Genomic DNA, 55,522 nt, shown 5'->3' with positions numbered 1-55,522 from the left:
TTTGGTTATTTTGTTCGGCCTGGGCGTTGTGACCACCGGCTATGCGCAGAGCTTGTGGTCGAACAAGACTGACGCACCGATTGAACTCGCACAGCAACAGCCGCAACCGTTCAAACGCTGACCCGTCTTCAAGGCGCTGCTGATTCCAGTAGCGTCTCTGCTATATACCAATCCTTATCGGTGACTGTGCCCTCAAGCGGTACATCCCAGCTTGCCTGTGCCAATCGTTCGACCTTCTGGCATTCATGGGCCAGGCCCAACAGCGTCGGCTTGCGCCAGGATTTCCGGCGGGCCATGTAGGCCAGGCTGCGGTCATAAAACCCGCCGCCCATGCCCAACCGTCCGCCCACATCATCAAAGCCAACCAGTGGCAGCAGCACCAGGTCCAGCGCCCAGACCTTGCGTTGCCGGCCGGCATTTACCTGGGGCTCGAGGATGCGAAAACGGTTGGGCCTCAGCTTTTCGCCGGGGCGCACTCGCTGGAATACCATCTTGGTTCGCGGCCATGCACTGAGCACCGGCAGGTACGTCGCCTTGCCCCGGCGCTGTGCAGCGCGCAGCAGCAGGCGCGGATCGATTTCACCGTCCGTCGGTAGATATAAGGATAGGTGTTTGGCCCGGCGAAACAGCGGGTGCTGTGCCAGTTGCCGATACAGGCCCAGGGCGGCCTGGCGTTGCTCGCTTGGCGTCAGGGCGCGGCGGGCTTTGCGCAGCATGCGTCGAAGTTGCGGGCGGGAAAGCGGCGCAGGTTCGGTCATGGTTTTCGGCTCATAAAACAATGCCAGTCCTGGGACTGGCATAGGATTTGGGAATCAGGCTCCCCGACAGAACCGCTGTCGACTTAGCCCTTGAACCCGAAAGTTCAAGGTGGAAGAAACAGTAGGCTTTAAGGCTTTCCGTCTAGCGGACATGCACACCAGCCCAACGTGTAACTTCCAGGGTAGTGCGAATCGGCTCAGGGACATCGCCGACTGGCAAGCACGCCAGGGAGTGGGGCGAGTATACCCGAAACCGACGCCGCAATCAGCCCTTGGGTGGCTCTGGATCGGTAGAAAGTACCAGATCGACCCGCTCCAGCAGGTCGCGCACCTGCTCGCGCGTCGAGCCGCTGGCCTGTACGTCAGGCCGTTCCTGCTTATGCAGCAGATCGTGGGTAATGTTCAGTGCGGCCATCACGGCGATGCGATCGGCGCCGATGACTTTGCCGCTGCTGCGGATTTCGCGCATCTTGCCGTCCAGGTAGCGGGCAGCGCTCACCAGGTTGCTGCGTTCTTCCTGGGGGCAGATGATCGAATATTCTTTGTCGAGAATCTGCACGGTGACGCTATTGCTTGAACTCATGAGTCTTGCTCCAGGGCCTTCAGGCGCGAAATCATCGATTCGACCTTACGCCGGGCGATTTCGTTTTTTTCAATGAGGTGAGCGCGTTCCTCGCGCCAGGTCTTTTCCTGAGCTAATAGGAGTCCGTTTTGGCTCTTAAGTTGCTCGACCCGGTTAATTAGCAGCTCGAGTCTGGCCATCAGCGCTTGCAGGTCGGTGTCTTCCATTGGGTTCCACTGGATTTTGTCTGATGAATGGCAACTGCTGGATAAACGATCTGACGCCCTCGATAGTCTTGGTACGTCTGCCGATGCTAGGATACAGCGCTTCATTCTAGACATTGCGCCGTCTGGCGCCTAGCTCACCATGCCCATTCAGAACTCCCCGTACGATGCTTTTTCCAAACTGCTGAGTTCCAGCGGTCATCCTTGCTCGCCTGCCGAACTGCACGGCGTGCTGCTGGGCCGCAGTTGCACCGGTGTCGGCTTTGATGCCGACAACTGGCTGGCCGACGTCGCCGAGCTGCTGGAAACCGAGCCTACCGAAAACGTGCGCAATGCGCTCATCGGCCTGCAAGAGATGGTTAAAGGCGAGCTGACCGGTGATGACGTCACCGTCGTCCTGCTGCTGCCTACCGATGACGCGCCGCTCACCGAGCGCGCCGCCGCGTTGGGCCAATGGTGCCAAGGCTTCCTCCACGGTTTCGGCGTGAACGCCGGCGGCCTCGACCTGAGCACCGATGCCCAGGAAGTGCTGCAGGACCTGGCCGCCATCTCCCAGGTGCAAGACGCCCTGGAAGAGTCCGAAGACGGCGAAAGCGACTACATGGAAGTCATGGAATACCTGCGCGTCGCGCCGCTGCTGCTGTTCACCGAGACCCGTAAATCGGCTGAGCCCGCTGCACCCAAGCCGTCGCTGCACTAAGAAAGGAAGCCCATCTGCCCATGATCCATATCCCCAAAGCGGAATACACCCGGCGCCGCAAGGCGCTCATGGCGCAGATGGAACCCAACAGCATCGCCATCCTGCCGGCGGCCGCGGTAGCCATCCGCAACCGTGACGTCGAGCACGTCTACCGCCAGGACAGCGACTTCCAGTACCTGAGCGGCTTCCCCGAACCGGAAGCGGTGATTGTGCTGATGCCCGGCCGCCAGCACGGCGAGTACGTGCTGTTCTGCCGCGAGCGCAATGCCGAGCGCGAACTGTGGGACGGCCTGCGAGCGGGCACCGAAGGCGCGATCCGCGATTTTGGCGCCGATGACGCCTTCCCGATTACCGATATCGACGACATCCTGCCCGGCCTGATCGAAGGCCGTGACCGGGTGTATTCGGCCATGGGCAGCAATGCCGAATTCGACCGGCACCTGATGGAGTGGATCAACGTGATCCGCTCCAAAGCGCACCTCGGCGCCCAGCCACCGAACGAATTTGTTGCCCTGGATCATCTGCTTCACGACATGCGCCTGTATAAATCGGCGGCAGAAGTGAAGGTGATGCGCGAGGCGGCACGGATTTCCTGCGCGGCCCATGTACGGGCGATGCAGGCCAGCCGCGCCGGGTTGCATGAGTTCAGCCTGGAAGCGGAGCTCGACTACGAGTTTCGCAAGGGCGGGGCGAAGATGCCGGCCTATGGTTCCATCGTCGCCTCGGGGCGCAACAGCTGCATCCTGCACTACCAGCAGAATGACGCGCTGCTCAAGGATGGCGACCTGGTGCTGATCGACGCCGGCTGCGAGATCGACTGCTACGCCAGCGACATCACCCGCACCTGGCCGGTGAGCGGCAAGTTTTCCGCCGAGCAGAAGGCGATTTATGAAATCGTGCTGGCTTCCCAGGAGGCCGCCTTTGCTGAAATCGCCCCGAACAAGCATTGGAACCAGGCCCACGAGGCGACGGTGCAAGTGATCACTGCCGGGCTGGTGAAGCTGGGATTGTTGCAGGGTGATGTCGACGAACTGATCGCCAGTGAAGCCTATAAAGCCTTCTACATGCACCGCGCCGGCCACTGGCTGGGGATGGATGTGCACGATGTCGGCGAATACAAGGTCGGCGGCGAGTGGCGGGTGCTGGAAGTCGGCATGGCACTGACCGTGGAGCCGGGGATTTACATCTCGCCGGACAACCAGAACGTGGCGAAGAAATGGCGTGGCATTGGCGTACGCATCGAGGACGACGTGGTGGTGACCAAGCAAGGCTGTGAAATTCTGACCGGTGGCGTGCCCAAGTCCGTCGCCGAGATCGAAGCATTGATGGCGAGCGCCCGATGAGCCGGGTCAACCTGGCGATTATCGGCGGCGGCCTGGTGGGTGCCAGCCTCGCATTGGCCTTGCAGGCCGGAGCCAAGGCCCGGGGCTGGAAGATCGTGCTGATCGAGCCGTTTGCCCCCGGCGACAGCTACCAGCCGAGCTATGACGCGCGTTCTTCAGCGCTGTCCTTTGGCGCGCGGCAGATCTATCAACGGTTGGGCGTGTGGCAGGAAATCTCTCGCCGCGCCGAGCCGATCAAACAGATTCATGTGTCGGACCGTGGCCGCTTCTCTACCGCGCGCCTGTCGGCCATGGAAGAGGGTGTGCCGGCGCTTGGCTACGTAGTGGAAAACGCCTGGCTGGGCCAATGCCTGTGGCAAGGGCTGGACAAGGACGTGGTCAGTTGGCGTTGCCCGGCGGAAGTTACGCGCATGGAGCCGCTTGCCGATGGTTACCGCCTGACCCTCAATGACGAAACCGTGCTGGAGTGCGACCTCGCGGTGCTGGCCGATGGCGGTCGCTCAGGTTTGCGCGAGCAACTGGGCATCGGCGTTAAAAAGCGGCCGTACAACCAGAGCGCGCTGATCGCCAACATCACCCCAAGCGAGGCCCACAACGGCGAGGCGTTCGAGCGGTTCACCGACGAAGGCCCGATGGCCTTGCTGCCGTTGCCGGACAACCGCTGCGCGCTGGTCTGGACCCGCGTCGGCATGGACGCCAAGCGCCTGGCCGAGCTGGACGAACGCAGCTTCCTGAGTGAACTGCAGGGCGTGTTCGGCTACCGCCTGGGCACCCTCAAGCAAGTCGGTGCGCGCCACCTGTACCCGCTGACGCTCGTGGAAGCGGAAGAACAAGTGCGCTCTCATCTGGCCGTACTTGGCAATGCCGCCCACAGCCTGCACCCGATTGCCGGTCAGGGCTTCAACCTGTCCCTGCGGGATGCCTACGCGTTGGCCGAGGCGCTGCTGGCCGGGCCGGCGATTCCGGGCGACCTGGCGACACTGCAGGCGTACCGCGAGCGTCAGCGCATGGACCAGAAACTCACCGTCGGCTTCTCCGATCAGGTCACCCGCCTGTTTGGCAGTGCGCAACCGTTGGTCGCGCTGGGCCGCAACATGGGCTTGCTGGGCCTCGACTTGCTGCCGCCGGCCAAGCGCTGGTTCGCGCGCCAGGCCATGGGCCTGGGTACCCGTCCCGATGCGTGAGTGGCTGACCCGACGCCTGGGCAAGGCGCGGCTGTTGCGCTGGATCATGACCCTGTACCCGCCGTACCTCGGGGCCGGAGTTCGGGTGTTGCACATCGGCAGCGATTTCCGCGAGGTCAAGGTGCGCATGGGCCTGGGCTGGTACAACCGCAACTACGTCGGCACGCAGTTTGGCGGCAGCCTGTATTCGATGGTCGACCCGTTCTACATGCTGATGCTGATGGAGAACCTGGGCCGCGACTACATTGTCTGGGACAAGGCTGCCGCTATCGACTTTATCTCGCCGGGCAAAGGCCCAGTGTTCGCCGAATTTTCCATCGACCAAGCGTTGCTGGACGAGATTCGCCAGCACACCGCCAGCGGCGACAAGTATTTACCGCAGCTCAAGGTACAGATTCATGACGGCTTCGGCACCCTGGTGGCGCGGGTCGACAAAACCCTTTACGTGCGGCGCAAGCTGCAATCGAGACAGGCTTAAAGCATGGACATGCGCGCAGATGTGCTGATTGTCGGGGCCGGAATGGTCGGAAGCGCCCTGGCGCTGGCGTTGCAGGGCAGTGGCCTGCAGGTGCTGCTGCTCGACGGCAGCCCGCTGAGCGTCAAGCCGTTCGACCCTCATGCTGCGTTCGAACCGCGGGTGAGCGCCTTGTCGGCCGCCAGCCAGCGTATCCTCGAGCGCCTTGGCGTGTGGGACGGGATTGTCGAGCGACGTGCCAGCCCGTACGGCGAGATGCAGGTGTGGGACGGCAGCGGCACCGGGCAGATCCACTTCTCGGCGGCCAGCGTGCATGCCGAGGTGCTGGGGCATATCGTCGAAAACCGTGTGGTCCAGGACGCCTTGCTCGACCGCCTGCACGACTGCGACCTCGGCCTGCTGGCCAATGCGCGCCTGGAACAGATGCGCCGCTCCGGCGATGACTGGCTGCTGACCCTCGCCGATGGCCGCACCTTGCGCGCGCCGCTGGTGGTCGCGGCGGACGGCGCCAACTCGGCAGTACGTCGCCTGACCGGCACCGCTACCCGTGAGTGGGATTATTTGCACAACGCCATCGTCACCAGTGTGCGCAGCAGCCAGGTGCATCAAAAGACGGCCTGGCAGCGTTTTACCGACAATGGCCCGCTGGCATTCCTGCCGCTGGTGCGGGACGGGCAGGAAGACTGGTGTTCGATTGTCTGGTCGACCACCCCGAGTGAGTCCGAGCGCTTGATGGCGCTGGACGATGAAAGCTTCTGCCGTGAACTGGAAAATGCCTTCGAAGGCCGCCTGGGCAGCGTGATAAGCGCCGATCCACGGCTGTGCGTGCCGTTGCGTCAGCGCCACGCCAAACGCTACGTGGCCGAAGGCCTGGCATTGATTGGCGACGCGGCCCACGTCATTCATCCGCTGGCGGGGCAGGGGGTGAACCTGGGCTTCCTCGATGCGGCGGTGCTCGCCGAGGTCCTGCTGGCGGCCAACGAGCGCGGCGAGCGCCTGGCGGATGTGAAGGTGCTCAGCCGTTACGAGCGTCGGCGCATGCCCCACAACCTGGCGCTGATGGCGGCGATGGAAGGCTTTGAGCGGTTGTTCCAGGCCGATCAACTGCCGTTGCGCTGGCTGCGTAATGCAGGGCTGAAGGTGGTTGAGCAGATGCCGGAGGCCAAGGCGTTGTTTGTGCGTCAGGCATTGGGTTTGACCGGGGATTTGCCGGAGCTGGCCAAGGCCTGAGGGTGCTGTGCAACATCTGGTAACGGCTCCGTTGAGCGTTACCAAATGTGAGTCCTTATCATTTGCGCTCTTTTTGCAAATGAGAGACCGCACCCATGCTGGCACCCAAGCGCCTCCTGACTGCCCTGGCACTCACTCTTATCGGCAGCACCACCGTGCAGGCGGCCGATGAGGTCGTGGTCTACTCCTCGCGCATCGACGAACTGATCAAGCCGGTGTTCGACGCCTACACCAAGAAGACCGGCGTGCAGGTGAAGTTCATCACCGACAAGGAAGCGCCGCTGATGCAGCGCATCAAGGCCGAAGGTGAAAACGCCACCGCCGACCTGCTGCTCACCGTCGACGCCGGCAACCTCTGGCAGGCCGAGCAGATGGGCATCCTGCAGCCGTTCACCTCTGCGGTGATCGACAAGAATATTCCCCTTCAATACCGTTCTTCGGCCCATGCCTGGACTGGCCTGAGCCTGCGAGCGCGGACCATCGCCTACTCCACCGATCGCGTGAAACCGGGCGACCTGACCACCTACGAAGCCCTGGCCGACAAACAGTGGGAAGGCCGCCTGTGCCTGCGCACCGCGAAGAAGGTCTACAACCAGTCGCTGACCGCCACCCTGATCGAAACCCACGGCGCGGCCAAGACCGAAGAAATCGTCAAGGGCTGGGTCAACAACCTGTCCACCGACGTGTTCTCCGATGACATTGCCGTGCTGGAAGCGATCAACGCCGGGCAGTGTGACGTGGGCATCGTGAACACCTACTACTACGGCCGCCTGCACAAGCAGAAGCCGGACCTGGCGGTGAAGTTGTTCTGGCCGAACCAGGGCGACCGCGGGGTGCACGTCAACCTGTCGGGCATCGGCCTGACCAAGCATGCACCGCACCCGGAAGCAGCCAAGGCGCTGGTGGAGTGGATGACCACGCCGGAAGCGCAGAAGATCTTTGCGGATGTGAACCAGGAATTCCCGGCCAACCCGGCGGTGCCGCCGTCGGCGGAAGTGGCGACCTGGGGCAAGTTTGTAGCTGACACATTGCCGGTGGAAGTGGCGGGCAAGCGTCAGGCTGAGGCGATTCGCTTGATGGATCGCGCTGGCTGGAACTAGATACAATTTGCAAGGCGCCGCCGATCTAAATGTGGGGGCGGGCTTGTGTGGGAGCGGGCTCCCACATTGGTTAGCGCTGGCTTCAAGCTATTCATTCTCTGAGAATTAACCTTTGGCCCATCCCGCCCAACGCCGCTGGTACCTGCCGGTCTTCACCGTTGCCGCCCTGGTGCTGCTGCCGTTGAGCGTGCTGTTGCTGTCGTGGCAGACCATCGACCATCAAATCTGGTCCCACCTGTGGGAAACCCAGATGCCACGTCTGCTGGGCAACACCTTGACCCTGGTGCTGGGCGTCGGTGTGGGCGTTACGCTGCTGGGCGTCAGCCTGGCCTGGCTGACCAGCCTCTGCGAGTTTCCCGGCCGGCGCTGGCTGGACTGGGCGTTGATGCTGCCCTTCGCGATTCCCGCCTATGTGCTCGCCTTCGTCTTCGTCGGCCTGCTGGACTTCTCCGGCCCGGTGCAAACCCTGCTGCGCGAATGGTTTGGTACAGGCTTGCGCCTGCCGCGTGTGCGCTCGACCAGCGGTGTGATCATCGTGCTGGTGCTGGTGTTCTACCCCTATGTTTATCTGCTGGCACGCACCGCGTTCCTCGCCCAGGGCAAAGGCCTGATGGAAGCGGCGCGTGTCTTGGGGCAGTCGCCGTGGCAAGCGTTCTGGCGGGTGGCCCTGCCCATGGCGCGTCCCGCCATCGGTGCGGGCGTGGCCCTCGCGCTGATGGAAACCCTGGCGGATTTCGGTGCCGTCTCGGTGTTCAACTTCGACACCTTTACCACCGCCATCTACAAGACCTGGTACGGCTTTTTCAGCCTCTCCAGTGCCGCGCAACTGGCCAGCCTGTTGCTGTTGGTGGTGATGCTGGTGCTGTACGGCGAACGCCGTGCCCGGGGCGCCAGCCGGCCGAGCAACGAGCGACCTCGCGGCAAGGCGCTTTACCATCTGCGCGGGTTCAAGGCGGCGTTGGCCAGCGGTTGGTGCGGATTGGTGTTCGCCTGCGCGTTCGTGATCCCGATGCTGCAACTGGTGGCCTGGTTCTGGCAGCGTGGCCGTTTCGACCTGGACGAGCGCTACGCCGGTTTGATCGTCCATACCCTGTACCTGGGCGGTATGGCTGCCCTGATCACCGTCAGCGTGGCCCTGGTGCTGGCGTTCGCCCATCGCCTGGCGCCCACCCGGGCCATCCGCTCCGGCATCAGCCTGGCCAACGTAGGCTACGCGCTGCCCGGCTCGGTACTGGCGGTGTCGATCATGCTGGCGTTCAGCTACCTGGATCGTGAACTGGTGATCCCGGTCTCCGGCTGGCTGGGGGGCGCCGGCAAACCGCTGTTACTGGGCAGTTTGTCGGCCTTGCTGCTGGCGTATCTGGTGCGCTTCATTGCGGTGGCCTACGGGCCGCTGGAAAACAGCCTGGCGCGAATCCGTCCATCCTTGCCGGAAGCCGCCCGCAGTCTTGGGGTCAGCGGGCCGCGACTGTTTTGCAAAGTGTATCTGCCACTTTTGCTGCCGGGCACCCTGAGCGCGACGCTGCTGGTGTTTGTCGATGTGCTCAAGGAAATGCCGGCGACCCTGCTGATGCGCCCGTTCGGCTGGGACACGCTGGCGGTGCGGATTTTCGAGATGACCAGCGAAGGGGAGTGGGCGCGGGCTTCGCTGCCGGCCCTGACCCTGGTATTGGTGGGGCTGTTACCGGTCATCGGGTTGATCCGACGTTCGGCGCGACGAATCGGTTAGGTGCCAGTCCTACGGCTTGAGGCTACAATGCGCGGCATTCGGTGCGGTCGATCTTTCAGATCGGGTTGCTGAACGCGGCTACAGGCCTTGTATTTCAAGGCGTGCGGCCCGAACGGCGACCGTCCGCACCTTCGCCACGCCCGGAAGGAGAAACCCATGGGACAGCGCACGCCTCTGTATGACCTGCATCTCGCCCTTGGCGCGAAAATGGTCGATTTTGGCGGTTGGGATATGCCTTTGCACTACGGCTCGCAGGTTGAGGAGCACCATCAGGTGCGACGCGACTGCGGGGTGTTCGATGTATCCCATATGACCGTGATCGATATCACAGGCCCCCAGGCCAAGGAATGGCTCCAGCATTTGCTGGCCAATGATGTTGACCGATTGCACGGCTGCGGCCGCGCGTTATACAGCGCCATGCTCAACGAGCAGGGCGGCGTGGTGGACGACATGATCGTCTACCGTACCGAGGGCGGTTACCGGCTGGTGGTCAACGCCGCCACCCGTGACCAGGACATGGCCTGGATGCAGGCTCGGCTCGGCAGCTATCAGGCCCAGCTCCGCGAGCGGCCCGAATTGGCCATGCTCGCCATTCAAGGCCCCCATGCCCGGCAAAAGATCGCTGAACTGGTGACCCAGTCCCGCGCCACCCTGATCCATCAGCTCAAGCCCTTTGAAGGCCTGGCTGACGGCGACTGGTTTATCGCGCGCACCGGTTACACCGGCGAAGACGGTCTTGAAATTGTCCTGCCGGCCGATCAGGCCCCGGCGTTCTTCAACGACCTGGTAGGCGCAGGCATTTCGCCCATCGGCCTCGGCGCCCGCGACACGCTGCGCCTTGAGGCCGGCATGAACCTCTACGGTCAGGATATTCATCAGGACGTTTCGCCCCTGGCAGCCAACATGGCCTGGAGCATCGCCTGGGAGCCGGCCGAGCGGGATTTCATCGGCCGCGCCGCCCTGGAAGCCGAAAAGGCTGCGGGTGTGAAGTCCAAGCTGGTCGGCCTGGTGCTGGAAGAGCGCGGGGTTTTACGCGCTCACCAGGTGGTTCGTATCGCCAATGTTGGCGAAGGAGAGATCACCAGTGGTAGTTTCTCTCCTACGCTAAGCAAATCCATTGCCCTGGCGCGTGTGCCGTCGGCGACTGCTGACCGGGCCGAGGTGGAAATCCGCGGCAAGTGGTACCCGGTTCGGGTGGTCAAACCGACGTTCGTGCGCCATGGCAAAACATTGATCTAACTTTTCCGGCGGGCCAATGGCCGCTGACATTTTTCCTTGAGGACACAGACTATGAGCGATATCCCTGCCGACCTGCGTTTTGCCGAAAGTCACGAATGGGCCCGTCTGGAAGCTGACGGCACCGTGACCGTCGGGATCTCGGACCATGCCCAGGAAGCATTGGGGGATGTAGTGTTCGTTGAGTTGACCGAAGTCGGCAACGTGTTCAAGGCGGCTGACCAGGCCGGCGTGGTTGAATCGGTGAAGGCCGCTTCGGATATCTACTCGCCAATTGCTGGCGAAGTGATCGCGGTGAACGACGCCTTGAGCGGTGAGCCAGAGCTGTTGAACTCCGACCCTTACGGCGCCTGGATCTTCAAGCTCAAGCCAAGCAACCCGGCTGAGCTGGACAAGCTGCTGGACGCTGCCGGTTACAAGGCTGCCATCGGCGAGTGATCCCGCTGCGGGAGCCGGCAATCGGCTCCCGCAAAGGTTTTATCCGCGTTTCAATACTGCTTTTACCGCCGCTACCGAACGCTCTACGTCCGCCTTCGTCATCGCCGTGAACATAGGCAACGACACAATCAAACGCCCCACTTTTTCCGCTACCGGGAACATGCCTTCCTTGAATCCCTGCGCCTTGTACAAGCTCAGCAGGTGGATCGGTGGGTAGTGATAGCCAATGCCGACGCCATGGGCCTGCATCTGCTCCATGAACGTGGCGCGTGCGGGCAGGCCGTCCTGACGCTCCGGCAGTACCAGCTGGAACAGGTGCCAGTTGCTGTTTTCGAAGTCTGCCGGTGGCAATTGCGCGCCGTACTTTTCTTCGAAATCACTGCCGAAGCATTCGAAATAGTGCCGTGCCAGTTCCTGGCGGTGGGCAGTGATCTTCTCGATATGGGCAAACTGGCCCAGGCCGATGGCTGCTGCGATGTCGGTCATGTTGAACTTGCCGCCCAACACATCCACGTCCAGGCCATCGAAGCCGGTGCGGGTCACGCCCTGCAGGCGATATTTCTCGGCCAGGCGTGCTTCTTCAGCGTTGTTCAATACCAGGCAGCCGCCTTCGGACGAGGTGATGTTCTTGTTCGCCTGGAAGCTGAACGATACGAAATCGCCGGTAGCGCCAATGCGTTGGCCATCCCAGCTGGAACCCAGGGCCTGGGCTGCATCTTCGACGATGCGCAGGTTGTACTTGTTGGCCAGCGCGTAGAGCAATGGCATGTCCAACGGCAGGCCCGCCAGGTATACCGGGATGATTGCCTTGGTGCGCGGTGTGATCGCGGCTTCCACCTTGGCCAGGTCGATATTGCGGGTCACCGGGTCGATGTCGGCGAACACCGGCGTGGCACCGACTTCCAGAATCACGTTGGCCGTGGCTACCCACGAAATCGGGGTGGTGATGACTTCGTCACCAGGCCCGATACCGGCGATGCGCAAGGCAATCTCCATGGTGCAGGTGCCCGAGTTGAAGGTACGCACCGAGCGCCCCCCAAAATATTCCGACAACTGCGCCTCGAACGCCTGCACTTTCGGCCCGCTGGTGATCCAGCCGGAGCGCAGTACGTCGCCTACCGCCGAGATGGTGGCTTCATCAATGGTGGGCTTGGAGAACGGCAGAAAGGGCAGTTGGCTCATGACGTTGAAGGCATCCGTTTCAGAAGGCGATGAGAAAAAAGCATATCAATGCCGGGCATGGTTGCACGGCTCGACTGAATATAGCCTGTCGTCTGTGAATGAATCGTCCCGCCTGAAACAAAAAATGCCGCCTCGGGAGCGGCATTTCAGCATCGGTGTCAGAAGGCAACGCGTGCCTCAAGAAACACGTTCTGCTCTTTGAGCTTGCCTTTGAGCTGTTCGTCCCGGGCGTTTATCCGATTGGCGAACGTGTTGTAGCCGGTCTCGATCCCGCCCATGTCCACGTAACGCCAGCCGGTACCCAGGGTCAGGGTTTCGCTGACCTTGGCATCCAGCCCCAGGCCAACGCTGTAGGCGAAGTTGTATTGGCGATTGCTGGCGAAACGGCGGGTGTCGTTGGTCTGGTAACCCTCGGCGTCAACCTGGGCCACGCCGACTCCCGCCATACCGTAGAACGACAGCCATTCATTGATCGGGATGTTTTTATAACCGTTGAGCATCAGGCGCTGGCTGTCGGTGCGCAGGCTGTTGACGTTGGCATTGAACGGTGCCCAATAGGATTTGAAGGTCGAGTGGCTGGGCATCGTGTATTCCCCCTCCAGGCGCCAGCCATCGGCAAAGGCATAGCCCACGGCGAATGAGCCGGTGAACGTCTTGCTGCTGTCGGGGGCTTCTACCCGGTGGGTTACGCGTGGGCTGGTCAGCAGTGAGCTTGAGAGATTCTGCCGGGCGCTGTTGAGCTTTGCCGACCCGTACCAGCTTTCTGCCTGGGCATAAGGCGTGGCAACCGCGGCGAGCAGCAGGGCGTAGGAGAGTTTTTGCATGGTCATCGATTCACTCAGTCTGAAGGGAATCGATAGCTTGTTGCCGGGCGCGCCTGCAACTCGACAGGACTTTTCCTGTTCAGATGCGGAATCGCCAGCGTCTGGCGTAGGAAATCAGGGCAAAAAAATGCCGCTCTCGAGGAACGGCATTTTTTATGCGGCGGTATTACTCGGAAGCAATGGCGTTTTTTGCCAGGATTGCGTTCGCCAGGTCCATATCCGTGGCCTTGAGGCCAGGGTTATCGGCGCGGACTTTCTGCATCGCAGCTTCCAGGTATGGGCCACGGATGTTGCCGTCACTGGCGACGAAGCTACCGGCGTCGTCCTGGGCGGCGACTACCATTTTGTGGTCCTTGAAGGTCAGGTACGTCGAGCCGGTCGTGGCACCCGATGAGATGACATTACGCCAGAAGCTGTCGGCCATGGCTGAACCGACAGGAAGGGAAAGCACAGCGAGGGTTGCGACAGCATATTTTAGACGCATGATGGGTGACTCCGACTGGGTTATCTGAACAGTTTGATTGTAGATAGCCCAGCCGAGTTCCATGGATGACTAAACAGTTTCAACCTGCAAAATCACGCCTTCCTGACCAATGACACGTACGTGTGCCCCAGCCGGCGCGTCCGGCCCGGATGCCATCCACACACCGTCACCCACCTTGATCTTGCCACGGCCCTCGACGATGGCCTGATGCACCACAAAGGTGCGACCGATCAACTCGGAGCCGCGCATGTTCAGCCCCGGCTGGTCGCTGACCTTGGCGCTGCTGCGCTGGCGTCGCCACCAGTACACCGCCGTGAGGATCGACAACACGGCGAACAGCAGCAGTTGCCACTCCAACCCCAGGCTCGGCACCAGGAACTTGATCACGCCCACGGCTGCCGCGGCGATGCCCATCCACAGCAGATAACCACCGGCACCGAACACTTCAAGGATCAACAGCACCGTGCCCAGTGCCAGCCAGTCCCAAAACGACAGGTGCTGCAGGAATTCCCACATGGTGCGTGCCTCAGGCTTTCTTGTTGTCGAAGGTTGCCTTGACGATTTCGCCGATGCCGCCGACTGCGCCAATCACCTGGCTGGCTTCCAGCGGCATCAGGATCACCTTGCTGTTGTTGGCCGAGGCCAGCTTGCCCAGTGCGTCGATGTATTTCTGGGCGACGAAGTAGTTGATGGCCTGCACGTTACCGGTGGCGATGGCTTCCGATACCACTTGAGTGGCGCGGGCTTCGGCCTCGGCCTGACGTTCGCGGGCTTCGGATTCCAGGAAGGCGGCCTGACGACCACCTTCGGCCTCCAGGATCTGCGCCTGCTTCTTGCCTTCGGCGGTCAGGATCGCGGAGGCTCGCAGGCCTTCGGCCTCGAGGATCTGCGCACGCTTGATCCGCTCGGCCTTCATCTGGCCGGACATGGCGGCCATCAGGTCGGCAGGCGGGCTGATGTCCTTGATCTCGATCCGGGTGATCTTGATGCCCCACGGTGCGGTGGCTTCGTCGACGGTGCGCAGCAGTTTTTCGTTGATGCCGTCACGCTGGCTGAGCATCGCATCCAGCTCCATGGAGCCGAGCACGGTACGGATGTTGGTTTGCAGCAGGTTGCGGATGGCGTGTTCGAGGTTGTTCACCTCGTAGGCAGCCTGGGCGGTATTGACCACCTGGAAGAAGCACACGGCGTCGATTTGCACCGTGGCGTTGTCAGCGGTGATGACTTCCTGGGGTGGGATATCCAGCACGCTTTCCATCACGTTGATCTTGCGACCGATGCGGTCCATGACCGGAATGATGATGTTCAGGCCGGGCTTGAGGGTGTTGGTGTAGCGGCCGAAGCGCTCGACTGTCCACTGGTAACCCTGCGGGACCACCTTGAAACCCATGAAGAGGATGGCGACGGCCAAGCCTACAAAAAGAAGCAGTACGGTTCCGATCTGCATAACGATTCCTTGTCTGGTGACGGTGAAGCGAGGTTTTTCCGATTGTAACGGTGTTGTCACGGATAAGGACGGATTACCGCGCCATCGATCAAAGGATTTGTTTCTGAATCCCCAGGCGTCACTCGCAGTACCTCTTCAAGTGTTGTCAGTCCTGCCATTACCTTGCGCATACCGGCGGACCGCAAGCTGCACATTCCCTGGTCAAGGGCCGCCAGGCGCAGGGCCTGGAGGTCGGTGCCCGGGCTGACCAGGGCCTTGAGGCGATCGTTCATCAGCATGATCTCGTAGACCCCGGCTTGACCCCGATAGCCACTTTCCCGGCACTCGCCGCAACCCACTGCCTGATGGACCTGCCCGGCTTGCCGCTTGCAGTGCGGGCACAACAGCCTGACCAGGCGCTGGGCCATCACCCCCAGCAGCGTGGCATTGATCAGGTAATGGGGAATGCCCAGTTCCAGCAAGCGGCTGATGGCGCCGGGCGCATCGTTGGTGTGCAACGTCGACAGCACCAGATGCCCGGTCAGGGCGGCCTGGATCGCCATTTCTGCGGTTTCCAGGTCGCGAATCTCGCCGATCATGATGATGTCCGGGTCCTGGCGCATCAGGGCGCGGATGCCGCTGGCGAAGGTCAGGTCGATGTTGTGCTGCACCTGCATCTGGTTAAAGGCCGGCTCCACCATCTCGATCGGGTCTTCTACGGTGCACAGGTTGACCTCGCGAGTGGCCAATTGCTTGAGCGTGGTGTACAGCGTGCTGGTCTTGCCGGAACCGGTAGGGCCGGTGACCAGGATGATGCCGTTGGCCTGGCCGGTCATGGATTGCCAGCGTTGCAGGTCGTCGCTGGAAAGTCCCAGTTGCTGGAAATCCTTGTGCAGCACCTGCGGGTCAAAAATTCGCATCACCAGCTTTTCGCCGAAGGCTATGGGCAAGGTCGACAGGCGCAGCTCCACTTCCCCGCCCGTGGGGCTTTTGGTCTTCACCCGGCCGTCCTGGGGTTTGCGTTTTTCCGCCACGTTCATCCGGCCCAGGCTTTTCAGGCGGCTGACCACCGCCATCGTCACCTGGGATGGGAATTGATAGACGTCATGCAGCAGCCCGTCGATGCGAAAACGCACGCGCCCCTGATCGCGTCCGGGTTCGATATGGATATCACTGGCCCGCTGGCCAAAGGCGTACTGCAACAGCCAGTCGACGATGTTGACGATGTGCGCGTCGTTGGCGTCGGGCTCCTGGTCGCTGGCGCCGAGATTGAGCAGTTGTTCGATATTCGGCGCGCCGGAGGTTTTTTGATCAATGGCGCCGCTGACCGATTTCGCCAGTCGGTAAAACTCCACGGTGCAGCGCTGGATCTCCTGGGGATTGGCCAGCACCCGCTTGATGGAGCGCTTCAACACCTGAGCCAGGCCGGCTTCCCAACTGCACACGTAAGGCTGGGCACTGGCGACGGTAACGCTGTGGGCGTCGACCGCAACGGCCAGGATCTTGTGGCGCTGGGCAAAGGCATAGGACATCAGCGGCACCACCGCCGCGACGTCGATTTTCAACGGGTCGATACGCAGGTAGGGCTGGCCGCAGTGGCGGGCGAGCCATTCGGTCAGCATTTCCAGAGACGGCCCCTGGCTGGCAATGCATTCCAGGGGATGCAGCCCACTGTTCGCCGGTAGGGCCAGGTCGGCGGGCACCAGGCCCTGGTCGATCAGGGCAGGCAACAACTGATGGATTTCCAGCCAGCGATCCTGGGGATTTGGCGCAACGGACATGGTGACGTTCCTGGGCAACGATTAGGCGTAGTCCTCAGGCTAGTCACCCTTTGCGCTTCGGCCTCCGGAGTTTATTGCAGGCATTTACTGAGCGGCCGCCTGGACCGCCAGAGGCCGCGCAGCATCTGCCGGGCGCAGCTCCAGCGAGCACACACTGATCAGGTTACGAAGTTTTTCGCCGATCACCTGGGCCCGGTGCCAGCTCAGGCCATCCATCACGATATCGATCGCCAGCAGGTCGTCTTCACGCTGCACGCTCACCTGACGTGGCACCAGGAACTGCAGGGCAAAATAGTTGAGCACCCGGCACAACACGTCGGGTTCAGCCTCGGCGAGGATTTGATAGTGCGCCTGGCAGTGGGCATTGCTGACGGCCCAGGCGTCAACGCGTTGGGCGGGGTGGGAGGCTTCGACGACGTGCATGATGATTCTCCGGATTCGACTGGAGAAATTTTTGCATTCGTCGCGGGAGATTTCTTATCTAAAACAGCCTGTATTGGCTTATAAGAGAATCATGTAATTCTTTAAATCATGATTAATGGGTATTTCTATGCACGCTGAATTGGACGTGTACGACCGGCGCATTCTCGCGCTGTTGCAGGAAGACGCTTCGCTCTCCAGCGCGCAGATCGCCGAACAGGTCGGCCTGTCGCAGTCGCCGTGCTGGCGCCGGATTCAGCGGCTGAAAGAGGAGGGTGTGATTCGCGGCCAGGTCACCCTGCTGGATCGCAAGAAAATCGGCCTTAATACGCAGATTTTTGCCGAGGTGAAACTCAACGCCCACGGCCGTTCCAACTTCACTGAATTCACCGAGGCGATTCGCGGTTTTCCGGAAGTGTTGGAATGTTATGTGCTGATGGGGGCGGTGGACTTTTTACTGCGGATCGTCACGTCGGACATCGAGGCGTATGAGCGGTTTTTCTTTGAGAAGCTGTCGATGGTGCCGGGGATTCAGGAGGTCAACTCGATAGTGGCCTTGTCGGAGATCAAGTCCACCACGAGTTTGCCGGTGTTGCGCTGATAGTTGTCTTGGCCTGATTTTAGTGAAGAGGGAGCAAGCTCCCTCGCCACAAGGTTTTACAGGCGCAGCAGGGTTTTCCAGGCGCGATTCTGATACACCGCAATCGCCTGATGCATCCGCGCATCCAGCGACTCATCGGTGATCGGCTGGTTGGCCAGGTGCGCCAGCTTGTTCAGCTCGCCATACAAACGGTCCAGCTCGGCGATATCCAGCACCTGGCGTGCATGGTGCAGCCAGGCCAGGATGCGTTCGATACGCGGCAGTTGCTCGGCCAGGTCTTCCGGCTGTTGCTGGTAGCGCGGCAGTTGCAGGGCAACGGCGTCATCGGCCAGCAGGCGCGGCAGCCAGTTGGCCAGCTGTGCAGCGCCCTGGCGATTGCCACGCACGTTGCGATCCGCGGCCCAGGTGCGGGCCAGCAGCCAGCGGGAAGTGGTCAGGGAGAACAAACCCCAGCGCACGTCTTCCAGTTCTTCGGCGAACTGCTCCGGCGCGGCCTTGCGGATGTCTTCATCGTCGTCACCGGCCTGGACCAGCGGACGCCAGTCTTCCAGCAAGGCGTCCAGGGCGGCGCGCAATTCGCTGGTGGACTGACGCGGTGCGGCCTGGCCGAGGCTGCCGAGCAGGGCCCGCAGTTCGCCGAGGTTTTCCACCCAGTCCTGCAGCAGACGCCAGTGGCCGTTGAAGCGGTATTGCTCGGCCAGGCGCTGGCTGCTGCCCAACAGATGCCACATGACGGCAGCAAATGCGTCGTCCAGCGGCATTTCGGCGTGCAGCACCGGTGCCGGCAGGCTCAGGGAGTAGCTGTTGGCGTCGAACAGGCGATAGCCACGCTCGGCCTTGCTGATATCGCACGGCATCAGCGCCAGGGTCGCGGCCAGTTCAGCGGCCAGCTCCAGCAGGGCGGCCGGGTCGCCTTCGCGCAGTTCCAGTTCCAGCTCGCAGATTTCTTCTTTCTGCTTGCCGGCAACCACGTGGCCCAGGTCCAGGGCGGCTTCGATCACCACCTTGGCCTTGCCGCGGCCCCAGGCGATTTCAGCGCGTTCGCGGACGAAATCGGTGGTGAAGATCGGCTTGAGGGTCTTTTTGTCCAGCTCGGCCAGTTGTTCGGGCCAGCATTCGCCGTCGAGTTTCTTCACGTCGAGCTTGGCTTTGGCCAGGTCCCAGTTGTACTCATTGCGTTCCGACAAGCCGGCGACGCTCTGGCCACGGGTCTTGAGGGTCTGGATCACTTCGTCGCCGTCTTTGCGCAGGCGCAGGGCCACTTTGGCCTGGGCCAGGTCGCGTTCCGGGGTGTCGAAGTACTGGTTCATCAACTCACGGCGTTCCCAGCCACTTTTGTTGCGTTTTTTCAGTAACGGGTGCTCACGCAGCGCGGCGAGGGTTTCGCGGCTGACACGGAGCTTGATTTCGGTTTCTTTCTGCATGGCCGGAAAATCCAGGATCGGGAGCGCAGCCGGGGAAAAGAGTGGCTGCCAAGGTCGTGCAGTGTACAGGACTGAGCCCGGCAACGTGCCGCAACGGTTTATTGTGTCACTCAGATAGCTCTATGATGGGGTTCGTCCGGGAAGTTGAGAGACAGCGCATGCCTTTACCGTCCATGAAAGAACAATTCGCCGCGCTGATTGCCGCGCCTTCGGTCAGTTGTACCCAGGCCTCTCTCGACCAATCCAACCGCCCGGTCATCGATTTGCTCGCCACCTGGCTGGCAGACCTGGGCTTTGCCTGCGACATCCAGCAGGTCAGCCCAGGCAAATTCAACCTGTTGGCCAGTTTCGGCACCGGCCCTGGCGGCCTGGTGTTGGCGGGCCACAGTGACACCGTGCCGTACGACGGCGCCCTATGGCAGACCGATCCGCTCAAGCTGACGGAAGTCGACGGCCGCTGGGTAGGACTGGGCAGCTGTGACATGAAGGGCTTTTTCGCCCTGGTGATCGAAGCCGTCCAGCCGTTGCTCGACCAGCCTTTCAAGCAGCCGCTGCTGATTCTTGCTACCTGCGATGAAGAAAGCTCCATGGCCGGTGCTCGTGCACTGGCCGAGGCGGGTCGTCCCTTGGGCCGTGCGGCGGTGATCGGTGAACCCACCGGCCTCAAACCCATCCGCCTGCACAAGGGCGTAATGATGGAGCGCATCGATATCCTCGGGCGCAGCGGCCATTCGTCGGACCCAAGCCTGGGCCACAGCGCCCTCGAAGCCATGCACGACGCCATTGGCGAACTGCGTGGCCTGCGCCTGGCCTGGCAGCGCGAATACCGCAATCCGCAGTTCAGCGTGCCGCAGCCGACCATGAACTTCGGCTGCATCCACGGTGGCGACAACCCCAACCGCATCTGCGGCCAATGCTCCCTGGAATTCGACCTGCGGCCCCTGCCGGGCATGGATCCCCAGGTGCTGCGCGCTGCCATCCGGCAGAAGCTTGAACCCTTGGCCGAGCGCCATCAGGTGAAGATCGACTATGCGCCGCTGTTCCCCGAAGTGCCGCCGTTCGAGCAGGCCGAGGATGCAGAGTTGGTGCGGGTAGCTGAACGACTTACCGGTCATCGCGCCGAAGCAGTGGCGTTCGGCACCGAAGCGCCTTATCTTCAGCGCCTTGGTTGCGAGACCCTGGTGCTTGGCCCTGGCGATATCGCCTGCGCCCACCAGCCAGGCGAGTACCTTGAAATGTCACGCTTGACGCCTACAGTGCGTCTATTGCGTGAACTGATTCAACATTACTGCCTGACACCTGCATAAATTAACCCCTGCCCATCCGTACATAGAAGGAGAGCGAGCGTGTCGCCAAGCCTGTTCCGACGATAACCAACAGCCCGCTGTGCGTTTTTGCGATTCATCCATTTTTGGCTGCTTTTTATTACAGGCCCAGGTTTTTATGCCCGAATACGTCAATTGGCTTCGTCACGCTTCGCCTTACATCAATGCCCACCGGGATTGCACTTTTGTCGTCATGCTGCCGGGCGATGGTGTAGAGCACCCGAACTTCGGCAATATCGTCCACGACCTGGTGCTGCTCCACAGCCTGGGCGTGCGACTGGTGCTGGTCCACGGTTCGCGCCCGCAAATTGAAACCCGCCTCGCCGCCCGCGGCCTGACCCCGGCTTACCACGAAGGCTTGCGCATCACCGATGCCGCAACCCTGGAGTGCGTGATCGATGCGGTCGGCCATCTGCGTATCGCCATCGAAGCGCGGTTGTCGATGGACATGGCGTCCTCGCCGATGCAGGGCTCGCGCCTGCGTGTGGCCAGCGGCAACCTGGTGACGGCGCGCCCGATCGGTGTGCTTGAAGGCGTCGACTATCACCACACCGGCGAAGTGCGCCGGGTCGACCGCAAGGGCATCAACCGCCTGCTGGACGAGCGCTCCATCGTGCTGCTGTCGCCGCTGGGCTACTCGCCTACCGGCGAAATCTTCAACCTCGCCTGTGAAGACGTCGCCACCCGCGCGGCCATCGACCTGGGCGCGGACAAGTTGCTGCTGTTCGGTGCCGATCTCGGCCTGATCGACGAGCACGGCCGCCTGGTGCGTGAATTGCGGCCGCAACAGGTGCCCGCGCACCTGCAACGCCTGGGCAACAACTACCAAGCCGAATTGCTGGACGCGGCCGCCGAGGCTTGCCGTGGCGGCGTAGGGCGCAGCCACATTGTCAGTTATGCCGAAGATGGTGCCTTGCTGACCGAGCTGTTCACCCGGGATGGCGGCGGTACGCTGGTGGCCCAGGAACAGTTCGAACTGGTGCGCGAAGCGGCGATTGAAGACGTCGGCGGGTTGCTGGACCTGATCAGCCCGCTGGAAGAGCAGGGGATTCTGGTGCGTCGTTCCCGGGAAGTGCTGGAGCGGGAAATCGAGCAGTTCAGCGTGGTGGAACGTGAAGGCATGATCATCGCCTGTGCGGCGCTGTATCAGATCGCCGACTCCGACGCAGGGGAGCTGGCGTGCCTGGCCGTGAACCCGGAGTACCGTCATGGCGGTCGCGGTGACGAGCTGCTGGAGCGCATCGAGACCCGTGCCCGGGCCCAGGGTTTGAAGACGCTCTTCGTGCTGACGACCCGTACCGCCCACTGGTTCCGCGAACGTGGTTTTGTGCCGAGCACGGTGGATCGCCTGCCGTCGGCGCGGGCGTCGTTATACAACTATCAGCGTAATTCGAAGATTTTCGAAAAGGCGTTGTAAGGCTAAGGGGCGAGGGGGCAATCCTCTCGCCTGTCACTTTGGCGAGTCGTGCTCCTCGGCGGACGCATCGGCCCTGAACACAGGGTTTGCCAATTTATACATATAACTGACATCAAAGTGACATTATCACCGGGTACGGTGAGGTGGATTGCTGGGACGGCAGAAAAGTTTCATCGATACAAAAACTGTAACAAATTGACGGAATGATGTGCGTTTGGCCATGATGGCGTCGCGTTTTTGATCGTGAGTGACGTATGACCCCGTTTGGTCAACACAAAACGATCTAAAAAAGCGCAAAGACATACTCTTTCGGAAAACGCTTATGGAGCGGCATCGCCTGTCGGCTTGACCGTCCCATGGAAAGCGTTATTCCTGAATGGTATGAAAAAGGACGAAACAATTCTTTTTGGGTGTATGAAAAACTCATTACCCTGCAAGGACCAAATTAACTGCGGTTAGACGAAAGTAGTAGACACACAAGGTTACGATTGACTTGTCAGTCACTATCCGGTGCTAATCGCGCATCTGTGGATCGAGGGCGTCAGACCCGAGACCTAAGAAATACAAAAATTAGAAATGAGAGGAGCGGTACATGAAGAAGTCAACATTGGCGTTGGCCGTAGCTTTGGGGGCAATCGCCCAACAAGCAGGCGCCGCTGGTTTTATCGATGACAGCAAGATCACGCTGGGCGTACGTAACTTTTACATCAACACCGACAACCGCGATCTGAAGCCATCGGCTACCTCGAACACCCGCAGCAAAAACGCTGAATGGGGTCAGGGTTTCGACCTGCGTTTCATCTCGGGTTTTACCCAAGGTACTGTGGGCTTCGGTCTTGACGCCATCGGCCTGTACGGCGTGCGTCTGGATTCCAGCCGCGCTGATCACGGTAACTACACTGGTACTGCTTCCGGCGGCACCGTGTTCCCAAGTGATGGCAACAAGGCCGTTCACGATTTCGCCAGCCTGGGCGTGACCGGTAAGGTCAAGATCTCCCAAACCGTGCTGAAGATCGGTACCTTGCAGCCGAACAACCCGGTGATCAAGACCAACGACGGTCGTCTGTTGCCACAAACCTTCCAGGGCGGCGAGATCTCTTCGAACGAGTTCAAGGACCTGACCCTGACTGCTGGTCAGATCGAGCACTCCAAAGGCCGTAACTCCAGCAACAATGAAGGTCTGTCCCTGGCCGGTGCCAACGGCAGCTCGAACTACGACGCTGGTAACTTCGTCAACAAGTTCTACTACGCCGGTGCTGACTACAAAATCAACAAAGACCTGACCGCTTCCTACTACTTCGGCGAGCTGAAGGATTTCTACTCTCAGAACTTCCTGGGCCTGGTCCACAACTGGGCGATCGGTCCTGGCGTCCTGAAAAGTGACCTGCGCTACTACCGCAGCCGTGACAACGGTGCCAACGGTGATACTGCCGGTTACTACACCTCCGGCTACTACTCGGATCATCCGACCAACGCCACCAAGGTCAAAGGTAAGGTCGACAACGACCTGTACAGCTACCTGGCGCTGTACTCGGTTGCCGGTCACACCTTCGGTGCTGGCTACCAGTACACCAAGGGCGACAGCGACTTCCCTTGGCTGAACCAAGGTGACGGCTCGTCTAACAGCACCATCACCGACATGCAAATCCAGAAGTTTGCCCGTGCTGGCGAACGTACCTGGCAAGCTCGCTACGCCTATGACTTCGCCAAGATCGGCGTACCTGGCCTGACTGCCGGTGTGGTTTACCTCAAAGGTAGCAACATCGACACCACCGTCGGCGAGCGTAACGAGTGGGAACGCGACCTGACCCTGGCTTACGTTGTTCCAGAAGGTCCGCTGAAAAACCTGGGCGTTGCCTGGAAAAACGCGATGTGGCGTACCGACCTGGCGAACACCCGTTCCCAGGACGAAAACCGCGTAATCCTCAGCTACACCTACGCGTTCAAGTAAGAGCGTAAAACCTTGCCCGGCGCAATGCCGGGCAGGGTGCTTTACTTTTCAAGCCGGGCTCAACCCCCGCAAGCCCGTCCTGAACCCCTCTTTGTACAGCGTCTCAAGGCCTTCTCGAACCTTGAAGCAGATGTTGATCCACGCCCGTTGCCAAGTCCAATGAACAGATTTTTAATATTCCTTTATCGTCTAGATAAATCGATATTTATTCTTTTTAAATAATCCGCGACACAGGCACAGTGGGCTCCATAAGTACTCATCAGGAGCCACACCATGAGCCTCAGACTGGGCGACATCGCCCCCGACTTTGAACAGGATTCCAGCGCCGGCAAGATTCGCTTCCACGAGTGGCTGGGCGATAGCTGGGGCGTGCTGTTTTCCCACCCGGCGGACTTCACCCCGGTGTGCACCACCGAGCTGGGTTTCACCGCCAAGCTCAAGGATGAATTCGCCAAGCGGGGCGTCAAGGCCATTGCGCTGTCGGTGGACCCGGTGGACTCCCACCACAAGTGGATCGAAGACATCAACGAAACCCAGAACACCATCGTCAACTTCCCGATCCTGGCCGACGCTGACCGCAAGGTCTCCGACCTGTACGACCTGATCCACCCGAATGCCAGTGACACCCTTACCGTGCGTTCGCTGTTCGTGATTGATCCGAACAAAAAGATTCGCCTGACCATCACCTACCCGGCCAGCACCGGGCGCAACTTCCACGAAATCCTGCGGGTGATCGACTCGCTGCAACTGACCGACAACCACAAAGTCGCGACCCCGGCCAACTGGCAGGACGGTGACGAAGTGGTGATCGTGCCGTCGCTCAAGGACGAGGAAGAGATCAAGAAACGCTTTCCGAAGGGTTACCGGGCGGTGAAGCCGTACCTGCGGCTCACCCCTCAACCGAATCGCTGACACACAACCACATGTGGGAGCGGGCTTGCTCGCGAATGCGCACTGTCAGTTGATGCATCTTTGAATGACACACCGCTTTCGCGAGCAAGCCCGCTCCCACACTTGCGCGCATTTCAAGTCTCACATAGCAGGGGTTTTAAGGCCGTTTCGACGGCCTTTTTTTATGCCTGCGATTTAGTCGGCATCATATGCATTTAAAGAATAAACAAATGAAAAAATAAGATTTATAGATATATAAATTGGCTGATATGGTCTGTCCCATCTTGGCGCCATCGCCACATAGCGAACCGCCGACACTTTCCAAAGGAATTTCCTACATGCTGGTCGTAACACTTGGTGGTAGCCCCAGCCAACGTTCCCGGTCCGGGGTCTTGCTGGATCACACCCGCAACTGGTTGCAGCAACAAGGCGTGGAAGTGGTGAGTTATCAGATACGGGACTTCCCGGCCGAAGACTTGCTGCACGCGCGGTTCGATAGCCCGAAAATCATCGACCTGTTGCAGCAAGTGGCGAACGCCGATGGCCTGGTGATCGCCACGCCGGTGTACAAGGCTTCGTTTTCCGGCGCGCTGAAAACCATCCTCGACCTGCTGCCTGAACGCGCCCTGGCCCACAAAATAGTGTTGCCGATGGCCACCGGCGGCAGCATCGCCCACATGCTCGCGGTGGACTACGCGCTGAAGCCGGTGCTGTCGGCATTGAAAGCCCAGGAATTGCTCCACGGGATTTTCGCCGAAGACAGCCAGATCGCCTACGGCGAAGGCAGCGCCCAGGCGCAACTGGTGCCGGTGCTGGAACAGCGCTTGAGCGAGGCTTTGGAGACGTTCTACAGCGCCATGGCCCGCCGCCCGAAACCCCTTGACCCCAATGTGTTGAATGAACGTTTGTTGAGTGCTCGCTGGAGCATTTAAGCCTTACCCAGCTTTACCTGAATTCGACAAGTACTACTCACCTTACTCAGCCGCCAACGGCCAAGCAGGTGCAGCCAACCCCCTAATCGTATATTTGGAGAGAGCGCCATGCGCACTGTCATCTTGCGTCGTGGTCTGGTCGCACTGTTTGCTGCGGCTGTGTCCTTCGGCGCCATTGTTCAAGCCCAGGCCGCCGAAACCTTGCGGATCGGCTATCAGAAATACGGCACCCTGGTGCTGCTCAAGGCCAAGGGCTCGCTGGAAAAGCGCCTGGCCGAGCAGGGCGTGCAAGTGCAGTGGACCGAGTTTCCCGGCGGCCCGCAGCTGCTGGAAGGATTGAACGTAGGCTCCATCGACTTCGGCGTGACGGGTGAAACCCCGCCAGTGTTCGCCCAGGCTGCCGGTGCCGATCTGCTCTACGTCGCCTATGAACCGCCGGCGCCTACCAGCGAAGCGATCCTGGTACCGAAAGACTCGCCGATCAAATCGGTGCAAGACCTCAAGGGCAAGAAAGTCGTCCTCAATAAAGGCTCCAACGTGCACTACCTGCTGGTACGTGCCCTGGAAGATGCCGGCCTGAAATACACCGACGTGCAGACCGTGTTCCTGCCGCCCGCCGATGCCCGCGCCGCGTTCGAGCGTGGCAGCGTCGATGCCTGGGTGATCTGGGACCCGTACCAGGCAGCCGCCGAGAAGCAACTGCAAGCCCGCACCCTGCGTGACGGCACCGGCATTGCCGACAACCATCAGTTCTACCTGGCCACCAAGCCGTACGCCGAAAAACACCCTGAAGTGATCAAGACGCTGGTGGAAGAAGTCCGCGCCGTGGGCGAATGGTCCAAGGCCAACCCGGAACAAGTCACCGAACAAGTTGCTCCGCTGCTGGGCCTGCCGGCCGACATCACCCTGACCTCGGTAAAACGCCAGGGCTACGGTGCGCAGTTCCTGACGCCTGAAGTGATCGCGGCGCAGCAGAAAATCGCCGACAGCTTCTACCAACTCAAATTGATCCCCAAACCCTTGAGCATCAAGGACGTGATCTGGACACCACCTGCCGCCGTTGCCAAAGCGCCGTAATCCGACTTCTTCAGGAGACAACTCCATGAGCCTCAATATTTTCTGGTTTCTGCCTACCCACGGCGACGGCCATTACCTTGGCACCGCCGAAGGCGCTCGCGCCGTAGACCACGGTTATCTGCAGCAAGTGGCCCAGGCGGCCGACCGCCTTGGCTTCGGCGGGGTACTGATCCCCACCGGCCGCTCCTGCGAGGATTCGTGGCTGGTGGCGGCGTCGCTGATCCCGGTGACCCAACGCTTGAAATTCCTTGTCGCGCTGCGCCCCGGGATCATTTCCCCGACGGTGGCTGCGCGTCAGGCCGCGACCCTGGATCGTCTGTCCGGCGGCCGCGCGTTGTTCAACCTGGTGACCGGTGGAGACCCGGATGAATTGGCCGGCGACGGTTTGTTCCTGAGCCATGAAGAGCGTTACCAGGCGTCGGTGGAGTTCACCCGCATCTGGCGCCGCGTACTGGAAGGCGAGACCGTCGATTACGACGGCCAGCACATCAGCGTCAAAGGCGCCAAGTTGCTCTATCCGCCGATCCAGCAACCGCGTCCGCCGCTGTATTTCGGTGGCTCTTCCGAAGCGGCCCAGGACCTGGCAGCCGAACAAGTGGAAATGGTCCTGACCTGGGGCGAGCCACCGGCCGCGGTGGCGGAAAAGATTGCACAGGTTCGCGCCAAGGCCGCCAAGCTCGGACGTACCCTGCGCTTCGGCATTCGCCTGCATGTGATCGTGCGTGAAACCAACGCCGAAGCCTGGCAGGCCGCCGACAAACTGATCTCCCACGTGGACGATGAAACCATCGCCCGCGCCCAGGCGTCGTTGTCGCGCTTTGATTCCGTAGGCCAGCAACGCATGGCCGCCTTGCACGGCGGCAGTCGCGACAACCTGGAAGTCAGCCCCAACCTGTGGGCGGGCGTAGGCCTGGTACGCGGTGGCGCCGGCACGGCACTGGTGGGCGATGGCCCGACCGTGGCCGCGCGGGTGAAGGAATACGCGGACCTCGGTATCGACACCTTTATCTTCTCCGGCTATCCACACCTGGAAGAGTCGTATCGCGTAGCGGAGTTGCTGTTCCCGCATCTGGACATCGAGCGTCCCGAGTTGCCGAAAGGCGCCGGCTACGTCAGCCCGTTCGGCGAAATGGTCGCCAACGACATTCTTCCCAAAGCTGCGTCCCAGAGCTGAGGCGCCGCCATGAACCTTGAAAAGTTAAGTCATCGATTGGCGCCCTGGGCGCTGCCGATCCTGTTGCTGGCGGTATGGCAGCTGTCCGTCTCGGCCGGCTGGTTGTCGACGCGCATTCTGCCGGCACCCAGCGCGGTGATCGAAGCGGGTGTCAGCCTGGTGCGCAGCGGCGAAATCTGGACCCACCTGGCCATCAGCGGCTGGCGTGCGGGCCTGGGCTTTGTGATCGGCGGCAGCATCGGCCTGACCCTGGGTTTTATTACCGGCCTGTCGACCTGGGGTGAACGCCTGCTGGACAGCTCGGTGCAGATGATCCGCAACGTGCCGCACCTGGCGCTGATCCCGCTGGTGATCCTGTGGTTCGGCATCGACGAGACGGCGAAGATATTCCTGGTCGCCCTCGGCACGCTGTTCCCGATCTATCTCAATACTTACCACGGCATCCGCAACGTCGACCCGGCGCTGGTGGAAATGGCCCGCAGTTATGGCCTGTCCGGTTTCAGCCTGTTTCGCCAAGTGATTTTGCCGGGCGCCTTGCCTTCGATTCTGGTGGGCGTGCGCTTCGCGCTGGGCTTTATGTGGCTGACGTTGATCGTCGCGGAAACCATCTCCGCCAGTTCCGGTATCGGCTACCTGGCGATGAACGCCCGGGAATTCCTGCAGACCGACGTGGTGGTTCTGGCGATCGTGCTTTACGCGGTCCTCGGCAAGCTGGCAGACCTGGCGGCGCGAGGCCTGGAGCGAGTCTGGCTGCGCTGGCACCCGGCTTATCAAGTGAATAAAGGAGGTGCGGCATGACCGCTCAACAACCTCCACGCCTGCTGCGGGGCATTCCCCTGGCAGTGCGCAAGTTGCGCAAGGCTTTCGGCGCGCGGGAAGTGCTGAAGGAAATCGACCTGCATATTCCTGCCGGTCAATTCGTGGCGGTCGTGGGCCGCAGTGGCTGCGGCAAAAGTACCTTGCTGCGCCTGCTGGCCGGGCTGGACAAAGCCAGCGGCGGCGAACTGCTCGCCGGCTCCGCGCCGCTGAGCGAAGCGATTGAAGACACGCGGTTGATGTTCCAGGAAGCGCGCCTGCTGCCGTGGAAAAAGATCATCGACAACGTGGGTCTTGGCCTCAAGGGCAACTGGCGCCCGCAGGCACTGGAAGCGCTGGAAGCGGTCGGCCTGGCCGAGCGCGCCAATGAGTGGCCGGCGGCGTTGTCCGGTGGCCAGAAGCAGCGCGTGGCCCTGGCCCGCGCCCTGATCCACCAACCGCGCCTGTTGCTGCTGGACGAACCGCTGGGGGCGCTGGATGCCCTGACCCGGATCGAGATGCAGCAACTGATCGAGAACCTCTGGCAGAAGCACGGCTTCACCGTGTTGCTGGTGACCCACGACGTCAGCGAAGCCGTGGCCATTGCCGACCGGGTGATTTTGATCGAAGACGGCGAAATCGGCCTCGACCTGCACGTGGAACTCCCACGTCCGCGGGTGCGTGGCTCCCACCGCCTGGCGGCGCTGGAAACCGAAGTGCTTAACCGTGTGTTGTCGCTGCCCGGCACCCCGCCGGAACCCGAACCTGTTTCACCGCTGCCTACGCAATTGCGTTGGGCTCAATAACTCACTTGTCTTACACAGGAAGAACGACCATGACTATCAAAGCCATCAACGTGCGTAACCAGTTCAAAGGCACCATCAAGGAAATCGTCGAAGGCGACGTGCTGTCGGAAATCGACGTACAGACCGCGTCCGGCATCGTCACTTCCGTGATCACCACCCGCTCGGTGAAAGAGCTGGAACTGGTGATCGGCAGTGAAGTGATTGCCTTCGTGAAATCCACCGAGGTGTCGATCGCCAAGTTGTGATCAATGGTTCGCACAAACCCCGAAGGTGAAAGCCTGTCGGGGTTTTTGTCGTTCTCAAGATTGCTTTCGCGAGCAAGCCCGCTCCCACATTTGACCGAGTTCTACCTTTGGAATACGGTCGAATGTGGGAGCGGGCTTGCTCGCGAAGAGGCCCGGACAGGCAACAAAAAATCAGAGCGCAGCCACCCGCTTGGGCAAGAACGCCGGCAAGTAGAGCCCCACATACGCATCAAACACCCGCATGCCTTCCTCGGCCATGCGCGGGGTGATTTGCCCGTGCTGATGCACCGAGCGCGCGTAGACGCGGTCGCTCAGTTCCAGGGCCAGGGCAAACACGTCGACATCGGCGGGCAGGCTCGGCACCTCGAAGTGCCGGTTGAACACCTCAAACATCAGGTTTCCCAGCTCCAGGTCGTGCTGGCGGTCGGCCTGTGTCACTTCGGTCAACCCGTGCTGGGCCAGGATCAATTGGCGGGCGGCGGCGTCGTTGCTGTAGATGCTGAGCATGCGCTGCTCCACCACGCAGGACAGGTCGCGCCAGTGCTTGAGTGAATCATGATCGATGGGCGCCTGAATGGCCGCGCGAAAGGCCGCATGAACGTCAGCGGTCAGCGCCTCCAGCAACGCCGGCACGCTGGCGAAGAAGTGATACACCGATGACGGTGGAATCTGCGCCCGTTCCGCCACGCTGTAGATCGACAGGCTGGCCACGCCTTCGGCGGCCAGCAAGGTGCGGGCGGCATCGAGGATCGCGTCGATCCGGGCCTGGCTGCGGGCGCGGGGTTTGCGAGGAGTGGCAGGGCGATTCATTGAAGTCTCCTACAGGGCAGCGGGCATTGTACGCAGAGCCACTGGATGATCCATACCCTGTGGCGAGGGAGCTTGCTCCCGCTGGACTGCGCAGCAGGCCCAAGACCTGCACCTCGGTTCCGCCTGAAAGAACCCGGTGTTCTTATTGGGGCCGCTTCGCAGCCCGGCGGGAGCAAGCTCCCTCGCCACAACAGCCATAAAAAAACGCCGTAGGCCAAAGGCCTGCGGCGTTTTTTTTAGCTCGGCAACCGCTTACACGGTATGCAGGTACCAGTTGTACTCAAGGTCGGAGATGGAGTGTTCGAACTCCTCCAGCTCACTTTCCTTACAGGCGACGAAGATATCGATGTATTTAGGATCGATGTACTTGGCCATCACCTCGCTGTCGTCCAGCTCGCGCAGGGCATCACGCAGGTTGTTCGGCAGGCTCTGTTCGTTCTGCTCGTAGCTGTTGCCTTCCACCGGTGCGCCAGGCTCGATCTTGTTGGTCAGGCCGTGATGCACGCCCGCCAATACCGAAGCCATCAGCAGGTAAGGGTTGGCATCAGCCCCGGCCACACGGTGTTCGATACGTACGGCGTCGGACGAGCCGGTCGGTACGCGAATCGCCACGGTGCGGTTATCCAGGCCCCAGCACGGCGAGTTCGGCACGTAGAACTGTGCGCCGAAACGACGGTAGGAGTTGACGTTAGGGCACAGGAACGCCATTTGGGCGGGTAGGGTCTCCAGCACACCGCCGATCGCGTGACGCAATGCGGCGTTCTGCTCGGGATCCTCGCTGGCAAAGATGTTCTTGCCGTCCTTGTCCAGGATCGAAATGTGTACGTGTAGGCCGTTGCCTGCCTGGCCCGGGTAAGGCTTGGCCATGAAGGTGGTGTCCATCTCATGGTCGTAGGCGATGTTCTTGATCAAGCGCTTGAGCAGTACCGCGTAGTCGCAGGCCTTTATAGGGTCGGCAACGTGGTGCAGGTTCACTTCGAACTGCGCCGGTGCACTTTCCTTGACGATGGCGTCGGCAGGGATGCCTTGCTCTTTTGCACCTTCCAGAATGTCCTGGAGGCAGTCGACGTATTCGTCGAGGTCGTCGATCAGGTAGACCTGTGTCGAGTGCGGGCGTTTGCCGGAGATCGGCGAGCGGGGCGGTTGTGGCCGGCCATTCACGTTCTCCTGGTCAATCAGGTAGAACTCCAGCTCGAATGCGGCGCAGATGGTCAGACCGAGGTCGTCAAATTTGCTTACAACTTGGCGGAGTACTTCGCGAGGATCGGCGAAGAAAGGTTCACCTTCGAGTTCGTGCATGGTCATCAGCAGTTGCGCGGTTGGGCGCTTTTGCCAGGGTTCATTGCACAGGGTGTCGGGGATTGGATAACAGATTCGGTCAGCATCACCGATGTCCAGACCCAGGCCGGTGCTTTCCACCGTTGAGCCGTTGATATCCAGGGCAAATAGAGAGGCAGGCAGGTTAATGCCCTTCTCGTAAACCTTGTGGAGGCTGGTGCGTTCGATGCGCTTGCCGCGCACCACACCATTCATATCCGCAATTAGAAGGTCTACGTACAGAACCTCAGGATGATCCTTAAGGAACGCGTTCGCTTCGTTAAGCTGAACGGCACGCGGGGGTACCGACATGATGCAACACCTTTGTTGTTAAAAATATCAATCATTGATCTCTTCGGGTTTCAGTCAACCCGAACGGCATGCCGAAGTCAAGCGAGGCCTTTTTTGCCCTAAAAAAGCGCCGTGAGGGCTTTTTTGGGGCTTTTTGGGGCAATTTTTTGGGATTGGGGCTCTTGGAACCAGCACGTTTGAGCGGGCCGTGTTGTATTTTTTACGGGGGTGTTGTGTAAAAAAATGAACAAGGCTAAGCTCGATTCAAACCCATAACAGCAATAATACCGGGGTGCTTCATGTCTCGCCTGCCGTTAATCGGCGTCACCGCCTGCTCCAAACAGGTCGGTCTGCATGCTTATCACATCAGTGGCGACAAATACGTCCGTGCAGTGGCCACCGCTGCCAAGGGCTTGCCGTTGATTATTCCGTCCCTGGCGGATCTGCTCGACCCGGCCAATATTCTTGACGGCCTGGACGGCATTCTATTTACCGGCTCACCTTCCAATATCGAACCCTTTCACTACGACGGTCCGGCCAGCGCGCCCGGGACTGCTCATGATTCTGCACGGGACCAAACCACCCTGCCGCTGCTGCGTGCAGCCATAGCGGCCGGCGTTCCGGTACTGGGGATTTGCCGTGGCTTCCAGGAAATGAACGTGGCGTTTGGCGGCAGCCTGCACCAGAAGGTTCATGAGGTGCCGGGCATGATGGATCACCGCGAAGACGACACCCAGCCGCTGGACATCCAGTACGGCCCGGCACATCCGGTAACCATCTCCCCGAATGGGGTATTGGCAAGCCTGGGCTTGCCGTCGACGATCCAGGTCAACTCGATTCATTCACAGGGCATTGATCGCCTGGCGGCCGGTTTCCAGGTCGAGGCCACCGCGCCGGATGGCCTGATCGAAGGCTTTTCAGTGCCCGCGGGCAAGGCTTTTGCTTTAGGAGTGCAATGGCACCCCGAATGGCAGGTAAGCTCTAACCCGCACTACCTCGCAATCTTCCAGGCATTTGGCAATGCCTGTCGAAAGCGGGTGATGCAACGCGACGCGGATGCTGCGTCAACTTACGCCTGACCTTTAATGGATGTCAGGAAACACAGCCCAGAGGCATTTATGAGTAACAACCTCGACCAGCTCACCGATTGGTTGAAAGACCACAAGATCACAGAAGTCGAATGCATGATTGGCGACCTCACCGGCATCACCCGGGGCAAGATCTCGCCGACCAACAAGTTCATCGCCGAAAAAGGCATGCGCCTGCCCGAAAGCGTTCTGTTGCAGACCGTGACCGGCGACTATGTCGAAGACGACATCTATTACGAATTGCTCGACCCGGCCGACATCGACATGATCTGCCGCCCGGACGAGAACGCGGTGTACCTCGTGCCCTGGGCCATAGAGCCTACGGCCCAGGTGATCCACGACACCTACGACAAGCAAGGCAACCCGATCGAGCTGTCGCCGCGCAACGTGCTCAAGAAAGTCCTCAAGCTCTACGCCGACAAGGGCTGGCAGCCCATCGTGGCGCCGGAGATGGAGTTCTACCTGACCAAACGCTGCGAAGACCCGGACTTCCCGCTGCAACCGCCGATTGGCCGCTCCGGTCGCCCGGAGACTGGCCGCCAGTCCTTCTCTATAGAAGCGGCCAACGAATTCGACCCGTTGTTCGAAGACGTCTACGACTGGTGCGAATTGCAGGAACTGGACCTCGACACGCTGATCCACGAAGACGGCACGGCGCAGATGGAAATCAACTTCCGTCACGGCGACGCACTGTCCCTGGCCGACCAGATCCTGGTGTTCAAGCGCACCATGCGCGAAGCGGCGCTCAAGCACGACGTGGCGGCCACCTTCATGGCCAAGCCCATGACCGGCGAGCCCGGCAGTGCAATGCACCTGCACCAGAGCATCATCGATATCGCCACCGGCAAGAACGTGTTCTCCAATGAAGACGGGACCAAGAGCGAGCTGTTCCTGCACCACATCGGCGGCCTGCAGAAATTCATCCCCGAGCTGTTGCCGCTGTTCGCCCCTAACGTCAACTCGTTCCGCCGCTTCCTGCCCGACACCTCGGCGCCGGTCAACGTGGAGTGGGGCGAAGAGAACCGCACCGTTGGCCTGCGGGTTCCGGACGCCGGCCCACAAAACCGTCGGGTGGAAAACCGCCTGCCCGGTGCCGACGCCAACCCGTACCTGGCGATTGCCGCCAGCTTGCTGTGTGGCTACATCGGCATGGTCGAAGGCATCAGCCCAAGCGCGCCGGTGGTGGGCCGTGGTTACGAGCGCCGCAACCTGCGCCTGCCGCTGACCATCGAAGACGCCCTGGAACGCATGGAAAACAGCAAGACCATCGAGAAATACCTGGGTCACAAATTCATCACAGGCTACGTCGCGGTCAAGCGGGCCGAGCATGAAAACTTCAAGCGCGTGATCAGTTCGTGGGAGCGGGAATTCCTGCTCTTCGCCGTCTGATGCGCCGGGCGCGCCCTTCAAACGGCGCGTCCTCACCTGAAACATCTAGGAGATTGGTATGTCCAGCAACAACCCGCAAACCCGTGAATGGCAAGCCTTGAGCAGCGATCACCACCTGGCGCCGTTCAGCGACTTCAAGCAATTGAAAGAGAAAGGCCCACGGATCATCACCAAAGCCCACGGCGTTTACCTGTGGGACAGCGAAGGCAACAAGATTCTCGACGGCATGGCCGGCCTGTGGTGCGTGGCGATCGGTTACGGTCGCGATGAACTGGCTGATGCGGCCGCCAAGCAGATGAAAGAACTGCCTTACTACAACCTGTTCTTCCAGACCGCCCACCCGCCGGTGCTGGAACTGGCCAAAGCCATCTCCGATATCGCCCCGCAAGGCATGAACCACGTGTTCTTCACCGGCTCCGGCTCCGAAGGCAACGACACCATGCTGCGTATGGTCCGCCACTACTGGGCGATCAAAGGCCAGCCGAACAAGAAAACCATCATCAGCCGCAAGAATGGCTACCACGGTTCAACCGTGGCCGGCGCCAGCCTGGGCGGCATGACGTATATGCATGAACAAGGCGACTTGCCGATCCCGGGCATCGTCCACATCGCCCAGCCTTACTGGTTCGGCGAAGGCGGCGACATGAGCCCGGAAGAATTCGGCGTGTGGGCGGCCAACCAGCTGGAAGAGAAGATCCTGGAACTGGGCGTGGACAACGTCGGTGCCTTTATTGCCGAGCCGATCCAGGGTGCCGGTGGCGTGATCGTGCCGCCAGACAGCTACTGGCCGCGCATCAAGGAAATCCTCGCCAAGTACGACATCCTGTTCGTGGCTGACGAAGTGATCTGTGGGTTTGGCCGCACCGGTGAGTGGTTCGGTAGCGATTTCTACGGCCTCAAGCCCGACATGATGACCATCGCCAAGGGCCTGACCTCCGGCTACATCCCGATGGGCGGCCTGATCGTGCGCGACGAAGTGGTCGCCGTGCTGAACGAAGGCGGTGATTTCAACCACGGCTTCACCTATTCCGGTCACCCGGTGGCGGCAGCGGTAGCCCTGGAAAACATCCGCATCATGCGCGATGAACAAATTGTTAAGCACGTGCACGACGAAACGGCACCCTATTTGCAAAAGCGTTTGAGGGAACTGGCTGATCACCCGCTGGTGGGTGAAGTTCGCGGTGTGGGCATGCTCGGTGCTATCGAACTGGTTCAGGACAAGGCAACGCGCAAGCGTTATGAAGGCCGTGGTGTTGGCATGATCTGCCGCACGTTCTGCTTCGAGAATGGCCTGATCATGCGCGCCGTGGGCGACACCATGATCATTTCGCCACCGCTGGTGATCAGCAAGGCCGAGATAGACGAGTTGGTGACCAAGGCGCGGCACTGCCTGGACCTGACTTTGGCGGCATTGCAGGGCTAAATGCTAGGCTCAGAACGCAGCGCCTGTCGGGCGCTGCTTCTGGGGTGTTAGAAAAGCGGGGCATTGGTTGAAAGCCGGCCCCTGAACTTGCCAGACTGTCGCCCTGTTTTGTCGCCCTTAGACGGGCTGCGAAACACGTTGTAATTAAAGAACGAACGTGGCCCAAAAAAGAAAAAATTGGAGCATGACCGAATGAAGGCATTAGGTTTGAAGAACGCTGGCAAGACCCTCCTGGCCTTGTCCCTGATGGGGGCCATGGCAGGCGCGGCACACGCCGACGATAAAGTGCTGCACGTTTATAACTGGTCCGACTACATCGCACCGGACACCATCGCGAACTTTGAAAAAGAGTCGGGGATCAAGGTGGTCTATGACGTGTTCGACTCCAACGAAACCCTGGAAGCCAAGTTGCTGGCAGGCAAGTCCGGCTACGACATTGTCGTGCCGTCGAACAACTTCCTCGCCAAGCAGATCAAGGCCGGTGTTTACCAGGAACTGGACAAGTCCAAGCTGTCGAACTACGACAACTTGAACAAGTCCCTGCTTAAAGCCGTGTCCATCAGCGACCCGGACAACAAGCACGCCTTCCCGTACATGTGGGGCTCGATCGGCATCGGCTACAACCCGGAGAAGGTCAAGGCCGCACTGGGCATCGACAAGATCGACTCGTGGGACACCATCCTCAAGCCGGAAAACCTCGCCAAGCTCAAAGGCTGCGGTGTGAGCTTCCTCGATTCGCCAACCGAAATGCTGCCAGTGGCACTGCATTATCTGGGCCTGCCGACCGACACCCAGAAGAAGGAAGACCTCAAGCAAGCCGAGGCCCTGTTCCTCAAGCTGCGTCCTTCGATCGGCTACTTTCACTCGTCCAAGTACATTTCCGACCTGGCCAACGGCAACATCTGCGTAGCCGTGGGTTATTCGGGTGACGTGCAACAGGCCAAGTCCCGCGCGGCTGAAGCCGGTGGCAAGGTCAAGGTTGCCTATGACATTCCGAAAGAAGGTGCCGGCAGCTTCTATGACATGGTCGCCATCCCTAAAGATGCCGAGAACGTCGACGCTGCCTACAAGTTCATGAACTACCTGCTGAAGCCGGAAGTCATGGCGGGCATTACCAACAGCGTACGTTTCCCGAACGGTAACGAGAAAGCTACCGCGTTGGTCGACAAAGACATCACCAGCGACCCAGGCATTTATCCGCCAGCGGACGTGCAAGCCAAGCTGTATGCCATTGCTGACTTGCCGGCTGCTACTCAGCGGGAAATGACCCGCAGCTGGACCAAAATCAAATCGGGCAAGTAAAGCCGCTTTGATACCTGTTTTGCTAACTGCCGCGATGCGCGCGGTGGTTAGCGAAACAATTAAATGACAGAAAGTTTTGCCGGATCGGTTTATCGAGGGTAAGTTGCGCGCCGGTTTTGTTGCCGGGCAACAACTTCGGGCCCAACTATTTAAGAGGACCTCCACTTGCCAATTTCTTTATTTCGCAAAGCCTTGCTGGTGGGTGCAGGTATCACGCTGGCTGTCAGCGTGCAGGCCGCGCCGACTGTGCATATTTATAACTGGTCGGACTACATCGGCCCGGACACCCTGGCCAACTTTGAAAAGGCCACCGGCATCAAGCCGGTCTACGACGTGTTTGATTCCAACGAAACCCTGGAAGGCAAGTTGCTCGCCGGGCGTACCGGGTATGACGTGGTCGTGCCGTCGAACCACTTCCTCGGCAAGCAGATCAAGGCCGGGGCGTTCCAGAAGCTCGACAAGTCGCAACTGACCCACTACGCCAACCTCGACCCGGCGCTGCTCAAGCGTCTGGAAAAGAACGACCCGGGCAACCAGTACGCCGTGCCGTATCTGTGGGGCACCAACGGCATTGGCTACAACGTCGACAAGGTCAAGGAAGTGCTGGGCGTCGACAAGATCGACTCCTGGGCCGTGCTGTTCGAGCCGGAAAACATGAAGAAGCTGGCCACGTGCGGTGTGTCGTTCATGGACTCGGCGGATGAAATGCTGCCGGCGGTCCTCAACTACATGGGCCTCAACCCCAACAGCACCAACCCTGAAGACTACAAGAAGGCTGAAGAGAAACTCCTGAAAGTGCGTCCCTACGTGACCTACTTCCATTCTTCCAAATACATCTCGGACCTGGCCAACGGCAACATCTGCGTGGCGGCCGGCTTCTCCGGTGACGTGTTCCAGGCCAAGGCTCGTGCGGCCGAGGCGGGCAAAGGCGTGAACATCGCCTACGTGATTCCGAAAGAAGGCGGCAACCTGTGGTTCGACGTGCTGGCCATCCCCAAGGATGCCACCAACGTCAAAGAGGCCCTCGCCTTCATCAACTATTTGCTGAAACCTGAAGTGATCGCTCAGGTCAGTGATTACGTCGGTTACGCCAACCCTAACCCAGGGGCGGACAAACTGATGGAGCAATCGATACGCACCGACGAAGCGGTTTACCCACCGCAGGCGGTTCTCGACCGGACTTTTGTCAACTTCGAGCTACCCCCGAAAGTGCAACGTTTGATGACCCGTAGCTGGACCAAGGTCAAGACGGGCAAGTAAGGCTTAACGCTCAAACTATCCAAGGCTGGCCCGTATTGGGCGAGCTGCACTCTTTTTATTCTGGGAGTTTCGTAAATGGCAGTTGCCTCCGGCGCCTATAAGAAAGCCCTCGAGGGCGACCAGACACCGAAAAAGGTGCTGGTCAAAATCGACCGGGTCACGAAGAAGTTCGACGAGACGATTGCGGTGGACGATGTGTCCCTGGAAATCAAGAAAGGCGAAATCTTCGCCTTGCTCGGCGGATCGGGTTCGGGCAAATCCACCTTGCTGCGCATGCTCGCAGGCTTCGAGCGCCCAACGGAAGGACGCATTTACCTCGACGGTGTGGACATCACCGACATGCCGCCGTACGAGCGGCCGATCAACATGATGTTCCAGTCCTACGCCTTGTTCCCCCACATGACCGTGGCCCAGAACATCGCGTTTGGCCTGCAGCAGGACAAGATCCCCAAGGCCGAGGTCGACGCCCGCGTGGCCGAGATGCTCAAGCTGGTGCAGATGAGCCAGTACGCCAAACGCAAGCCGCACCAGCTGTCCGGCGGCCAGCGTCAGCGGGTGGCGCTGGCGCGTTCCCTGGCCAAGCGTCCGAAACTGCTGCTGCTCGATGAGCCGATGGGCGCACTCGACAAGAAGCTGCGTTCGCAGATGCAACTGGAGCTGGTGGAGATCATCGAGCGCGTGGGCGTGACCTGCGTGATGGTGACCCACGACCAGGAAGAAGCCATGACCATGGCCGAGCGCATCGCGATCATGCACCTGGGCTGGATCGCCCAGATCGGCAGCCCGATCGACATCTATGAAACGCCGACCAGCCGCCTGGTGTGCGAGTTCATCGGCAACGTCAACATCTTCGACACCCAGGTGGTGGATGACGCCGAAGGCCACGCGGTACTCAAGTGCCCGGACCTGGACCGCGATATCTACGTCGGCTACGGCATCGCCACTTCGGTGGAAGACAAGTCGGTGACCTACGCCATCCGCCCTGAAAAGCTGCTGGTGACCACCGAAATGCCGACCTGCGAGCACAACTGGTCCAGCGGCAAGGTGCACGACATCGCCTACCTCGGCGGCCATTCGGTGTTCTACGTCGAATTGCCGAGCGGCAAGCTGGTGCAATCCTTCGTGGCCAACGCCGAACGCCGTGGCCAGCGCCCTACCTGGGGCGACCAGGTGTACGTGTGGTGGGAAGACGACAGCGGCGTGGTACTTCGCTCATGAACATGAAGAAGTTCAAACGCCAGCTGCAACGAATAACCCCCGGTGGCCGGCATGTGGTCATCGGGATCCCTTTCCTCTGGTTGTTCCTGTTCTTCATGCTGCCGTTCTTCATCGTCTTGAAGATCAGCTTTGCCGAAGCCGACGTAGCGATCCCGCCTTACACCGAGATCTACACCTTCGTTGAACAGAAACTGCAGTTGGTGCTGAACCTGGCCAACTACGGGATGCTGGGCGATGACGAGTTGTACATCGCGGCGTACCTGGGCTCGCTGAAGATGGCGTTTTTCAGCACCATCCTCTGCCTGCTGATCGGCTACCCGATGGCCTACGCCATTGCCAGCGCACGCAAGGAAATCCAGACCGTGCTGGTGCTGCTGATCATGATGCCGACCTGGACTGCGATCCTGATCCGGGTCTATGCGTGGATGGGCATCCTCAGCAACAACGGGTTGCTCAACGGCTTCCTGATGTCCATCGGGTTGATCAACGAACCGCTGCAGATCCTCAACACCAACATCGCGGTGTATATCGGCGTGGTCTATTCGTACCTGCCGTTCATGATCCTGCCGCTGTACGCCAACCTGGTGAAGCACGACCAGAGCCTGCTGGAAGCCGCGTCGGACCTGGGTTCGAGCACCTTCAACAGCTTCTGGAAAATCACCGTGCCGCTGTCCAAGAACGGCATCATCGCCGGCTGCATGCTGGTGTTTATCCCGGTGGTGGGCGAGTTCGTGATCCCCGAACTGCTGGGCGGTCCGGAAACCCTGATGATCGGTAAAGTGTTGTGGCAAGAATTTTTCAACAACCGTGACTGGCCGGTGGCGTCTGCCCTGGCGGTGGTGATGCTGGCGATCCTGATCGTGCCGATCATCCTGTTCAACCGCAGCCAAGCCAAAGAGATGGAGGGCAAGATATGAAGCGCGTCAGTTTCTCAAGCTTCATGCTGGTGGCGGGGTTGCTGTTCATCTACCTGCCGATGCTGATCCTGGTGATCTACTCGTTCAACGAATCCAAACTGGTGACGGTGTGGGGCGGTTGGTCGATCAAGTGGTATGTGGGCCTGTTGGACAACACCCAGTTGATGGGCTCGGTCGGCCGCTCCCTGGAAATCGCCTGCTACACCGCGATTGCGGCGGTGGCACTCGGTACATTGGCGGCGTTCGTGCTGACGCGCATCAGCCAGTTCAAGGGCCGCACGCTGTTCGGCGGCCTGGTGACGGCGCCGCTGGTGATGCCGGAAGTGATCACCGGCCTGTCGCTGTTGCTGCTGTTCGTGGCCATGGCGCAGATGATCGGCTGGCCGCAGGAACGTGGCCTGGTGACCATCTGGATCGCCCACACCACGTTCTGTTCGGCGTATGTGGCGGTGGTGGTGTCGGCGCGCTTGCGTGAGCTGGACCTGTCGATTGAAGAGGCAGCCATGGACCTGGGTGCGCGGCCGTGGAAGGTGTTCTTCCTGATCACCATCCCGATGATCGCGCCGTCGCTGGCGGCGGGCGGCATGATGTCGTTCGCGCTGTCGCTGGATGACCTGGTGTTGGCCAGCTTCGTGTCTGGGCCGGGTTCGACCACGTTGCCGATGGAAGTGTTCTCGGCGGTTCGCCTGGGGGTTAAACCCGAGATCAACGCCGTGGCCAGCCTGATTCTGTTGGCGGTGTCGATCGTGACCTTCCTGGTGTGGTTCTTCAGCCGTCGTGCGGAAGAGCACCGCAAGAAAGCGATCCAGCAGGCGATTGAAGAAGCGGCTGCGGATGGTTGGGAGAAGCCGGCGGATTCGCGTCGGGCTCCAGCACCGGTCTAATCAGGTAGCCCTGAAGAAACCGGATCAAAAATGTGGGAGCGGGCTTGCTCGCGAAAGCGCAGTGTCAGTCACCGGATGTATTGACTGATCCACTGCCTTCGCGAGCAAGCCCGCTCCCACATTTTGATTGCATTCCAATTCGGGTTAAGCAGTCCAAGGCGACTTGCGAATCACCTCGACGAAATTCATCGGCTTGAACCCCGGCTCCTGATCCACCAGCACATCGGTCTTCACGTTGCCAAACGTGGTCTGCGGGCGATGGCGCAGGCCGTCGGCAAACGCGCAGATGATGCACTCCTTGAACCCTTCACCCCGTGGATGCGCATGCACCACCGCTTCGCGCTGCACGCTGGTAAACGCCGCGTACTCCATTCCCAGCACGTCCATTTCCACGCCCGCCGTCACCAACGCCACGGTTGGACGCAAGTGCTTGGGCACCCCCGGTGTGGTGTGCAGGGCGATGGACAACCACACCTGTTCGATGTCGTCATCGCTCAACCCGTAAGGCTTGAGAAAGTCCGCCGCCGCGTTGGCGCCGTCCACTTCAAAGCGTTCGTCGTCACTGCGGTGACCTTCCACCAGGCCCAGGTCGTGGAACATCGCGCCGACGTACAGCAACTCCGGGTTATAGGCCAACTGCTGGCGCTCGCCGCTCAATGCGCCGAACAGGAACACCCGGCGGGAGTGGTGGTACAACAGGTCGGATTCGATGTCGCGGATGTATTCGGTGGTGGCCTTGGCCAGGGCGCTGTCCGGGATCTTGATGCCGGCGATGGTGGTGCTCATGGTCGTTCTCCTCAAGAAAGCGCCGGGGTTGGCGCCGATGAGTCCAGTCTGGTCGCGCGCCCGCGAAGGGGCCATCGCGGCGAGGATGCGATCCCGGCCAATGTGCCGCGATATCGCGCCAAGGCTATGCGCGATCAAATGTAGGAGCTGGCTTGCCTGCGATAGCATCACCTCGGTATACCTGCTACACCGAGGTGTCTGCATCGCCGGCAAGCCAGCTCCTACAAGGGTTGTGTTTATTCAGTTAGAAAAAGGTGTTCCTGCTCATGGGCAAAACCGTCGCCATCCTGATCTTCCCCGGCGTCCAGTCACTGGACGTGACCGGGCCCCTAGATGTGTTCTGCGAGGCCAACCGTTTTCTGCCGCCCGAGGCGCATTACCAGTTGGAGGTGATTGGCCTGGGGCACGGCAACATGGCCTGTTCCAACGGCTTGTCCTTGCAGGCACACCGGCATTTCAGCGAGGCCGTCGAGCCCTACGATTTACTATTGATGGCCGGCGGGCCGCAGTTGCCCTTCGAGGATTTCGGCCCGGTGTTCAATCAATGGCTGCGTGACGCCAGCGCGCGAGCGAAACGTTTCGGCTCCATCTGTAACGGCGCCTTCATGCTCGCCCGCGCCGGGTTGCTGGACGGGCGCACCGTCACCACCCACTGGGGCGACGCTGCCGATCTGGCCGCCTTATGCCCATCGGCCCAGGTCGAAGCCGACCGCCTCTATGTGCAGGACGGCAACCTCTACACCTCGGCCGGGGTGACGGCGGGCATCGACCTGTCGCTGTACCTGCTGGCCCAGGACCACGGCCCGGAAGTCGCCCTCAGCGTGGCCAAGCGCCTGGTGGTGTTCACCCAGCGTTCCGGCGGGCAGTCGCAGTTCAGCCCGTTCCTGACACCCCACGCGCAAGCCACCTCGGCGGTGGCGCTGGTGCAGCTGTATGTATTGGCCAACCTGACGGGCGACCTGACCATCGCCGACCTGGCCAAAGCCGCCAACATGAGCGCGCGCAACTTCTCGCGGGTATTTGCCCGGGAGGCGCAGATCACTCCGGCGGAGTTCGTCGAGCGGGCGCGGGTGGATGCGGCGCGGGTGATGCTCGAAAGCACCCACGCACCGCTCAAGACCGTGGCGTATCAATGCGGCTTTCGCGACGCCCAGCACATGCGCAGTGTGTTCAATCGCCGGCTGGGCGTGACGCCGCAACAATTCCGGCTTAATTTTGCGGCGCCGGTTTGAGCGTGTCATAGGCTTCCAGGGCGCGCAGCGAGTAGATATACGCCGCGCCGGCATTCAGCGAGATCGCGGTGGCCAGGGTCGCGGCCACTTCTTCGCGGGTGGCGCCGGCCTTGATCGCCGCGTCGGCATGCACGCCGATGCAGCCGTCACAGCGGGTGGTGATGGCCACGGCGATGGAAATCAGCTCGCGGGTCTTGGCATCCAGGACGTTATTTTCCTCGGCTGCTTCCCCCAGCGCCATGTAGGCTTTGACCATCTTCGGGTTGCTCTTGCCCAGCGCGCCAAAGGCTTTCTTCACGGTAGGCAGCAAGTCGGACCAGTTATTGAACATCGTGTTAACTCCTGAACGGGTTGGGTGTGAAGCCAGTGTGCGCGGTTCAGGTTTGGCGCTTTTGTTCGATCCACTCACCTTTTTGACCGATGCTCGCAAATGAACTCCATCGACACCCTCATCGCGTTGGCCAACCTGCAGGGCAGCCTGGACCTGCGTTGCCAGTTCCAGGGCGCCTGGGCCATGGACCACGAGCCCGAGCCGCTGGGCGTGGCGCCGTATCACATTGTGCTGGCGGGCACCTGCCGCGCCGAATTGTCCGGCGGGCAGCAGGTGACGTTGGAGGAGGGCAACATCCTGTTGATGCCCGGTGGCGCGACGCACCTGGTGCGCAGCCAGGGCGCGCGGGTAAAGCCGGTGGCGCAGACCGTGATCGAAGGCGGCTTGCTGCCGATCCATCGCCTGGGCGGTGAGCAGCCGGACGTGGACATGCTCTGCGGCAGCTTTCGCTACAACCGCCAGTCGTTGCTGTTCAGTGCGTTGCCGGACTACCTGGTGGTGTCCAGCCGGCAATGGCAGGCCGATGGGCAGCTGGCGGCATTGATCGCACTGTTGCGCAGCGAGGCGGACGGGCAGCGGCTGGGGGCGCGGTTTTTCATTGATGCGCTGTCGTCGGCGTTGTTCACCCTGATCCTGCGGGCATGGCTGACGCAGCAAGCGCCGGTGGCGGGCACCTTTGCCTTGTTGACCGACAAACGCCTGGGCAAGGCCTGGCAGGCGATGCTGGCGGATCCCGGGCATGAGTGGACCATCGACAGCCTGGCCAGCGCCGCGTCGATGTCCCGGGCGACCTTCATGCGTGGGTTTGTCAAAGTGGCGGGCGTGTCGCCGTGGGTGTTGCTGACGCAGTTGCGCATGGAGCTGGCGTTCAACCTGCTGCATCAGTCGCGGCTGAGCCTGACGGATATTGCCGCTCGGGCGGGGTATCAATCCCAGGCGGCGTTCAGCAAGAAATTCAAGGAAACCTACGGTGAGGCGCCGGGGCGGCTGCGTACCCGCTAGAAGCAACAACGCAAATCAAAATGTGGGAGCGGGCTTGCTCGCGAATGCGGAGTGTCAGTCACCAGATGTATTGACTGATCCACCGCATTCGCGAGCAAGCCCGCTCCCACATTGGTTTTTTGTTTCTTCAGTTATTGCGGTGTCCGGGCCGGCAACAGCTTGAGCGTACTACGAGTATTCGCCGTCACTTCCTCATCATTAAAATGCGCCTGCTCATACCCGCCTTCGATGTACGTCTCCGCCTGATCGGAATAGTGCTTGTCGAACGGCACACCACTCTGCCCGACCGGGTTGATGGTCAGCCCATGTGCGGCATCGGCGAAATCAATCAGGCGTCGGGTCGACGGCCCGTACGTCACCGGCCACGGCGCCGGGCCGATCTGTGCGGATTGGTTGTTGGGCACTTCATGGGTGCCGGGAGCGGCAAACGGGCCTACGTTGACGATCTTGTCCAACGGCTTCTGCGAGCCCAGTGGATGGCCGTGGGTCAGGGTGTGGGCCTTGCCCCATTGCCACTGCGATGGATCCTCACCAAAGGTCGCCTTGAGGTGTTGCAGGCTGTTGTCCCAGGCAAGCTTGACGGTCTCGGCGCGGTGGCCATCCCACCACGGCGAATCCGCTGAAGCGGCCAGGCGCGGCAAGGCTGCGTCCACTACCCGAGTGGTGAGCAAGGTCTTGAACATCCCATCGCCCAGTTTCGGGTGGAACACCGCGTCAGTGAGGTTGAACAGGAACTGGTTGAACAGCGTGGCACTGGTGGAGTCCAGCGGGTAATCGCCTTTCCAGGCTGCCAGTTGCTCCACCAGCTTTAACTGCGCCGGGTCCTTGACCACCTCACGCAGCACCGGCAGCAGCGGTGCCAGCAGCCGTGGGCCGTAGGCGGTGGTGGTGCCGAGCTGCAAGGCCTGGCTGTTGTCCACGTCCCATTTCACGCTGTTGTCGCTCAGTTGCGCGTTCAACTGCTGGCCACGGTCTGCCAGGTTGTAATACCCGGGGATCGGCATGCCGGTGGGTGACGCCGGCTGGGCATTGGCGGACACAACATATCCGCGGGCCGGGTTTTCTTCCTGGGGGTTGGCGCTGAATGGGTAGAAACCGAGCTTGTCCGCCTGGGCGGTACTGCCGTCGAGGATAAAGCCCGGGTTGACCCCGGCCGGGCGGATCGGCAATTGCGCTGCCGCCCACCAGCCGATATCGCCCTTGGCATTGGCCCATACGATGTTCAAGCCAGGCGCCTGGACCTTGGCCGCCGCCGCACGCGCTTTGGCGAGGGTATCGGCACGGTTGAGCTGATAGAAACCGTCGAGGATCGGGTTTTCGGTATCCAGGAATGCCCACCACATGGCAATCGGCGTCTTGCCGGCATTCTCGCCGAGCACGTCATTGATGATCGGACCGTGGGGCGAGGTGCGCAGGGTCAGGGTTACCGGGTCCTGGCCCTTGACCGCGATCTGTTGCTCGCTGCTGGTCATGTCCACCCACTTGTCGTGGTACCAGACCTGGTTGGGGTTGTCCGGGTTGACCTTCTCGGCGATCAGGTCGAGGTCATCGTTCTGGAACATGGTCAGGCTCCAGCCGAAATCCTTGTTGTGGCCCAGGAACGCCACCGGCACCAGCGCGTTGTGATAACCGTACAGCTCGAAGCCCGGCGCCGACAGCTGCGCCTCGTACCACACCGACGGCACCGAGAAACGGATATGCGGGTCACCCGCCAGCAACGGTTTGCCGCTCTTGGTGCGGCTGCCGCTGATGGCCCAGGCGTTGCTGCCTTCGAACTGCGGCAGGCCGTTGTCGGCCATGGCCTGTTCGCTCAACTGGGCAATGGCGCCGAGGTCTTTCCAGTCACCGGCCGCCAGGTTCAGCGCGCCCTTGGGCTGCCAGTCGAGGTCGAAGACCTTCAGGTAGTCGTTGCCCAACTGATCGCGTACGTAGGTCAGCAAGGGTTCGGTGCGGAAGGCTGCGGCAAAGCTGTAGGCCAGGTAGCCGGCGACGCTGATGGTGTCTTCGGCGGTGAACGGGCGCTTGGGGATGCCCAGTACGTCGAACTCCATGGGTTTGGCGTGGCTGTCCTGATACTGGTTGACCCCGTCCAGGTAGGCTTGCAGGGCCTTCCAGGACGCAGACTCATGGTCCATGTGCTCGACGTAGCTCAAGGCGCGCTCGCGAATGCGCAGGCTGCGAAATAGCTTGTCGGTCTCCAGCAGCTTGGGCCCCAGCACCTCGGCCAGCTCGCCACGGGACAGGCGCCGCATGATCTCCATCTGGAACAACCGGTCCTGGGCATGTACGTAGCCGAGGGCACGGTACAGGTCAGTCTCGTTCTCGGCGCGGATATGCGGCACGCCTCGGTCGTCGTAGCGCACCGTGACCGAACCTTGCAGATGGGCCAGCTCCACCGTGCCCTGGCGGGTCGGCTGCTTGCTGTACACGTACCAGCCGGCGCCAACCATAAGGGCTACGAGCAGGATGGCCAGCGCGGTCAGGATGCGTTTCATGGGTTGTCCCTTATTAGTCGGTCACCGTGAAGATTCGGGCAGTTTAGTGGGTTTGGCGAGCGCTGCGGAAAATGCTCTCGGGTTCGTGCTCCCTGAACCTGAGCTGCATGAAGTGGGGGTTCTGAAGTGGGCCGCGGGTGGGCGGAGTATTATGTTTACTCTGTTACATGAAACCAGCGGCGCGATGATTCACCCCGTCATCCGGGCGCGCCTTTGCTATCACTTTCGGAATGCAATTTATGACAGATCCCAGCCGTGCACAGGTGCCTTATGCCTGCTGCATGGAAACGCCATCGCTGATCAGCAATTTTTTGCGATACCCGCCGGCGGGCTTCACTGCCCAGCTGTCAGCACAGGGACTGCCGTACTTTTTCACCCGGTTCGACCTGCAGACCACCGCCGACGATGAGCTGCGTAGCCGCCTGCGCAGTTGGCCGGGGTACCGTTTGTGGCAGTCATGGCTGCATATCGACACCTGTTTTATCGGCACCACGGTCAGCGAATATTCCCCGTTCCCGCTGAACGTACCGCCACAGGACATGGCGCAATGGCTGCAACAGGAGTGTGCACCGCAACGCAAGCTCACCATCGTCAAGGATGTGCCGCTGGATTCTCCGCTGCTCAGCGTTGAGGACAATCGCTACGCACACGCGTTGATCGAGGCCTGCACCCAGCGCGGATTCATCAATGTAGAGGGCCAGGCGCTGGCCTATGTACCGATCGACTTCAGCTCGACGGATGAGTATCTGTCGCGGTTGTCCCACAGCCGTCGCCGCAATATCCGCCGCAAGCTACGCAGCCGTGATGAGCTGCGCATCGAGATCCTGGACACCGGCGATGCCCGCTTCAGCGATGAGCAATGGCAGCAGGAACTGTATCGGCTGTACAAGGCGGTGTACGCACAGAGCGAAATCCACTTCGACTTGCTCACGCCCGAATTCTTCATCCAGTTGCTCACCGATGCCGACAGCGGCGGGCATGTGTTCTGCTACTGGGACGAGGACGAACTGGTTGGCTATAACCTGTGCTACCAGCAAGACGGCAAGTTGCTCGACAAGTACATCGGCCTGAACTACCCGCTGGCGCTGGAGCACAACCTGTACTTCGTCAGCTGGTTTGTGAACCTGGAGTTCGCCCTGGAAAAGGGCCTGCAGTTTTATGTCGCGGGGTGGACCGACCCACAGGTCAAGTCCAGCCTCGGCGCCAAGTTCACGTTTACCCGCCATCTGGTGTGGGTGAGGAACCCGCTGCTGCGCAAAGTGATGAACCGTTTCCGGCACCATTTTGAAAGCGATACCCAGTGGCAGCAGGAGCAAACCGCATGAGCCAGGCCCGTCCCGCATTGATCCTCGATTTTGACGGGGCCGTGAATAACATTCCCGGCGCCCTTACCCTGCCGTTGCAAGCCTGGCAGGAGAAAATCCGTTTCGGCTGCCGCTGGGCGCAGTTCAAGGAGCTGGAGAGCGCCCTGCACGCGCAGATGCCCAGCGATTACGGCTGTGTGTTTACCGGCAGCGGTGATTATCACCACCTCAGCCAGCTGTTGTTGAACCGTCTTCCCACCCAGCAAAAGATCCAGCTGATCATTTGCGATAACCACCCGGACAACATGCGTTATCCGTTTGGTATCCATTGTGGGTCCTGGGTCTACTGGGCCAGCCGCCTGCCGCAGGTCGAGCACGTTCACGTGCTGGGCATTGGCTCGCCGGACATTTCCCTTAAGCACGCCTGGGAGAATCACTGGTCGCCGCTGGTGAAACGCAAGCTGACCTACTGGAACACCAACGTCGATACCCGCTGGTTGAACTGGATCGGCGCAGGCCGCAGCAATCGTGCATTCACCAGCGCGGACGAGTTGATGAGCGCGTTCCTGGCGCAGCTCGACCCTTCGCTGCCGGTGTATCTCTCCATCGACAAAGACGTGCTGAGCCCGCAGGTGGTGAATACCAACTGGGACCAGGGCGAGTTTCTGGAGAAGCATTTAAATGCGCTGATCGATGCCTGCCACGGCAGCATTATTGGCGCGGACATTACCGGCGACGTGTCCGCCTACCACTACCAGAGCAAGTTCAAGCGCTGGCTGAGTGCGTCGGATGGCCAGGAAGAGCTGCCGGAGAACCAGGTGGTGATCTGGCAACAGCAGCAGAATGAGCTGAATGCGCGCTTGTTGACCCGTATCGATCAAAGCTGGGCCTAGCGTTTAAGAATCCGCCGCAGATGATCCAGCACTTGCTCGAACAGCTCGTCCGTCAGCCAGTGGCTATTGCTGATCGACAGTGTCTGGGCGGCGAAGCTTTGCGCGCGGGGGATATCGGCGCCTTGCTGTAACAGCGGGGTGAGTGCCGGGTAGCCCGGCAATACGTGGATGAACAGGCGGGTCACGCCCAGGCCTGCCGTCCACAGCTGCGCCATCGCGGTATCGCGGGTTTGTGCGCTGGGCATCACCACCATCAGGAACGGCCAGGTGCCTTGCTGGCCCGGGCTGTCGGTCAACACCGACACGCCGGGCAAGCTGCTCAGCTGCGCCACGCGACGCAAGGCCCGCAGGCGGCCTTGCTGCAAATGCTCGGGCAAGCGTGCCAGGGCTGCGGCGCCGACCTTCTGGCGATAGCCGCCCAACCGGTGCAACGGAATATCGTTGACGGAAAAATCATCGCCCACCGCCGCCACTTCATCGCCCCGCGCCAGCGCCGCCCGCAGCGGTTTGCCGTACACGTACTTCAGCCCGCGGGGCTGATACGCCGCGGCATAGCCCCACAGCTCGGCGCTGCGTTGCACTTCCCAGCGCAGGCTGAAGGGCAAGTCCTGCCGGCATTGCTGGTGCAACGCCTGATGCAGCGCCGGATTCCGGCTGAACAACACACCGCCTTCAGCCGTGGTCAGGCCTTTGCCCAGCGCCATGCTGAAAAAGCCGATGTCGCCTTTCAGTCCGACGCTTTTTCCATCATCCAGCGCGCCCATGGCCTGGGCGGCGTCTTCGATCACCGCAATGCCGAGTGGCTCGGCAATGCGCTTGGCAGCCTCCACATCCGCCACACGCCCGGCCAGGTGAGTGACGACGATCGCCAAGGTGTTTTGGTTGCACAGCTGCGCCAGCTGGTGTTCGTCCAGGTCGATGCTGCCGGGCTGCAGATCGCACGCCACCACGCGCAAAGGCGGGCAGTGATGGGCCGCCAGGGCCACCAGCGGGCAGGTATAGGCCGGCACGATAAGCTCGGTGCGCCCCGGCGTGCGCTGCTGCAACACCCGCAGCGCCATGATCAGCGCGGCGGTGCCGGAGCAGGGCAGGGCCGGCAGCGGGATGTCGAGCTGTCGGGCCAGGTCGCGGGCCAGGTCGCCCGAGCGGTTGAACAAGTCCTGCCAGCGCAGGGGAAGCCCCGCCGTTGGCGGAATCTCCCGCTGGCTGACAACGGGCGTCATGACGCCAGCGTCTGCGAGGGTTCGGCCTCGACGGTCTTGCTTTCTTTGTCTTCGCTGCGCGCCAGGCACAGGATGCCCGCAATGATCAGCGCGCCGCCGACGACCTTGGGCAGGGTCAAGGTGTCATTGAATAGCCACACGGAGATCAGCGTCACGCTGATCAGCTCCAGGTGGGAGGCCGCAAACGCCGGGCCCACCGGGGCGTATTTCAACAGCGTCATCCAGGTGAAAAACGCGCCGATGTAGCCCACGAATGCGCCGTAGATCCATGGCGCACCGAACACGCGGATCAACCAGGCGGCGTCCATCGTCAGCGGTTCGGCATGAATCGAGGCGAACTTGAAACTGACCTGCGCCAAGGTATCGAAAATGATCAGCGACAGAAAACCCAGGATATAAAACCGTTTCATTACTCGAACCCCACGACGGTCACGCCACAGGCGATCAGCATGATGCCGATCAACCGCCATTTGCTCAGGCTTTCCTTGAACAGGAAACGCCCGGCAATCATGATCACGACAATATTGATGGAGCCCAGCATCACCCCGACCGACAACGGCACCAGTGTCAGGAAGGCCAGCCACAGCACGAATTCGAACACATAGCAGATGATGCCCAGCCAGATCCACGGACGCTTGAGCATATGGCGCCAGTGGGCCATGCCGTCATGCTCGGCGCTGGCTGAGGCTGCGGCTTTGAACGCCAACTGGCCGGACGTATCAACGATGACGTTGAGTATCCAGAGGATGATGGTTAATTGGCTCATGTGTTCCCGTGTCGTCTGCTTGTACGGCTAGTTGCTTACGATACAGGAGCGTGCCGATACAGTTGTTCGAGTTTGTCGAACGAACAGCCTCTGTTCAGCTTGCCGGGTCAGGGTGGAGACGTTTCCCCGTTCCACTCGCAGTAACAGCCGACCGCCAGGGTGTGGGTCGCATTGACCTCGCGTCCGCCTTCGAGGGCTTGCAGGATCGGCTCGATAAAGCTGTTGCTGGAGTTACACGTCAACCCTTCGCTGTAGGGCCCGAAATACGCCAGCTTGCCGCTGCGGTCCCAGATGCCCACGGCAGGGCTGGCCGGCAGATGCTGGGCACCGGGCACGGCCTTGAGGGCCTTCATCGAGCCCAGGGTGGCGGGCAACTGCCCGTGGCTGCCGGCTTTCTGCAGGGAATAGAACTCCACGCCCTGGGGGGCGTACTGCTCGATCAACTCGCCAAGGTGCTGCTGGTTGCCGACATTGCACGGGCAGGCGGGGTCCCAGAAGTGCACCAGGCGGATCGGGCCCGGGCCGGCAAGCTCGGCCGGCAGGCTCAGGCTGTCACCGGAAAACACCGCCGTATGCTCACTGAATGCCCGCAGGTAGCGTCCCTGGAACCAGTCATACGCCGCCCACAACACCCCGGCGCAAATGATCACGATCAGGCTGGCGAAGAGGGTGGTGCGGTAGGGCTGTCGCATTTGGATCAATCCTCGGAGGACGCGTAGCTTGCCATGCTTGCCCTGACAGATGAATATCGCGGCTCGATATTCATCTGTTCAATGCGTTGAAGCCACAGTCTGGAAGTTCTTATGCCCGTTACGTTTGACCCTGATCATCTACGCGAAAGCTTGCGCCCACTGGTGGACGCGCAGCCGCTTTCAGCCGAGGCCCGGGTCTACCAGCGCTTCTACGGCCTGGACCTCGCTGCCCGCAAGGTGCCCGCGACAAGCCGCCTGGGGCGGTTTGCGGTGGATGGGTTCGACGTGGTCTGCCAGGTGTGGTGGCCACCGGTGCCGGTGGCGACGATGTTCCTGTTCCATGGCTTCTACGACCATATGGGCCTGTACCGGCATGCCGTGGACTGGGCGCTGGACCAGGGTTTTGTGGTGATCGCCTGCGACTTGCCGGGCCATGGCCTGTCCAGCGGTGAACGGGCCAGCATTGATGACTTTGCGGTGTACCAGGACGTGGTGCAGGCGTTGTTTGAACAGGCCAAGGCGCTGCAGTTGCCGCAGCCGTGGCACTTGTTCGGGCAAAGCACCGGCGGCGCGATTGTGGTGGATCACCTGCTTAGCCATGGCGTCGACAGCCCGGCCCAGGGCAAGACGTTCCTGTTGTCACCGCTGGTGCGGCCCCGCGCCTGGGGCTGGTCGCAGCTCAGTTATTACCTGCTCCGGCCGTTCGTCAAAGGCATTGCCCGGCGCTTCAGCGATAACACCAACGACCCGCAGTTCAAGCCGTTCCTGGAGGCCGACCCGTTGCAGCCACGGCAGTTGCCGACTGCCTGGGTGGGCGCCCTGGCGCGCTGGATCAAACGTGTTGAAGCGGCGCCACGCAGCACGCGGCGGCCGTTGATCGTGCAGGGTGAGGAAGACATGACGGTGGACTGGCAGCACAACCTGAAGGTGCTGCGCAGCAAGTTCGACCAACCGGAGGTGTTGATGCTGCCGCGCGGCAGACATCACTTGGCGAATGAGATTCCGGAGATTCGGCAGCAATACTTCGGGTTTCTCACCGACCACCTGAAATAACGCAATCCAAATGTGGGAGCGGGCTTGCTCGCGAAGGCGGTCGATCAGTTAGCATAACCAGTGACTGGCACACCGTCTTCGCGAGCAAGCCCGCTCCCACAGGGTTACTGCGCCAGGCTCGAGGTGCTTTGGCCGACCGCCAGCCCGGCGCGAATCGCCGCCAGTGCCGCCTTGTAGTACGCCTTGCCCTCCGGCGACTCCGCGAACGTCGCGAACTCTTCCAGCTCCGGGTCGGACAAATCCCGGTAGACGTACAACAGCGTGTTGTTCAGATCATTGCCGATCTGCTGCATCAGGCGCTCACGCTGGCCGTTCAACATGCCCTGCGCCTGGCCTCCGCCCAACAGCCCGGGGATCATCTGGCTCAAGCTGTCGGCCGCCACGCCGGCAATCGCCAGGCTGACTTCAGCCCCGGCTTCCCGCGCAGGCAAGGCCTGGGCCAGGTGGCCGATGATCAGGCTGCGGGTGGCATCGGCTTCCATGTGCGGCAAGCCCTGGGCGTTCTTCGCCAGTTGATCGCGGCGGGTGGCCAGCAACTCGGCGGCGACAATCTTGCGGCCCAGCGGCGACTGGAAGAAGGCCAGTGCCGGCTTAGGGTCCGCCAAATTCTTGCGCAGTTGCGCTTCGGCGCGCTGGTCTACCGACTGGGGCGCGAAGCGTTTATTGCTGTTGTCCACCAGCGCCTGATACACCGCCGGCGGCAGGCTGTTGCGGTAGCGTTGCTGGGCGGCACTGAGGGCGTCATTAAAATGCGCGCGCTGGTCTGCCCAGCCGGCGACCTTGTACAACTGGTCATGGCTGTCTGCCCAGGCGGGCAAAACGCAGAACATCAGCAAGGAAAAAAACAAACGACGCATATGGACTCCTGTCAGTCGGCCACTATTGTCCGTGTCGGGCGTAGGATTTGTCGAGAAATCCTATCGGTCACCTGACTAAAGTGTATTCAGACGCTCGGCGGCTCTGTCGGATTCACAGGCGTATGGATACTATGCGCGCCATGCCCATACCCTCCGATCACCCGCTGCTGTTACGCATTGTCGATGACCTGGCCGCACAAGGCTGGTCGCAGCAGAATATCTTCCTGCCCGAGGCTCTGACCCTCGAACTGGCGGCTGAGTGCCAAAAACGCGCCGCCGAAGGTGAATTGGCGCCCGCGGCGGTCGGACGGGGGCCTTCCCAGGAGATTCGCGAGGGCATCCGGGGTGACCATATCCAGTGGCTGGAGCCGGGCGAGGTGGTGGCCTGCGATAACTACCTGGAGCTGATGGACAGCCTGCGGGTGGCGATGAACCGTGGCCTGTTCCTGGGCCTGGAAGACTTCGAAAGCCACTTCGCGATGTACCCGCCGGGGGCGTTTTACCTCAAGCATGTGGACCGTTTTCGCGATGACGACCGGCGCATGGTGTCGGCGGTGATCTACTTGAACAACGCCTGGCTGCCGGAACATGGCGGCCAGTTGCGCATGTACCTCAAGGGCGACGTCGAATACGATGTGGTGCCCACCGGCGGTTGCCTGGTGGTATTCCTGTCGGGGGAAATCCCCCATGAAGTCATGCCCGCCACCCGCGAACGCCTGTCCCTCACCGGCTGGTTTCGCCGGCGGGGCAACGAGCCGTTTTGATGATGCAAAAGATTCTGGTCAGCCGCTGCCTGCTGGGGCACCGGGTACGCTACGACGGAGGGGCCAGCGGGCCTTTCGATCAATTGGCCGCGTGGCAGGCCGAAGGCCGGGTGGTTGCCGTGTGCCCGGAAGTGGCGGGTGGCTTGCCGACGCCACGGCCGTCTGCCGAAATCCCGGGCGGGCAGGGGATTGACGTGTGGGAAGGCCGCGCCCAGGTGCTGACGGCCCAGGGGGAAGACTTCAGCGAAGCCTTCCTCGATGGCGCCCGCCAGGCATTGGCGCTGGTACAGCGTCACAATATCCGCGTCGCCGTACTCAAGGCCAACAGCCCGTCGTGCGGCAATCTGCTGACCTATGACGGTACCTTCACCGGCGTGAAGGTCACGGGCGAAGGCGTGACGGCGGCCTTGCTCAAGCGCCATGGGGTGCAGGTGTTCAGTGAGCTGGAATTGCCCGAAGCGGCAGCGGCCCTGGCAAAATGCTCAAGCCCG

At 61.0% G+C, this 55,522-nt stretch carries 57 protein-coding genes and 1 other RNA gene (1 of these 58 cut by a window edge); 36 read left to right on the top strand and 22 right to left on the bottom strand.

Annotated features, from left to right (window positions below; genetic code table 11):
- Positions 1–121, top strand: partial view of a hypothetical protein gene (locus HYE77_RS06620; protein WP_003213959.1) — the 3' portion only. It extends 29 nt beyond the left edge of the window; the window shows 121 of its 150 coding nt (coding positions 30–150); its start codon lies off the left edge, out of view; the stop codon is at positions 119–121.
- Positions 122–128: 7 nt separating this feature from the next.
- Here the strand turns inward: HYE77_RS06620 and HYE77_RS06615 are convergent, their stop codons facing one another.
- The 4 genes from HYE77_RS06615 to HYE77_RS06600 form a co-directional block, all read right to left on the bottom strand.
- A complete protein-coding gene (locus HYE77_RS06615) occupies positions 129–758 on the bottom strand; it encodes a 5-formyltetrahydrofolate cyclo-ligase (protein WP_087693301.1) in 630 nt (209 codons plus the stop codon).
- A gap of 56 nt (positions 759–814) precedes the next feature.
- A non-coding RNA gene (ssrS, locus tag HYE77_RS06610) (6S RNA) lies at positions 815–993 on the bottom strand.
- A gap of 30 nt (positions 994–1,023) precedes the next feature.
- Positions 1,024–1,341 (bottom strand): cell division protein ZapA, encoded by a 318-nt coding sequence (locus HYE77_RS06605; protein ID WP_003213956.1) that lies wholly within the window; start codon positions 1,339–1,341, stop codon positions 1,024–1,026.
- Positions 1,338–1,547, bottom strand: a complete 210-nt coding sequence (locus tag HYE77_RS06600) for a TIGR02449 family protein (RefSeq protein ID WP_003213954.1) — start codon at positions 1,545–1,547, stop codon at positions 1,338–1,340. The genes HYE77_RS06605 and HYE77_RS06600 overlap by 4 nt, the downstream gene beginning before the upstream one ends.
- Before the next feature lie 139 nt (positions 1,548–1,686).
- Here HYE77_RS06600 and HYE77_RS06595 point away from each other — a divergent pair, with 139 nt between their 5' ends.
- From HYE77_RS06595 to gcvH, 9 genes are all read left to right on the top strand, one after another.
- Complete coding sequence (locus HYE77_RS06595) at positions 1,687–2,244, top strand: YecA family protein (RefSeq protein ID WP_003213952.1); 558 nt, start codon at positions 1,687–1,689, stop codon at positions 2,242–2,244.
- A 20-nt stretch (positions 2,245–2,264) separates the two neighbouring features.
- Positions 2,265–3,587 (top strand): Xaa-Pro aminopeptidase, encoded by a 1,323-nt coding sequence (gene pepP / locus HYE77_RS06590; RefSeq protein WP_134327504.1) that lies wholly within the window; start codon positions 2,265–2,267, stop codon positions 3,585–3,587.
- Positions 3,584–4,771, top strand: coding sequence for a 2-octaprenyl-6-methoxyphenyl hydroxylase (ubiH, locus tag HYE77_RS06585; RefSeq protein WP_177020273.1), 1,188 nt, complete (start codon positions 3,584–3,586; stop codon positions 4,769–4,771). Before pepP ends, ubiH begins: the two co-directional genes overlap by 4 nt.
- Positions 4,764–5,249 (top strand): DUF4442 domain-containing protein, encoded by a 486-nt coding sequence (locus HYE77_RS06580; RefSeq protein ID WP_177068580.1) that lies wholly within the window; start codon positions 4,764–4,766, stop codon positions 5,247–5,249. Before ubiH ends, HYE77_RS06580 begins: the two co-directional genes overlap by 8 nt.
- A 9-nt stretch (positions 5,250–5,258) precedes the next feature.
- Positions 5,259–6,476, top strand: coding sequence for a 2-octaprenyl-3-methyl-6-methoxy-1,4-benzoquinol hydroxylase (locus HYE77_RS06575; protein ID WP_162835188.1), 1,218 nt, complete (start codon positions 5,259–5,261; stop codon positions 6,474–6,476).
- A gap of 95 nt (positions 6,477–6,571) precedes the next feature.
- Positions 6,572–7,576, top strand: coding sequence for an extracellular solute-binding protein (locus HYE77_RS06570; protein ID WP_008438892.1), 1,005 nt, complete (start codon positions 6,572–6,574; stop codon positions 7,574–7,576).
- A 112-nt stretch (positions 7,577–7,688) separates the two neighbouring features.
- Positions 7,689–9,305, top strand: a complete 1,617-nt coding sequence (locus tag HYE77_RS06565) for an iron ABC transporter permease (RefSeq protein ID WP_177068579.1) — start codon at positions 7,689–7,691, stop codon at positions 9,303–9,305.
- A gap of 156 nt (positions 9,306–9,461) precedes the next feature.
- Entirely contained in the window at positions 9,462–10,544 is a 1,083-nt protein-coding gene (gene gcvT / locus HYE77_RS06560) for a glycine cleavage system aminomethyltransferase GcvT (RefSeq protein WP_003213938.1), read from the top strand.
- Between the two features lie 51 nt (positions 10,545–10,595).
- Positions 10,596–10,979: a glycine cleavage system protein GcvH gene (gene gcvH, locus HYE77_RS06555; RefSeq protein WP_177068578.1), complete on the top strand. Its 384-nt coding sequence runs from the start codon at positions 10,596–10,598 to the stop codon at positions 10,977–10,979.
- A gap of 39 nt (positions 10,980–11,018) precedes the next feature.
- On the opposite strand, the gene HYE77_RS06550 is transcribed toward gcvH, so the two are convergent.
- From HYE77_RS06550 to HYE77_RS06520, 7 genes are all read right to left on the bottom strand, one after another.
- A complete protein-coding gene (locus tag HYE77_RS06550) occupies positions 11,019–12,161 on the bottom strand; it encodes a DegT/DnrJ/EryC1/StrS aminotransferase family protein (RefSeq protein WP_177068577.1) in 1,143 nt (380 codons plus the stop codon).
- A gap of 158 nt (positions 12,162–12,319) precedes the next feature.
- Positions 12,320–12,991, bottom strand: a complete 672-nt coding sequence (locus HYE77_RS06545; protein WP_177068576.1) for an outer membrane protein — start codon at positions 12,989–12,991, stop codon at positions 12,320–12,322.
- Between the two features lie 160 nt (positions 12,992–13,151).
- Entirely contained in the window at positions 13,152–13,469 is a 318-nt protein-coding gene (locus HYE77_RS06540; RefSeq protein WP_008438896.1) for a DUF2388 domain-containing protein, read from the bottom strand.
- A 69-nt stretch (positions 13,470–13,538) separates the two neighbouring features.
- Complete coding sequence (locus tag HYE77_RS06535; protein ID WP_008438897.1) at positions 13,539–13,985, bottom strand: NfeD family protein; 447 nt, start codon at positions 13,983–13,985, stop codon at positions 13,539–13,541.
- A gap of 10 nt (positions 13,986–13,995) precedes the next feature.
- Positions 13,996–14,916 carry an SPFH domain-containing protein gene (locus HYE77_RS06530; RefSeq protein WP_003213925.1) on the bottom strand — a complete coding sequence of 307 codons (921 nt, stop codon included), beginning with the start codon at positions 14,914–14,916 and terminating at the stop codon, positions 13,996–13,998.
- A 56-nt stretch (positions 14,917–14,972) separates the two neighbouring features.
- The gene (locus HYE77_RS06525) at positions 14,973–16,676 is read right to left on the bottom strand and encodes a GspE/PulE family protein (RefSeq protein ID WP_177068575.1); all 1,704 of its coding nucleotides are present in this window, start codon (positions 16,674–16,676) and stop codon (positions 14,973–14,975) included.
- Positions 16,677–16,760: 84 nt separating this feature from the next.
- Complete coding sequence (locus tag HYE77_RS06520) at positions 16,761–17,099, bottom strand: hypothetical protein (protein WP_102604088.1); 339 nt, start codon at positions 17,097–17,099, stop codon at positions 16,761–16,763.
- A gap of 127 nt (positions 17,100–17,226) precedes the next feature.
- Between HYE77_RS06520 and HYE77_RS06515 the strand changes: the two genes are divergently transcribed.
- Complete coding sequence (locus HYE77_RS06515) at positions 17,227–17,697, top strand: Lrp/AsnC family transcriptional regulator (RefSeq protein ID WP_087693276.1); 471 nt, start codon at positions 17,227–17,229, stop codon at positions 17,695–17,697.
- Positions 17,698–17,753: 56 nt separating this feature from the next.
- On the opposite strand, the gene HYE77_RS06510 is transcribed toward HYE77_RS06515, so the two are convergent.
- Complete coding sequence (locus HYE77_RS06510) at positions 17,754–19,121, bottom strand: inorganic triphosphatase (protein ID WP_003213918.1); 1,368 nt, start codon at positions 19,119–19,121, stop codon at positions 17,754–17,756.
- Between the two features lie 158 nt (positions 19,122–19,279).
- On the opposite strand from HYE77_RS06510, the gene argE reads away from it, so the two are divergent.
- The 10 genes from argE to HYE77_RS06460 all read left to right on the top strand — a co-directional run bounded on the left by argE (position 19,280) and on the right by HYE77_RS06460 (position 29,734).
- Complete coding sequence (argE, locus tag HYE77_RS06505; protein ID WP_003213916.1) at positions 19,280–20,428, top strand: acetylornithine deacetylase; 1,149 nt, start codon at positions 19,280–19,282, stop codon at positions 20,426–20,428.
- A gap of 136 nt (positions 20,429–20,564) precedes the next feature.
- On the top strand, positions 20,565–21,863 hold the full coding sequence (argA, locus tag HYE77_RS06500) for an amino-acid N-acetyltransferase (RefSeq protein ID WP_003213914.1): 1,299 nt from the start codon (positions 20,565–20,567) through the stop codon (positions 21,861–21,863).
- Between the two features lie 592 nt (positions 21,864–22,455).
- Positions 22,456–23,814 carry an OprD family porin gene (locus HYE77_RS06495; protein ID WP_003213912.1) on the top strand — a complete coding sequence of 453 codons (1,359 nt, stop codon included), beginning with the start codon at positions 22,456–22,458 and terminating at the stop codon, positions 23,812–23,814.
- Between the two features lie 273 nt (positions 23,815–24,087).
- Positions 24,088–24,726, top strand: a complete 639-nt coding sequence (locus tag HYE77_RS06490; RefSeq protein WP_003213910.1) for a peroxiredoxin — start codon at positions 24,088–24,090, stop codon at positions 24,724–24,726.
- Positions 24,727–25,043: 317 nt separating this feature from the next.
- Entirely contained in the window at positions 25,044–25,637 is a 594-nt protein-coding gene (ssuE, locus tag HYE77_RS06485; RefSeq protein ID WP_003213909.1) for an NADPH-dependent FMN reductase, read from the top strand.
- Between the two features lie 108 nt (positions 25,638–25,745).
- Positions 25,746–26,714, top strand: coding sequence for a sulfonate ABC transporter substrate-binding protein (locus HYE77_RS06480; protein WP_003213907.1), 969 nt, complete (start codon positions 25,746–25,748; stop codon positions 26,712–26,714).
- 25 nt (positions 26,715–26,739) lie between these two features.
- Complete coding sequence (gene ssuD, locus HYE77_RS06475; protein ID WP_003213905.1) at positions 26,740–27,888, top strand: FMNH2-dependent alkanesulfonate monooxygenase; 1,149 nt, start codon at positions 26,740–26,742, stop codon at positions 27,886–27,888.
- A gap of 9 nt (positions 27,889–27,897) precedes the next feature.
- Positions 27,898–28,686, top strand: a complete 789-nt coding sequence (ssuC, locus tag HYE77_RS06470; RefSeq protein WP_008438905.1) for an aliphatic sulfonate ABC transporter permease SsuC — start codon at positions 27,898–27,900, stop codon at positions 28,684–28,686.
- A complete protein-coding gene (ssuB, locus tag HYE77_RS06465) occupies positions 28,683–29,489 on the top strand; it encodes an aliphatic sulfonates ABC transporter ATP-binding protein (RefSeq protein WP_008438906.1) in 807 nt (268 codons plus the stop codon). The genes ssuC and ssuB overlap by 4 nt, the downstream gene beginning before the upstream one ends.
- 29 nt (positions 29,490–29,518) lie before the next feature.
- Positions 29,519–29,734 carry a molybdopterin-binding protein gene (locus HYE77_RS06460; RefSeq protein ID WP_003213899.1) on the top strand — a complete coding sequence of 72 codons (216 nt, stop codon included), beginning with the start codon at positions 29,519–29,521 and terminating at the stop codon, positions 29,732–29,734.
- 171 nt (positions 29,735–29,905) lie between these two features.
- Here HYE77_RS06460 and HYE77_RS06455 read toward each other — a convergent pair whose 3' ends face one another.
- Both HYE77_RS06455 and HYE77_RS06450 read right to left on the bottom strand, forming a co-directional pair.
- The gene (locus tag HYE77_RS06455; protein WP_003213896.1) at positions 29,906–30,544 is read right to left on the bottom strand and encodes a TetR/AcrR family transcriptional regulator; all 639 of its coding nucleotides are present in this window, start codon (positions 30,542–30,544) and stop codon (positions 29,906–29,908) included.
- A gap of 252 nt (positions 30,545–30,796) precedes the next feature.
- Positions 30,797–32,173, bottom strand: coding sequence for a glutamine synthetase family protein (locus tag HYE77_RS06450; protein WP_003213894.1), 1,377 nt, complete (start codon positions 32,171–32,173; stop codon positions 30,797–30,799).
- A gap of 278 nt (positions 32,174–32,451) precedes the next feature.
- Between HYE77_RS06450 and HYE77_RS06445 the strand changes: the two genes are divergently transcribed.
- The 8 genes from HYE77_RS06445 to HYE77_RS06410 all read left to right on the top strand — a co-directional run bounded on the left by HYE77_RS06445 (position 32,452) and on the right by HYE77_RS06410 (position 41,633).
- Positions 32,452–33,231, top strand: coding sequence for a gamma-glutamyl-gamma-aminobutyrate hydrolase family protein (locus HYE77_RS06445; protein WP_003213893.1), 780 nt, complete (start codon positions 32,452–32,454; stop codon positions 33,229–33,231).
- A 39-nt stretch (positions 33,232–33,270) separates the two neighbouring features.
- Complete coding sequence (locus tag HYE77_RS06440) at positions 33,271–34,629, top strand: glutamine synthetase family protein (protein WP_003213891.1); 1,359 nt, start codon at positions 33,271–33,273, stop codon at positions 34,627–34,629.
- A gap of 58 nt (positions 34,630–34,687) precedes the next feature.
- Complete coding sequence (locus HYE77_RS06435) at positions 34,688–36,052, top strand: aspartate aminotransferase family protein (protein WP_003213889.1); 1,365 nt, start codon at positions 34,688–34,690, stop codon at positions 36,050–36,052.
- Between the two features lie 207 nt (positions 36,053–36,259).
- Entirely contained in the window at positions 36,260–37,354 is a 1,095-nt protein-coding gene (locus tag HYE77_RS06430; protein WP_003213887.1) for a polyamine ABC transporter substrate-binding protein, read from the top strand.
- A 165-nt stretch (positions 37,355–37,519) separates the two neighbouring features.
- Positions 37,520–38,614, top strand: coding sequence for a polyamine ABC transporter substrate-binding protein (locus HYE77_RS06425; RefSeq protein WP_102370128.1), 1,095 nt, complete (start codon positions 37,520–37,522; stop codon positions 38,612–38,614).
- Positions 38,615–38,689: 75 nt separating this feature from the next.
- Entirely contained in the window at positions 38,690–39,832 is a 1,143-nt protein-coding gene (locus tag HYE77_RS06420; RefSeq protein ID WP_003195240.1) for an ABC transporter ATP-binding protein, read from the top strand.
- A complete protein-coding gene (locus HYE77_RS06415; protein ID WP_003213882.1) occupies positions 39,829–40,749 on the top strand; it encodes an ABC transporter permease subunit in 921 nt (306 codons plus the stop codon). The genes HYE77_RS06420 and HYE77_RS06415 overlap by 4 nt, the downstream gene beginning before the upstream one ends.
- Entirely contained in the window at positions 40,746–41,633 is an 888-nt protein-coding gene (locus tag HYE77_RS06410) for an ABC transporter permease subunit (protein ID WP_008438909.1), read from the top strand. The genes HYE77_RS06415 and HYE77_RS06410 overlap by 4 nt, the downstream gene beginning before the upstream one ends.
- A gap of 144 nt (positions 41,634–41,777) precedes the next feature.
- Here HYE77_RS06410 and HYE77_RS06405 read toward each other — a convergent pair whose 3' ends face one another.
- On the bottom strand, positions 41,778–42,419 hold the full coding sequence (locus tag HYE77_RS06405; protein ID WP_003213877.1) for an HD domain-containing protein: 642 nt from the start codon (positions 42,417–42,419) through the stop codon (positions 41,778–41,780).
- A gap of 266 nt (positions 42,420–42,685) precedes the next feature.
- On the opposite strand from HYE77_RS06405, the gene HYE77_RS06400 reads away from it, so the two are divergent.
- Complete coding sequence (locus HYE77_RS06400; protein ID WP_177068574.1) at positions 42,686–43,651, top strand: GlxA family transcriptional regulator; 966 nt, start codon at positions 42,686–42,688, stop codon at positions 43,649–43,651.
- On the opposite strand, the gene HYE77_RS06395 is transcribed toward HYE77_RS06400, so the two are convergent.
- A complete protein-coding gene (locus HYE77_RS06395; protein ID WP_003176771.1) occupies positions 43,629–43,982 on the bottom strand; it encodes a carboxymuconolactone decarboxylase family protein in 354 nt (117 codons plus the stop codon). The genes HYE77_RS06400 and HYE77_RS06395 overlap by 23 nt on opposite strands.
- Before the next feature lie 99 nt (positions 43,983–44,081).
- On the opposite strand from HYE77_RS06395, the gene HYE77_RS06390 reads away from it, so the two are divergent.
- Positions 44,082–44,984: an AraC family transcriptional regulator gene (locus tag HYE77_RS06390; RefSeq protein WP_177068573.1), complete on the top strand. Its 903-nt coding sequence runs from the start codon at positions 44,082–44,084 to the stop codon at positions 44,982–44,984.
- A 131-nt stretch (positions 44,985–45,115) separates the two neighbouring features.
- On the opposite strand, the gene HYE77_RS06385 is transcribed toward HYE77_RS06390, so the two are convergent.
- Positions 45,116–47,479: a penicillin acylase family protein gene (locus tag HYE77_RS06385; RefSeq protein WP_177068572.1), complete on the bottom strand. Its 2,364-nt coding sequence runs from the start codon at positions 47,477–47,479 to the stop codon at positions 45,116–45,118.
- 239 nt (positions 47,480–47,718) lie between these two features.
- Here HYE77_RS06385 and HYE77_RS06380 point away from each other — a divergent pair, with 239 nt between their 5' ends.
- Positions 47,719–48,804: a GNAT family N-acetyltransferase gene (locus tag HYE77_RS06380; RefSeq protein ID WP_177041145.1), complete on the top strand. Its 1,086-nt coding sequence runs from the start codon at positions 47,719–47,721 to the stop codon at positions 48,802–48,804.
- Entirely contained in the window at positions 48,801–49,676 is an 876-nt protein-coding gene (locus HYE77_RS06375; protein ID WP_003213870.1) for a hypothetical protein, read from the top strand. The genes HYE77_RS06380 and HYE77_RS06375 overlap by 4 nt, the downstream gene beginning before the upstream one ends.
- On the opposite strand, the gene HYE77_RS06370 is transcribed toward HYE77_RS06375, so the two are convergent.
- The 4 genes from HYE77_RS06370 to HYE77_RS06355 form a co-directional block, all read right to left on the bottom strand.
- Positions 49,673–50,899 carry a DegT/DnrJ/EryC1/StrS family aminotransferase gene (locus HYE77_RS06370; protein WP_177068571.1) on the bottom strand — a complete coding sequence of 409 codons (1,227 nt, stop codon included), beginning with the start codon at positions 50,897–50,899 and terminating at the stop codon, positions 49,673–49,675. The two genes, HYE77_RS06375 and HYE77_RS06370, sit on opposite strands and share 4 nt — an antisense overlap.
- The gene (locus HYE77_RS06365) at positions 50,896–51,309 is read right to left on the bottom strand and encodes a multidrug efflux SMR transporter (protein WP_003213866.1); all 414 of its coding nucleotides are present in this window, start codon (positions 51,307–51,309) and stop codon (positions 50,896–50,898) included. The genes HYE77_RS06370 and HYE77_RS06365 overlap by 4 nt, the downstream gene beginning before the upstream one ends.
- Positions 51,309–51,665, bottom strand: a complete 357-nt coding sequence (locus HYE77_RS06360) for an EamA family transporter (RefSeq protein ID WP_003213864.1) — start codon at positions 51,663–51,665, stop codon at positions 51,309–51,311. The genes HYE77_RS06365 and HYE77_RS06360 overlap by 1 nt, the downstream gene beginning before the upstream one ends.
- A 107-nt stretch (positions 51,666–51,772) precedes the next feature.
- Complete coding sequence (locus tag HYE77_RS06355) at positions 51,773–52,357, bottom strand: DUF6436 domain-containing protein (protein ID WP_003213861.1); 585 nt, start codon at positions 52,355–52,357, stop codon at positions 51,773–51,775.
- Positions 52,358–52,468: 111 nt separating this feature from the next.
- On the opposite strand from HYE77_RS06355, the gene HYE77_RS06350 reads away from it, so the two are divergent.
- Positions 52,469–53,410 carry an alpha/beta hydrolase gene (locus tag HYE77_RS06350; protein ID WP_102604100.1) on the top strand — a complete coding sequence of 314 codons (942 nt, stop codon included), beginning with the start codon at positions 52,469–52,471 and terminating at the stop codon, positions 53,408–53,410.
- A gap of 104 nt (positions 53,411–53,514) precedes the next feature.
- On the opposite strand, the gene HYE77_RS06345 is transcribed toward HYE77_RS06350, so the two are convergent.
- A complete protein-coding gene (locus tag HYE77_RS06345; RefSeq protein WP_008438922.1) occupies positions 53,515–54,267 on the bottom strand; it encodes a DUF2059 domain-containing protein in 753 nt (250 codons plus the stop codon).
- A 131-nt stretch (positions 54,268–54,398) separates the two neighbouring features.
- On the opposite strand from HYE77_RS06345, the gene HYE77_RS06340 reads away from it, so the two are divergent.
- Together HYE77_RS06340 and HYE77_RS06335 are read left to right on the top strand one after the other, a co-directional pair.
- Positions 54,399–55,031 (top strand): 2OG-Fe(II) oxygenase, encoded by a 633-nt coding sequence (locus HYE77_RS06340; RefSeq protein WP_003213854.1) that lies wholly within the window; start codon positions 54,399–54,401, stop codon positions 55,029–55,031.
- A gap of 2 nt (positions 55,032–55,033) precedes the next feature.
- Positions 55,034–55,522 (top strand): DUF523 domain-containing protein (locus HYE77_RS06335; RefSeq protein WP_177068661.1); only part of this gene is annotated, 489 nt, incomplete at its 3' end.

This window comes from Pseudomonas sp. IPO3774 (assembly GCF_013386835.1).
Classification (GTDB): domain Bacteria; phylum Pseudomonadota; class Gammaproteobacteria; order Pseudomonadales; family Pseudomonadaceae; genus Aquipseudomonas.
Note: the sequence above shows the minus strand (reverse complement) of the source record. Positions and strands in the feature narration are given on the sequence as shown.

Coding starts and splice junctions, on each gene's coding strand:
- HYE77_RS06615 (WP_087693301.1), bottom strand. CDS start 758: ATGACCGAACCTGCGCCGCTTTCCCGCCCGCAACTTCGACGCATGCTG.
- HYE77_RS06605 (WP_003213956.1), bottom strand. CDS start 1,341: ATGAGTTCAAGCAATAGCGTCACCGTGCAGATTCTCGACAAAGAATAT.
- HYE77_RS06600 (WP_003213954.1), bottom strand. CDS start 1,547: ATGGAAGACACCGACCTGCAAGCGCTGATGGCCAGACTCGAGCTGCTA.
- HYE77_RS06595 (WP_003213952.1), top strand. CDS start 1,687: ATGCCCATTCAGAACTCCCCGTACGATGCTTTTTCCAAACTGCTGAGT.
- pepP (WP_134327504.1), top strand. CDS start 2,265: ATGATCCATATCCCCAAAGCGGAATACACCCGGCGCCGCAAGGCGCTC.
- ubiH (WP_177020273.1), top strand. CDS start 3,584: ATGAGCCGGGTCAACCTGGCGATTATCGGCGGCGGCCTGGTGGGTGCC.
- HYE77_RS06580 (WP_177068580.1), top strand. CDS start 4,764: ATGCGTGAGTGGCTGACCCGACGCCTGGGCAAGGCGCGGCTGTTGCGC.
- HYE77_RS06575 (WP_162835188.1), top strand. CDS start 5,259: ATGCGCGCAGATGTGCTGATTGTCGGGGCCGGAATGGTCGGAAGCGCC.
- HYE77_RS06570 (WP_008438892.1), top strand. CDS start 6,572: ATGCTGGCACCCAAGCGCCTCCTGACTGCCCTGGCACTCACTCTTATC.
- gcvT (WP_003213938.1), top strand. CDS start 9,462: ATGGGACAGCGCACGCCTCTGTATGACCTGCATCTCGCCCTTGGCGCG.
- gcvH (WP_177068578.1), top strand. CDS start 10,596: ATGAGCGATATCCCTGCCGACCTGCGTTTTGCCGAAAGTCACGAATGG.
- HYE77_RS06550 (WP_177068577.1), bottom strand. CDS start 12,161: ATGAGCCAACTGCCCTTTCTGCCGTTCTCCAAGCCCACCATTGATGAA.
- HYE77_RS06545 (WP_177068576.1), bottom strand. CDS start 12,991: ATGACCATGCAAAAACTCTCCTACGCCCTGCTGCTCGCCGCGGTTGCC.
- HYE77_RS06540 (WP_008438896.1), bottom strand. CDS start 13,469: ATGCGTCTAAAATATGCTGTCGCAACCCTCGCTGTGCTTTCCCTTCCT.
- HYE77_RS06535 (WP_008438897.1), bottom strand. CDS start 13,985: ATGTGGGAATTCCTGCAGCACCTGTCGTTTTGGGACTGGCTGGCACTG.
- HYE77_RS06530 (WP_003213925.1), bottom strand. CDS start 14,916: ATGCAGATCGGAACCGTACTGCTTCTTTTTGTAGGCTTGGCCGTCGCC.
- HYE77_RS06525 (WP_177068575.1), bottom strand. CDS start 16,676: ATGTCCGTTGCGCCAAATCCCCAGGATCGCTGGCTGGAAATCCATCAG.
- HYE77_RS06520 (WP_102604088.1), bottom strand. CDS start 17,099: ATGCACGTCGTCGAAGCCTCCCACCCCGCCCAACGCGTTGACGCCTGG.
- HYE77_RS06515 (WP_087693276.1), top strand. CDS start 17,227: ATGCACGCTGAATTGGACGTGTACGACCGGCGCATTCTCGCGCTGTTG.
- HYE77_RS06510 (WP_003213918.1), bottom strand. CDS start 19,121: ATGCAGAAAGAAACCGAAATCAAGCTCCGTGTCAGCCGCGAAACCCTC.
- argE (WP_003213916.1), top strand. CDS start 19,280: ATGCCTTTACCGTCCATGAAAGAACAATTCGCCGCGCTGATTGCCGCG.
- argA (WP_003213914.1), top strand. CDS start 20,565: ATGCCCGAATACGTCAATTGGCTTCGTCACGCTTCGCCTTACATCAAT.
- HYE77_RS06495 (WP_003213912.1), top strand. CDS start 22,456: ATGAAGAAGTCAACATTGGCGTTGGCCGTAGCTTTGGGGGCAATCGCC.
- HYE77_RS06490 (WP_003213910.1), top strand. CDS start 24,088: ATGAGCCTCAGACTGGGCGACATCGCCCCCGACTTTGAACAGGATTCC.
- ssuE (WP_003213909.1), top strand. CDS start 25,044: ATGCTGGTCGTAACACTTGGTGGTAGCCCCAGCCAACGTTCCCGGTCC.
- HYE77_RS06480 (WP_003213907.1), top strand. CDS start 25,746: ATGCGCACTGTCATCTTGCGTCGTGGTCTGGTCGCACTGTTTGCTGCG.
- ssuD (WP_003213905.1), top strand. CDS start 26,740: ATGAGCCTCAATATTTTCTGGTTTCTGCCTACCCACGGCGACGGCCAT.
- ssuC (WP_008438905.1), top strand. CDS start 27,898: ATGAACCTTGAAAAGTTAAGTCATCGATTGGCGCCCTGGGCGCTGCCG.
- ssuB (WP_008438906.1), top strand. CDS start 28,683: ATGACCGCTCAACAACCTCCACGCCTGCTGCGGGGCATTCCCCTGGCA.
- HYE77_RS06460 (WP_003213899.1), top strand. CDS start 29,519: ATGACTATCAAAGCCATCAACGTGCGTAACCAGTTCAAAGGCACCATC.
- HYE77_RS06455 (WP_003213896.1), bottom strand. CDS start 30,544: ATGAATCGCCCTGCCACTCCTCGCAAACCCCGCGCCCGCAGCCAGGCC.
- HYE77_RS06450 (WP_003213894.1), bottom strand. CDS start 32,173: ATGTCGGTACCCCCGCGTGCCGTTCAGCTTAACGAAGCGAACGCGTTC.
- HYE77_RS06445 (WP_003213893.1), top strand. CDS start 32,452: ATGTCTCGCCTGCCGTTAATCGGCGTCACCGCCTGCTCCAAACAGGTC.
- HYE77_RS06440 (WP_003213891.1), top strand. CDS start 33,271: ATGAGTAACAACCTCGACCAGCTCACCGATTGGTTGAAAGACCACAAG.
- HYE77_RS06435 (WP_003213889.1), top strand. CDS start 34,688: ATGTCCAGCAACAACCCGCAAACCCGTGAATGGCAAGCCTTGAGCAGC.
- HYE77_RS06420 (WP_003195240.1), top strand. CDS start 38,690: ATGGCAGTTGCCTCCGGCGCCTATAAGAAAGCCCTCGAGGGCGACCAG.
- HYE77_RS06415 (WP_003213882.1), top strand. CDS start 39,829: ATGAACATGAAGAAGTTCAAACGCCAGCTGCAACGAATAACCCCCGGT.
- HYE77_RS06410 (WP_008438909.1), top strand. CDS start 40,746: ATGAAGCGCGTCAGTTTCTCAAGCTTCATGCTGGTGGCGGGGTTGCTG.
- HYE77_RS06405 (WP_003213877.1), bottom strand. CDS start 42,419: ATGAGCACCACCATCGCCGGCATCAAGATCCCGGACAGCGCCCTGGCC.
- HYE77_RS06400 (WP_177068574.1), top strand. CDS start 42,686: ATGGGCAAAACCGTCGCCATCCTGATCTTCCCCGGCGTCCAGTCACTG.
- HYE77_RS06395 (WP_003176771.1), bottom strand. CDS start 43,982: ATGTTCAATAACTGGTCCGACTTGCTGCCTACCGTGAAGAAAGCCTTT.
- HYE77_RS06390 (WP_177068573.1), top strand. CDS start 44,082: ATGAACTCCATCGACACCCTCATCGCGTTGGCCAACCTGCAGGGCAGC.
- HYE77_RS06385 (WP_177068572.1), bottom strand. CDS start 47,479: ATGAAACGCATCCTGACCGCGCTGGCCATCCTGCTCGTAGCCCTTATG.
- HYE77_RS06380 (WP_177041145.1), top strand. CDS start 47,719: ATGACAGATCCCAGCCGTGCACAGGTGCCTTATGCCTGCTGCATGGAA.
- HYE77_RS06375 (WP_003213870.1), top strand. CDS start 48,801: ATGAGCCAGGCCCGTCCCGCATTGATCCTCGATTTTGACGGGGCCGTG.
- HYE77_RS06370 (WP_177068571.1), bottom strand. CDS start 50,899: ATGACGCCCGTTGTCAGCCAGCGGGAGATTCCGCCAACGGCGGGGCTT.
- HYE77_RS06365 (WP_003213866.1), bottom strand. CDS start 51,309: ATGAAACGGTTTTATATCCTGGGTTTTCTGTCGCTGATCATTTTCGAT.
- HYE77_RS06360 (WP_003213864.1), bottom strand. CDS start 51,665: ATGAGCCAATTAACCATCATCCTCTGGATACTCAACGTCATCGTTGAT.
- HYE77_RS06355 (WP_003213861.1), bottom strand. CDS start 52,357: ATGCGACAGCCCTACCGCACCACCCTCTTCGCCAGCCTGATCGTGATC.
- HYE77_RS06350 (WP_102604100.1), top strand. CDS start 52,469: ATGCCCGTTACGTTTGACCCTGATCATCTACGCGAAAGCTTGCGCCCA.
- HYE77_RS06345 (WP_008438922.1), bottom strand. CDS start 54,267: ATGCGTCGTTTGTTTTTTTCCTTGCTGATGTTCTGCGTTTTGCCCGCC.
- HYE77_RS06340 (WP_003213854.1), top strand. CDS start 54,399: ATGCGCGCCATGCCCATACCCTCCGATCACCCGCTGCTGTTACGCATT.